At 49.0% G+C, this 57,671-nt stretch carries 42 protein-coding genes and 1 tRNA gene (1 of these 43 running past the window's edge); 29 read left to right on the top strand and 14 right to left on the bottom strand.

Going from position 1 to position 57,671, the window contains the following annotated elements:
* The 5 genes from M0Q40_03910 to M0Q40_03890 form a co-directional block, all read left to right on the top strand.
* Window positions 1-744: the 3' portion of a Gfo/Idh/MocA family oxidoreductase gene (locus tag M0Q40_03910; GenBank protein MCK9221755.1), read on the top strand. The gene continues 219 nt to the left of window position 1, outside the view; 744 of the gene's 963 nt are visible here — the last part of the coding sequence; the start codon falls outside the window, past its left edge; its stop codon occupies window positions 742-744.
* Window positions 745-992: 248 nt separating this feature from the next.
* A complete protein-coding gene (locus M0Q40_03905; protein MCK9221754.1) occupies window positions 993-2,003 on the top strand; it encodes an alanine racemase in 1,011 nt (336 codons plus the stop codon).
* A 16-nt stretch (window positions 2,004-2,019) separates the two neighbouring features.
* On the top strand, window positions 2,020-5,034 hold the full coding sequence (locus tag M0Q40_03900) for an MBL fold metallo-hydrolase (protein ID MCK9221753.1): 3,015 nt from the start codon (window positions 2,020-2,022) through the stop codon (window positions 5,032-5,034).
* Between the two features lie 13 nt (window positions 5,035-5,047).
* Window positions 5,048-6,274: a glucuronate isomerase gene (locus tag M0Q40_03895; GenBank protein ID MCK9221752.1), complete on the top strand. Its 1,227-nt coding sequence runs from the start codon at window positions 5,048-5,050 to the stop codon at window positions 6,272-6,274.
* A gap of 15 nt (window positions 6,275-6,289) precedes the next feature.
* Window positions 6,290-7,030: a sugar phosphate isomerase/epimerase gene (locus M0Q40_03890; protein ID MCK9221751.1), complete on the top strand. Its 741-nt coding sequence runs from the start codon at window positions 6,290-6,292 to the stop codon at window positions 7,028-7,030.
* Between the two features lie 356 nt (window positions 7,031-7,386).
* On the opposite strand, the gene M0Q40_03885 is transcribed toward M0Q40_03890, so the two are convergent.
* The gene (locus tag M0Q40_03885) at window positions 7,387-8,667 is read right to left on the bottom strand and encodes an NCS2 family permease (GenBank protein ID MCK9221750.1); all 1,281 of its coding nucleotides are present in this window, start codon (window positions 8,665-8,667) and stop codon (window positions 7,387-7,389) included.
* A 247-nt stretch (window positions 8,668-8,914) separates the two neighbouring features.
* Here M0Q40_03885 and M0Q40_03880 point away from each other — a divergent pair, with 247 nt between their 5' ends.
* The 17 genes from M0Q40_03880 to holA all read left to right on the top strand — a co-directional run bounded on the left by M0Q40_03880 (window position 8,915) and on the right by holA (window position 36,477).
* Entirely contained in the window at window positions 8,915-17,587 is an 8,673-nt protein-coding gene (locus M0Q40_03880) for a glycosyl transferase family 36 (protein ID MCK9221749.1), read from the top strand.
* Window positions 17,588-17,766: 179 nt separating this feature from the next.
* On the top strand, window positions 17,767-20,418 hold the full coding sequence (locus tag M0Q40_03875; GenBank protein MCK9221748.1) for a non-lysosomal glucosylceramidase: 2,652 nt from the start codon (window positions 17,767-17,769) through the stop codon (window positions 20,416-20,418).
* A gap of 65 nt (window positions 20,419-20,483) precedes the next feature.
* Window positions 20,484-21,518 (top strand): LacI family transcriptional regulator, encoded by a 1,035-nt coding sequence (locus M0Q40_03870; protein MCK9221747.1) that lies wholly within the window; start codon window positions 20,484-20,486, stop codon window positions 21,516-21,518.
* 86 nt (window positions 21,519-21,604) lie between these two features.
* The gene (locus tag M0Q40_03865; protein ID MCK9221746.1) at window positions 21,605-22,390 is read left to right on the top strand and encodes an SDR family oxidoreductase; all 786 of its coding nucleotides are present in this window, start codon (window positions 21,605-21,607) and stop codon (window positions 22,388-22,390) included.
* 592 nt (window positions 22,391-22,982) lie between these two features.
* A complete protein-coding gene (locus M0Q40_03860) occupies window positions 22,983-23,465 on the top strand; it encodes an Lrp/AsnC family transcriptional regulator (protein ID MCK9221745.1) in 483 nt (160 codons plus the stop codon).
* Entirely contained in the window at window positions 23,462-24,655 is a 1,194-nt protein-coding gene (locus tag M0Q40_03855) for an aminotransferase class I/II-fold pyridoxal phosphate-dependent enzyme (protein MCK9221744.1), read from the top strand. Before M0Q40_03860 ends, M0Q40_03855 begins: the two co-directional genes overlap by 4 nt.
* A 10-nt stretch (window positions 24,656-24,665) precedes the next feature.
* Window positions 24,666-25,913, top strand: a complete 1,248-nt coding sequence (locus M0Q40_03850; GenBank protein MCK9221743.1) for a glutamate-5-semialdehyde dehydrogenase — start codon at window positions 24,666-24,668, stop codon at window positions 25,911-25,913.
* Between the two features lie 13 nt (window positions 25,914-25,926).
* A complete protein-coding gene (gene nadD, locus M0Q40_03845) occupies window positions 25,927-26,532 on the top strand; it encodes a nicotinate-nucleotide adenylyltransferase (GenBank protein ID MCK9221742.1) in 606 nt (201 codons plus the stop codon).
* On the top strand, window positions 26,519-27,088 hold the full coding sequence (gene yqeK / locus M0Q40_03840) for a bis(5'-nucleosyl)-tetraphosphatase (symmetrical) YqeK (GenBank protein ID MCK9221741.1): 570 nt from the start codon (window positions 26,519-26,521) through the stop codon (window positions 27,086-27,088). Before nadD ends, yqeK begins: the two co-directional genes overlap by 14 nt.
* Window positions 27,089-27,099: 11 nt before the next feature.
* On the top strand, window positions 27,100-28,365 hold the full coding sequence (locus tag M0Q40_03835) for an LCP family protein (protein MCK9221740.1): 1,266 nt from the start codon (window positions 27,100-27,102) through the stop codon (window positions 28,363-28,365).
* A gap of 83 nt (window positions 28,366-28,448) precedes the next feature.
* Window positions 28,449-28,754 carry a ribosome silencing factor gene (gene rsfS / locus M0Q40_03830; GenBank protein ID MCK9221739.1) on the top strand — a complete coding sequence of 102 codons (306 nt, stop codon included), beginning with the start codon at window positions 28,449-28,451 and terminating at the stop codon, window positions 28,752-28,754.
* A 13-nt stretch (window positions 28,755-28,767) separates the two neighbouring features.
* Window positions 28,768-29,526: a class I SAM-dependent methyltransferase gene (locus M0Q40_03825; GenBank protein ID MCK9221738.1), complete on the top strand. Its 759-nt coding sequence runs from the start codon at window positions 28,768-28,770 to the stop codon at window positions 29,524-29,526.
* Between the two features lie 234 nt (window positions 29,527-29,760).
* Window positions 29,761-29,836, top strand: a tRNA-Ala gene (locus M0Q40_03820).
* Window positions 29,837-29,949: 113 nt separating this feature from the next.
* Window positions 29,950-32,412 carry a leucine--tRNA ligase gene (gene leuS, locus M0Q40_03815; protein ID MCK9221737.1) on the top strand — a complete coding sequence of 821 codons (2,463 nt, stop codon included), beginning with the start codon at window positions 29,950-29,952 and terminating at the stop codon, window positions 32,410-32,412.
* 138 nt (window positions 32,413-32,550) lie between these two features.
* Window positions 32,551-32,958: a helix-hairpin-helix domain-containing protein gene (locus tag M0Q40_03810; protein ID MCK9221736.1), complete on the top strand. Its 408-nt coding sequence runs from the start codon at window positions 32,551-32,553 to the stop codon at window positions 32,956-32,958.
* Window positions 32,909-35,377 carry a DNA internalization-related competence protein ComEC/Rec2 gene (locus M0Q40_03805; protein MCK9221735.1) on the top strand — a complete coding sequence of 823 codons (2,469 nt, stop codon included), beginning with the start codon at window positions 32,909-32,911 and terminating at the stop codon, window positions 35,375-35,377. The genes M0Q40_03810 and M0Q40_03805 overlap by 50 nt, the downstream gene beginning before the upstream one ends.
* An 83-nt stretch (window positions 35,378-35,460) precedes the next feature.
* The gene (holA, locus tag M0Q40_03800) at window positions 35,461-36,477 is read left to right on the top strand and encodes a DNA polymerase III subunit delta (GenBank protein MCK9221734.1); all 1,017 of its coding nucleotides are present in this window, start codon (window positions 35,461-35,463) and stop codon (window positions 36,475-36,477) included.
* Between the two features lie 41 nt (window positions 36,478-36,518).
* On the opposite strand, the gene rpsT is transcribed toward holA, so the two are convergent.
* Window positions 36,519-36,779, bottom strand: coding sequence for a 30S ribosomal protein S20 (gene rpsT, locus M0Q40_03795; GenBank protein MCK9221733.1), 261 nt, complete (start codon window positions 36,777-36,779; stop codon window positions 36,519-36,521).
* A 421-nt stretch (window positions 36,780-37,200) separates the two neighbouring features.
* Here rpsT and gpr point away from each other — a divergent pair, with 421 nt between their 5' ends.
* From gpr to M0Q40_03765, 6 genes are all read left to right on the top strand, one after another.
* Window positions 37,201-38,247, top strand: coding sequence for a GPR endopeptidase (gene gpr / locus M0Q40_03790; protein ID MCK9221732.1), 1,047 nt, complete (start codon window positions 37,201-37,203; stop codon window positions 38,245-38,247).
* Between the two features lie 201 nt (window positions 38,248-38,448).
* The gene (locus M0Q40_03785; protein ID MCK9221731.1) at window positions 38,449-39,270 is read left to right on the top strand and encodes a DeoR/GlpR family DNA-binding transcription regulator; all 822 of its coding nucleotides are present in this window, start codon (window positions 38,449-38,451) and stop codon (window positions 39,268-39,270) included.
* A gap of 87 nt (window positions 39,271-39,357) precedes the next feature.
* Window positions 39,358-40,323 carry a sugar phosphate isomerase/epimerase gene (locus M0Q40_03780; GenBank protein MCK9221730.1) on the top strand — a complete coding sequence of 322 codons (966 nt, stop codon included), beginning with the start codon at window positions 39,358-39,360 and terminating at the stop codon, window positions 40,321-40,323.
* Window positions 40,324-40,563: 240 nt separating this feature from the next.
* Window positions 40,564-43,479 (top strand): extracellular solute-binding protein, encoded by a 2,916-nt coding sequence (locus M0Q40_03775; protein ID MCK9221729.1) that lies wholly within the window; start codon window positions 40,564-40,566, stop codon window positions 43,477-43,479.
* Window positions 43,480-43,499: 20 nt separating this feature from the next.
* Window positions 43,500-44,474, top strand: a complete 975-nt coding sequence (locus M0Q40_03770; GenBank protein ID MCK9221728.1) for a sugar ABC transporter permease — start codon at window positions 43,500-43,502, stop codon at window positions 44,472-44,474.
* An 83-nt stretch (window positions 44,475-44,557) separates the two neighbouring features.
* Window positions 44,558-45,415: a carbohydrate ABC transporter permease gene (locus M0Q40_03765; GenBank protein ID MCK9221727.1), complete on the top strand. Its 858-nt coding sequence runs from the start codon at window positions 44,558-44,560 to the stop codon at window positions 45,413-45,415.
* 192 nt (window positions 45,416-45,607) lie between these two features.
* Here the strand turns inward: M0Q40_03765 and M0Q40_03760 are convergent, their stop codons facing one another.
* The 9 genes from M0Q40_03760 to M0Q40_03720 form a co-directional block, all read right to left on the bottom strand.
* Window positions 45,608-46,792, bottom strand: a complete 1,185-nt coding sequence (locus tag M0Q40_03760) for an acetate kinase (GenBank protein MCK9221726.1) — start codon at window positions 46,790-46,792, stop codon at window positions 45,608-45,610.
* Between the two features lie 17 nt (window positions 46,793-46,809).
* The gene (locus M0Q40_03755) at window positions 46,810-47,358 is read right to left on the bottom strand and encodes a BMC domain-containing protein (protein MCK9221725.1); all 549 of its coding nucleotides are present in this window, start codon (window positions 47,356-47,358) and stop codon (window positions 46,810-46,812) included.
* The gene (locus M0Q40_03750) at window positions 47,355-48,692 is read right to left on the bottom strand and encodes a 4Fe-4S dicluster domain-containing protein (GenBank protein MCK9221724.1); all 1,338 of its coding nucleotides are present in this window, start codon (window positions 48,690-48,692) and stop codon (window positions 47,355-47,357) included. Before M0Q40_03750 ends, M0Q40_03755 begins: the two co-directional genes overlap by 4 nt.
* A 107-nt stretch (window positions 48,693-48,799) precedes the next feature.
* Window positions 48,800-50,209: an aldehyde dehydrogenase gene (locus tag M0Q40_03745; protein ID MCK9221723.1), complete on the bottom strand. Its 1,410-nt coding sequence runs from the start codon at window positions 50,207-50,209 to the stop codon at window positions 48,800-48,802.
* Between the two features lie 136 nt (window positions 50,210-50,345).
* Complete coding sequence (locus M0Q40_03740; protein ID MCK9221722.1) at window positions 50,346-51,017, bottom strand: phosphate propanoyltransferase; 672 nt, start codon at window positions 51,015-51,017, stop codon at window positions 50,346-50,348.
* A gap of 106 nt (window positions 51,018-51,123) precedes the next feature.
* Window positions 51,124-51,417 carry a BMC domain-containing protein gene (locus tag M0Q40_03735; GenBank protein ID MCK9221721.1) on the bottom strand — a complete coding sequence of 98 codons (294 nt, stop codon included), beginning with the start codon at window positions 51,415-51,417 and terminating at the stop codon, window positions 51,124-51,126.
* A 24-nt stretch (window positions 51,418-51,441) separates the two neighbouring features.
* Window positions 51,442-51,714 carry a BMC domain-containing protein gene (locus M0Q40_03730; protein MCK9221720.1) on the bottom strand — a complete coding sequence of 91 codons (273 nt, stop codon included), beginning with the start codon at window positions 51,712-51,714 and terminating at the stop codon, window positions 51,442-51,444.
* Between the two features lie 188 nt (window positions 51,715-51,902).
* The gene (locus M0Q40_03725; GenBank protein MCK9221719.1) at window positions 51,903-52,691 is read right to left on the bottom strand and encodes a class II aldolase/adducin family protein; all 789 of its coding nucleotides are present in this window, start codon (window positions 52,689-52,691) and stop codon (window positions 51,903-51,905) included.
* A 116-nt stretch (window positions 52,692-52,807) separates the two neighbouring features.
* Window positions 52,808-53,599: an extracellular solute-binding protein gene (locus tag M0Q40_03720; GenBank protein MCK9221718.1), complete on the bottom strand. Its 792-nt coding sequence runs from the start codon at window positions 53,597-53,599 to the stop codon at window positions 52,808-52,810.
* A gap of 143 nt (window positions 53,600-53,742) precedes the next feature.
* Here M0Q40_03720 and M0Q40_03715 point away from each other — a divergent pair, with 143 nt between their 5' ends.
* Window positions 53,743-55,020: a malate dehydrogenase gene (locus M0Q40_03715; GenBank protein MCK9221717.1), complete on the top strand. Its 1,278-nt coding sequence runs from the start codon at window positions 53,743-53,745 to the stop codon at window positions 55,018-55,020.
* A 56-nt stretch (window positions 55,021-55,076) separates the two neighbouring features.
* Here M0Q40_03715 and M0Q40_03710 read toward each other — a convergent pair whose 3' ends face one another.
* From M0Q40_03710 to M0Q40_03700, 3 genes are read right to left on the bottom strand one after another with little or no spacing between them, the layout of a single operon-like run.
* A complete protein-coding gene (locus M0Q40_03710) occupies window positions 55,077-55,814 on the bottom strand; it encodes a UPF0280 family protein (protein MCK9221716.1) in 738 nt (245 codons plus the stop codon).
* A gap of 2 nt (window positions 55,815-55,816) precedes the next feature.
* Window positions 55,817-56,227 carry a 4Fe-4S binding protein gene (locus M0Q40_03705; protein MCK9221715.1) on the bottom strand — a complete coding sequence of 137 codons (411 nt, stop codon included), beginning with the start codon at window positions 56,225-56,227 and terminating at the stop codon, window positions 55,817-55,819.
* 20 nt (window positions 56,228-56,247) lie between these two features.
* On the bottom strand, window positions 56,248-57,429 hold the full coding sequence (locus tag M0Q40_03700) for a homocysteine biosynthesis protein (protein MCK9221714.1): 1,182 nt from the start codon (window positions 57,427-57,429) through the stop codon (window positions 56,248-56,250).
* Window positions 57,430-57,671 lie beyond the last annotated feature (242 nt).

Below are 57,671 nucleotides of genomic sequence, written 5' to 3'. Positions count from 1 at the left end.
CCGGCCCATCAGGAAGTGATTCTGCAAGCCCTCGGAAAAAGGCTCCACGTGTTGGTGGAAAAACCCTTTACCACTTCCTTGGCGGGAGCCCAAGAACTGGTAGAGCTAGCTTGCCGAAATAACTGTATCTTGATGGTGAGCCAAAATTACCGGTTTCTAAAGTCGATGCAGTTGCTGCGTAAGGTCATTACCGAGGGGAGCTTCGGACATTTACGTGCTGTTAGTTGTCGCTTTTGGTGTGATCATGTGGGAAGGACCTATCAACGGGAAATGTTACACCCCATGGCCCTGGAGATGGCCATTCACCATTTCGATCTAATCCGGGCCCTTTCCGGGGCAGAAGCGGTCTTTGGCCATGTGATGGAATGGAATTCCGCCCGTAGCCCCTACCAACAAGGTGGTGGGATCGCGGCCTCTTACCAAATGGAGGGTGGTGGTTTATCCTTTCCCTTCTTGTATACGGGAAGTCTCATCAGTACACTGCCCCCGGCACCCTGGGTAGGTCTGTGGCAATTGGAATTCGATCAAACAACGGTGATTATTGACAAGGTCGATGGCGTCTATGGTATCTATCGAGGAGTCCCTAGTGATTATGAACTTCTGTCCTTGGTGGAACTGGATATTCTTGAGTCCCTCCCTATATCCTTTGAGCATTTTGTATCCTGCATTAATACAGGTCAGGAACCTTGGTCCAGTGGCCGGGATAACCTCCTTACCCTACGGATGGCCTTAGGATTTCTCTAAGAGGTAAGCGCCTATGGTGACAACGTGCTAGTGCCAGGCGTTGAAGAGGTAATGAATACTGGATGACCATGGAGGGTAAAGCGCGCAGAGGAGAAACCCTACGAATTAGGTTCAGGGATGCCATTGACTCAGGCGGGGATAATCGTTTCCTGCTGGATGTATGGTGACGGTCATTCCTTGACACAGAGTATTTGTTGTCGGACAATAGATACTAAAGTGTTAAGAATTCAGTATGCTACGTAGGTGGTATGGTGAACGTACGTCTAGTTGTGGACCCGGTGAAACTAAGGGCAAATGTATTCCGTGTAGCCTCCCTGTGTTCCAGAAGAGGCATTGACCTTACCGGGGTAACTAAAGGGATCTGTGCAGACCCTCTTTTGGCCCGGGGGTTCATTGAAGGCGGCGCCAAGGTTCTAGCAGACTCGCGGTTAAGCAATCTCGAAAGGTTGGTTGGTTGCGGTGTTGACCTTGCCCTGCTGAGGATTCCAGCCCTAAGTGAGGTTGAGGATGTTGTTCGATTTGCGGATATTAGCTTTAACACAGAAGTAGTAGTATTGAAAGCTCTGGCCAATGTGGCCTGTAGGTTAGGCAAGAAGCACCAGGTGATGTTGATGATCGATCTTGGCGAAGGAAGAGAAGGGATCCTGCCCCAAGATGCATATTCCGTTGCCGAAATGGTCTTAGGGATGCCGGGCCTTACCCTACGGGGTATTGGTGCCAACTTCACCTGTTTATCTGGGGTGGCCCCCACGGTAAGACAGCTGCAAACCTTAGTGGATCTAGCTGAAGCTATTTACGCTCGGACCGGTGTTTATCCTAAGGTCATCTCCGGCGGGAATTCCAGTTCCCTACCCCTTGTGGAAGCCGGTGAGATTCCCCAAGGGATTACGGACCTCCGGATTGGCGAGGCCATTCTTTGTGGTTGGCATGTGCCAAGCAATACACCGATTAATCGTCTATACCAGGATGTCTTTACCTTACTAGGCGAGGTTATTGAAGTCAGGATCAGTCAAAGGGGGATCCGAGCGGTTATTTCCTGTGGATGGTTAGATGTGGACGTTGCAGGCTTGGTCCCACGGCATGAAAACTTGCAGATTGTGGGTGCTTCTAGTGACCACCTTGTGCTAAGCGCAGCTAGTGATACTCCGATTAAAGTAGGGGATTATGTTCCCTTTTCGTTAAACTACCAGGCGATCGCCAGAGCCACATCGTCTACTTATGTTTCGAAGGAAATATATGAGCATAGCAATGTAGGATAGAAGTGGAGGCAATTTGATGCGAATTGCGATACTTGGTGGAGGCAATGAGGTCGGTGCAAGCTGTATACATATTGATCTTGGAGACTGCAAGCTGCTTATAGATGCGGGAATCCGCATGGGTGGGGGTGTGGAATATGGTGCTCCCCAGGACAGTCTACCGGATCTGGCCCGGATAGATGAGCTTGGCGGTGTTGATGCTATTTACCTGACCCATGCCCATTTGGATCACAGCGGTGCTCTACCGTTAGTACACCAAGCCTATCCCAAGGCACCTATCTACTGTACTCGTCCGACCCATCAGCTGATTGGTGTGTTACTAGCCGATGCCTTAAAGATCATGGAGCAAAAGGCAGAGCGGGAGATGGAGGTCCCTCTATATGATGTGGGCCTAGTAAACAGTATGTTTGCTAGGGTAGTTCCTGTGGAGGTAACCCGAGCTGCTCCTTTACCGCAGGACCTTGGGATTGTTCACTTTTTTCCCGCGGGGCACATTCTCGGTGCTAGTCTCATCGGCATAGAATCTAAGGTTGGGAATGTGTTGGTTAGTGGGGACGTATCAGTTTTAGATCAAAGGACCATTCTGGGGATGAGCTTTCCTAGGTTTGACCCTAATGTATTGATCTTGGAATCTACCTATGGTAACCGCATGCATGCTAATCGGTTGACCGAAGAGAAAAGACTGGCCCGGGCAGTTGCTGAAATCATTCAACATGGAGGACGTGTACTTATTCCCGCCTTTGCCTTGGGACGGGCCCAAGAAGTGATCCTGATCCTGTGGGCGATGCAGCAAGCTGGCGAGATTCCCGATTGCCCGATCTGGGTCGATGGCATGGTGCGTAGCATCTGCGATATTTACAGCAACTTTGCGGAGTACCTCTGCCCTAATCTAAGACGCAAGATTGAAGCCGGAGGCAATCCGTTTTTTCAAAAGGGTTCCCGGGTACAACCGGTTAGGAATGCCAAGCAGCGGGAACGCATTGTGCAGGGTCCACCTTGCTGTATTGTGGCTAGTTCAGGCATGCTCAGTGGAGGCCCAAGCCAGTATTATGCCGAGAAACTGGCTAGTGGGATGCACAATGCCATTTTCCTAACGGGTTACCAGGATGAGGAGAGTCCAGGTCGGCGCTTACTAGATTTGGCTGCGGGCCGTTCTAATAGATTAGTTCTAGGGGATAAGCAGATTGAAGTTGTGTGTATGGTGCAGCAATTCGGTCTATCTGCCCATGCTGATGGGGGCGAGTTGGTCAGCCTTACGCACCAACTAAAGCCGGACCATACGATTTTAGTACACGGCGATGATGATGCAAGGGCCCATTTAGCCGAGAGACTTACCAGCACCGCTGTATATCTGGTCGAAAACGGAGACGAATTGCAGTTTAGCTTTCCCCGTCGAGCTTCGTCCCCCGAACTAAAGCAACGCCAGGGAATTGGTAAAGGTCTGCCTTTGAACATTGAAGCACTTTGGCTGTATATCGTTTCGGAGACAGCGTTGGCAAAACGGTTGTTTTCAGCCACTGAACTTGCGGATCTTTGGTACGGTCACCGGTTAGAACCGGCACAGGTTGAAGCTTTAACAGAACAGCTTCAGAATGAGCAAGCGTACTTTGCCCAAGACTGGCAGCGGCCCTTTTTGTACTATGCCCGGACTAAAGCAGCGGTGGCTAATCAGGCTCGAAGGCGACAATTGATGAACCAGGCGCCGGAGTTGATTGGTAAGCTGCTGCTTTTACGGGCAGAGGATGGCAGTCTGGACTTTGGCATTTGTTACGGGAAGTCATCCACTGGCTTTTCTGCTTGGCAGGTGGGAAAGAACTCTACAGAGTTCCCTGCAGAAGCCCTCATTACTATTGTGGGGCCATGGGATATTGCCGATGGAACTGGTAGTGAGGAGAAAAGTAGATTGGCCGATGTCATCCAAAAAGGCACGGTGACCTACCGCAGATTTACCGGAAGAAGGCTTTGGGAAGCGGTGTTCCAAGCATACAAGAATCAAGAATTTACCCTTGATGCAGCCATGGATGCCTGTGGATTATCTATGGACCTAGCCCATCGGTTGGCTATCGCGAAAAGACTGGTCACCAGTGCAGATTTCGTATATTATAGACAGGTGGTACCAGGGGAAAACCGATATGGTGCCTTACCTGAGACGGTGGTTCCACAGGAGTGCCAAGAGGACCTGACGCGTCTTGAGTCCAATGCGGCTATGTCCCTCGTTGATGAATTGTTTCCAGCGGAGACTGGTTTGTATAAGCGGGGTGCCCATGTAGATTCGGGTACCTTAAGTCTATACTTCCACTTCCCTGATGTTGCCCAGGTGCGTTATGCGGGCAGATTGCGAGAACTAGAGGAGCTTTCTGGTTGGCAGGTTGAGGTGAACACTAATGCCCACCATGGAGCATTGAACCAAGTGCTCTTGACCTTGTTGCCAGGGGACTGTCTGCCGAAAAAGGGACCGTCGATTTACGCTGATAAGAAGAAAGTCCTGCTCCAGTGTACACTACCAAAGGATGTACCCGTCGCTAAATTGGTACGCAAGTTCAAAGAAGAAACGGGTTTTGAGCTGGTTCTAGCCGAGGAAACCCCTTCGGTCGTAGTGGAACCTGTCAATGCTGCTGGCGATAAACAGTGGGAGATTAACCAAGCCTTTCGCTTAATTAAAGAGCACTTCAAATGGCTGGGAGTAGAGATCTACAAGCATAGTAAAAAGACAAGCCCCGATGGTACAGGATATATCCAACTGGCCTTTATTTCCCCTGAGATCGGAAGACAGTATGCGGAGGATTTAGATGATCTATCACGGGAAAGCGGCTGGCCTATCGTGATCGCCGAGGAGCCAAACCAGCATGCCATTAAGATGGCTGCAATAGTATTAATGCAGCGTGATTGGGGCCTGCTCAAGGAGCCAAGTTTCTTTAAAGGGGAACAGCGGGTTGAGGTGAAGTTATCCCAGCGCCCCGATGAAAAGCGTTGGTTGGAAGCGGTATCACGATTTAAAGCCAAGACGGGCTATGACTTAGAATACACAATCTGAAGAGGTGAGTCCTATGGATCAGTTACAATTAGTGTCTACTGTAAAGGAGGCCTTAGCTAAGACCAGGATTACCGACATTCATACCCACATCTATCCAGGGAGTTTTGGTGATTTCTTCCTGTGGGGGATTGATGAGTTACTTACGTACCATTACTTGATCGCAGAGACCATGCGCTGGATCGATCTTCCCTATGAGCAGTTTTGGGCACTGGAGAAAAGCGCCCAAGCGGATTTGGTATGGCAGACGTTATTTGTGGAGAATACTCCATATAGTGAAGCATGTCGGGGTGTACTGACTGTACTTAAGGCCTTAGGATTGGATACCACCAAAAGGGATCTGAAGGAGTACCGGGAATATTTCAACGCCCAGGATCCTGCCGCTTATATAGATCGAGTCTTTGAACTCAGCGGTGTTGATACGGTAGTGATGACCAATGACCCCTTTAGCGAACAGGAGTATTGGCAAGAAAAAGGCATCCACGATGAGCGCTTTAAGGCGGTATTGAGAATTGATACCCTGCTTGTGGACTGGCCAGGTGCGGTGCCAAAACTTAAAGGTTTGGGTTACGAAGTAAGTCAGACCATTGACTCCAAAACCTGTGAACAGGTGCGCCGTTTTCTAACTGATTGGATTGGGCGGATGTCCCCCTTGTACATAGCCGCCTCCCTGCCCTATGATTTTACTCTACCCAATGACAATCCAGGGGCAGTGATGCTAGATCAGTGTGTGCTTCCTGTGTGTCGTGAGTACGGCTTGCCCTTTGCGGCCATGATTGGCGTGGTAAGAAGGATTAATCAGGCCCTGGGAGACGCGGGGGATGCGGTGGGTAAAGTGGACATTGGTACCGTGGGTTATCTGTGTGCTCATTACCCGGAGAATAAGTTTTTGGTTACCCTATTATCTCGGGAGAACCAACATGAGCTGGCAGTGTTTGCACGGAAGTTTCGAAACCTGCAGGTTTTTGGTTGTTGGTGGTTCTTGAATAATCCAAGCCTTATCGAGGAGATTACCCGGATGAGAATGGAGCTTCTGGGAACTAGCTTTATCCCTCAGCATTCCGATGCAAGGGTGTTGGACCAACTAATCTACAAATGGACCCATTCCAAGGAAGTGATTGGCAAGGTCCTCATCGACAAGTACAGTGACTTAATGGATACAGGATGGATTGTGACGCCCGATGAAATCCAGCGTGATGTTGACAAACTCTTCTCCGAAAACTTTTGGGATTTTCTATCATAAGGGGGTTGCTTTCAGGTGAATCAACTATCTGTAGGACTTCAGTTATGGTCTTTGCGTGATGATGCGAAGCAGGATTTTGTCGGTACACTGAAGCAGGTGGCTAACATGGGCTATGCGGGTGTGGAGTTTGCTGGCTATGGTGGTCTAGGTGCCACCGAGTTAAAGAAAGTGGTAACCGACTTGGGACTAAAACCGGTCTCAAGTCACGTAGGCTATGGACAACTCAAGGACCATCTACCTGAGACCATCGAATATGCTGTGGAACTAGGATTAGAATACGTGGTCTGTCCTGGTGCCCCTCGGGAGGCGCTAAGAACCTTGGAAGATTGGCGCGGTTTCGGTCAGTTTATGAGTAGTGTTGCCGATGAGTGTAGCAAACACGGCCTAATTGTTGGGTATCATAATCATGCTTGGGAGTTCGATAAAGTTGAAGGCAAGCATATTCTAGATATTATCTTCGAGTCTGCCTCCCCCAAGGTGCAAACGCAGTTGGATCTAGGATGGGTCTTCCATGCCGGGGTTGATCCAGTGAAGTACTTGCTCGGATACAAGGGCCGGTGTCCTACTGTGCATGTGAAGGACTTTAAGGGTGATCGACAAGTGGAAGTAGGGCATGGGGATTTGGATCTATCTGGGGTAATTGAGGGAGCCCGTCAAGCTGGGGTAAAGTGGCTGATTGTCGAGACTGAGGAGTATAACATGGCCCCCGTGGACAGTGTTAAGGTAGGCCTTGACAGTATTAAGGCACTACTGTAACGCCCCAGGGCAACGTCAGGCTCCAGAAGACTGTATACCCAATGGTGTAGGCCTATGGTTGCGGATAGGGACCTTATGTAGAACAAATGTAGACTGAAGAAGGACTGATGAGCCATCACCCTGGCGGTGGTGGTTCGTCTTTTTTAAAAGAGTGTGGTAAATCCTTTAAGATCATGGCTCGGAGGGATTCTACGCTGGTAGTTTAGGTCAAAGCAAGCAAACATCGGGCAAATGAACTAAGGGAAACAATAAGGAAGGGCTATTGGAGAGTCGCCAATAGCCCCATTCTGTATGCTTCGAAACCTATTAAGTAGGGAGATAAACGAGCTGGTCGTTTACCTCCACTCGATGTGCGCCTAAAATGGTATGAAGTGGAAAATGGCAATGATTCCGAGAATGTACATGAACCAGTGAATCTCCTTAAATCGACCGCCGGCAACCTTAGCAACGATATATGCTAGGAATCCAGCAGCAATTCCATCGGCGATGCTGGTGGAGAAGGGCATAATCGCCATAGTGATAAAGGCCGGGAAAGCTTCAGTGAAGTCATCGAAGTTTACATCCTTAATGGCCCCGACCATCAGAACTCCAACAATGATCAACGCAGGTGCAGTAGCAGCTGAAGGAATGCTCGTGGATAAAGGAGCAAAGAACAATGATAGCAAAAACAGGATACTAACGACAACAGATGTCAGTCCCGTCCGTCCGCCTTCAGCGATTCCTGCGGTACTCTCAACATACGTGGTTACTGTACTGGTTCCTAACACTGCACCACCCATGGTCCCAATAGCATCGACGATCATTGCATCCTTTACCTTGGGTAGGCGGCCCTGTTTGTCAAGAAAGCCAGCTTTAGCACCGGTGCCTAGCAAGGTCCCCATGGTATCGAAAACGTCTACGAATAATAGGGAGAAGATCACAAACACACCAAGCTTTAGGGCTCCCACGATGTCCAGCTTAAAAAGGACCGGGGCAAGAGATGCTGGGGTACCAACGACACCACTAATACTAGTAACCCCCATAGGAATTCCAATGATTGTTGTAAGTAGAATACCGATAAGAATTGAACCCTTTACCTTTAAGGACATCAAAATAGCAGTAATCGCCAGACCAATAATCGCCAGTAGCGGTTCCTTAGCAGTGACATCGCCCAAGGCCAACAACCTTTCGGGATCACCTACAATAAGACCAGCGGATTTAAGGCCAATTAGGGCAATAAACAAGCCGATCCCTGCTGCAACGGATCTCTTGACTACCAGGGGTACGGCTTCATCGATGTAACCAATAACGTTAGTTACTGCCAAGATGAAGAAAACTACACCAGAGATGAAAACTGCTCCCAAAGCGGCTTGCCATCCGTATTGGGCTGCTACCACGGAAGCGAAGAATGCGTTTAAGCCCATACCACTGGCCAATGCGAAGGGGTAGTTGACAAACACCCCCATAAGAAAAGTGGTAATGGCTGCAGCAAGAATAGTCGCGGTGGTTACAGCGCCTCGATCCATCCCGGCGCCGGAAAGGATCATGGGATTAACGAAAATAATGTACGCCATGGTCATGAAAGTAGTAATGCCTGCAATGATTTCAGTTCGGACATCGGTTTTATGTTCTTTAAGTTTGAAGAAGCTTTCTAGCATGTCCATCCTCCTTGTTATTGAAAGTTGCTTCCTTGAACTGCATTAGCCCGTACTATTATTAGATAACCTCACGACATTATCCTGCAAGATCTGAAAGCAATATAACAAAAACCTGGTTCTCATTTATTGTCCCAATTATCACAGTATTCACCGTGACCATGCTGAGGGGTTATGTTTAATCTAGGGCTATTTGAGACAAACTAGCCATCAGGGACTAGCATCTGTCCGAGGAGGTTTCTGGAAGTTTATGCTGCTACAACTAGTAATCGCCGTATATCTAATCATTGGGTTTTTGGTTATCGTGCGTCTTTATCGGCGCAGATTAGTCATTACCCTTGGTCGGGACGATCGCTCTGAAGAGGTGTTGCTAAGTACCTCTCAACTGGAGCAACATGCCCGGGATGTGGCCACTAGACACCGATTGGGAGACAGTTCGATCAAAGGAAGGCTACCTGATTTAAATGAGACCGATTATACTCTGAGGACTGTTTATCATGATGTCTCCAAGGCGGTTGACCGAAAGGATAACATTGTCCCCGCGGCAGAGTGGTTCTTTGACAACTACTACATAGTCCAGGCCGCAGCAAAGGACATCCGACACAGCCTACCAATGGGGTACTATCGTAACCTACCTAAACTGGCAGGTGGTCCCCAGAGGGGTTATCCCCGGGCCTATGCCATCGCCCAGGAAATAGTGGCCCATACGGATGGTCGAATTGATGAGGAAGTCATTGCTGTCTTCCTCCGAGGATATCAGTCTGTATCGCTGCTTTCCATTGGGGAAGTCTGGGCCCTTCCAGCCTTGCTAAAGCTTGCCCTAGTTGAGGAGATCAGTGACCTTTCCTTGGAGATACTACATACCTTTCGTAACCAAAGGAAGGCCGATCAATGGGCATGTACGCTTCTTGAAGCACTCAAGGATACTCCCGAAAACCTTGTCTACAGACTACAAAAGCTTCTGCCCCATCTCAAACGTAAAGAGCCAGTCTTCCTAGTGGAGCTCCTATACCGTTTTCGCAACCAAGGTGGGGCCGCCGTGGATATTATGTGTTGGTTGGAGAGGTTTCTGGCCGATGAAGGCTTGGATGCAGAGGAACTCGTTCATCTCGAACATCAACGTCAGTCAGCCCGCAAGGTTGCCATGGGCAACCGTATTAGTAGTCTACGTCTACTAGCATCCTTAGACTGGTCGGAGCACTTTGAAAGACTGAACTACACTGAGCGTATTCTCCGGGAAGACCCCAGTGGTGTATACCCGGCTATGGATTTTGCTAGTCGGGATTTGTATCGGCATCACGTGGAAAGACTGGCCAAGGCCCTTGGTGTATCCGAGGTGCAAGTGGCAAGGCAGGCGGTTTCCTTTGCCAAGGAGGGCTCCGATGAACGAACGACCCACGTTGGTTATTATCTTCTAGATCAGGGAAAGGATAGACTGCTTAAGGAGTTAGGGGCAAAACCCCGTCCTCGGAGCGGCATAACCAGATACCCAGTTATTCCCTACCTAGGAGTCCTAGGAATTGGTACTATCCTCATCAGTCTCTTGATCGCTTCTTTTGTGGGGACTGGGTGGAAATTCCTCTTGGCTTTTTTCCTCTTAACAATACCGGTAAGTGATCTGGTGGTGACTACGGTCAATTCACTGATCACAAGATTCACAAAGCCCCAGATTATCCCTAAGATGGAGTTTAGAAATGGCATTCCTAAGGAAGCTAAGACGGTAGTAGTAGTCCCTACATTACTACCTGATAGAAAACGGGTTACCGAGTTATTTGAGCAGTTGGAGGTATACTACCTTGCTAATGCCGAGGACAACCTCTACTTTGCCCTGCTCGGTGATTTCACCGATCGCAAAGAAGAGCACTCTGCCGATGATGAGGAGATCATTCAGGCTGGTAGAAGTGAGGTCCGACGTTTAAACCAACTATACGGAAAGGAGGATCAGGCCCGCTTCTTCTTCTTTTGCCGCAAGTTGGTGTATAATCCGAAAGAGACATGTTGGATGGGATGGGAGCGTAAACGGGGTAAGCTAGAGGAGTTTAACGCTCTCCTATCCGGTGTAGAGGATACTAGTTTCATTGGTGCATTACCTCCAGAACTTACAGGGATCAAGTATGTGATTACTCTGGATGCGGATACCAATTTAGTGAGGGATACCGCCCGGCGCTTGATCGGGGCTATGGCTCATCCTTTGAACCAGCCGGTGATCGATGATAAACGGAACGTTGTTGTGGCAGGATACGGAGTGCTTCAGCCCCGGATCGGCATTTCGGTACTTAGTGCGGCAAGCACGCGATTTGCCCGCACCTTTGCCGGGCAAACCGGGATCGATCCCTATACCACCGCTGTTTCCGACGTCTACCAGGATTTGTTCAAAGAGGGGAGCTTCACCGGTAAGGGCATCTATTCCCTAGAAACCTTCAACCAAGTGTTAGGGGGACGCTTTCCTGAAAATGGGGTTTTAAGCCATGATCTTCTGGAAGGTTCCTTCGTAAGAGCGGGTTTGGTCAGTGATGTGGAGCTGTTGGATGGGTACCCAACCCACTATCCCGCTTACTCGACCAGACTGCATCGTTGGGTGCGGGGGGATTGGCAGTTATTGCCTTACTTAGGTACCCGCATTAGAGACAGTCGGGGGGAATGGGCACAAAACCCCTTGGGCATTTTGGCAAAATGGAAGATCTTTGATAACCTACGGCGCAGCCTACTGCCGGTTAGTACATTGGTATTGCTTACCACCGCGCTAACCGTTTTTCCCGCATCGGCCTGGCTGTTGCTGACTATCTTGGGCTTGGTAATCCTATACCCGGTGTTCTCCCACCTAGTTAACGCGTTCTTGTCACTGCGTCGGGGGATTCACTTCGCCGGACACCTGTGGACGGCTAGTTTTGATGCCCCTTCCCTAGTGAGACAGGGATTGTTGTTAATTACTTTTTTGCCCCATCAAGCTTGGTTAATGCTCGATGCTATTGTCCGGACCCTGTTCAGACTTACTGTGACTAAGAGAAACCTGCTAGAATGGGTCAGTGCCTTTGATGCTGAGCGGAGGCGGGGTCTTACTGTGAGAGGGTATCTTGCCCGGATGTGGCCAAGTCCCATGCTAAGCATCGCTATTGGAACGCTGGTCTATGGGACTAATCCCGCCTTGCTGGTGGCTACATCGCCCCTGTTGGTTCTGTGGCTTATGGCACCGGTTGTGGCCTACTGGGTTAGTCTTCCGGTTGCACCAAGGCAAACACAGGTTGTAGCTGAGGAGCGGGAATACCTCCGGGTACAAGCCCGCCGCATTTGGCAATATTTCAAAGATTTTGTAGGTCCAGGGGATCATTGGTTGCCACCAGATCATATCCAAGAGGAGCCTCACTTTAAGATAGCCCATCGGACTTCTCCCACGAACATTGGATTGGGGATCATTGCCAACCTTGCCGCCTGGGATTTTGGGTATATTGGCATGCTAGAGATGTTGGATAGATTAGAGGCTTCCTTTGCTAGTATGCTCCGGTTAAAACGATGGCACGGACATCTATACAACTGGTACGATACCGAAACGCTAAAACCCTTAGAGCCTAGATTCGTGTCCACGGTGGACAGTGGTAATCTAGCTGGTTACTTGATCACCTTGGTCCAGGGGCTCGATCATGCCTATGAGGTGCCGTTGGTTGATTGGGGTAAGGTGGGTCGTGCCCTTTGGGACACCTATTTGGTTATAGCCTCCACGGAGGAGCTGTCGCCTTTCCGTTCGGATATACGGCAGCTTTGCGATACTTTACAGGACCCGAGTACGTTGCCTTGGCAGGGCCTTAGAATTTTAGAAAAGCTACAGGGTCTAACCCAGGCCATGATTGACGTTGCACCAGAACCAAACCGCTTTTGGGTTAAGCAGATGGAGACGATGATTGAGACTCATACCGATGAGTTAAACCGTTGCCTACCATGGGTTAATGAGGTCCTAGAACTGGGACTTCAACCTGATCATGAGCTTACCCAGACGCTCTTGATGAGTACTAGTCTTGCAGGTCTGGAGGAACATGAAGAGAAGCTCACGAAATTGCTTGAACAAGAGCCTCAATGGCAGAGTCTAAAGGAATCCTTCCAAATCTCCTTGGCGAGGGGTGCAGAGATTCAGGCCCAGTTAGGGGACTTGATATCCGCCGCTACTCAGACCGTGTTCAACATGGATTTTGCTAAGTTATATAATGATAGACGAAACCTGTTTTCTATCGGCTATAATCTTGAGGAAAACCGTCTGAGCCGAGTACACTATGATTTAATGGCCTCCGAGGCCAGACAGGCAAGCTTTATTGCCATTGCCAAGGGGGACATCGAGCAAAAACACTGGTTTCGTCTGGGACGGATGGTGACTCGTGCCGGTGGTTCCCGGGCTTTGGTTTCCTGGACGGGCACCATGTTCGAATATCTAATGCCCCTATTAATCATGCGTAACTACCGGCATACGCTATGGGATGATACCTATGAGGCTGTTGTTCGAGAACAGATGCGTCATGGTGATCGCCATGATATTCCCTGGGGGGTTTCAGAATGTGCTTTTAACGCGATGGACCTGCATCTTAATTACCAGTATCGTGCCTTTGGTGTGCCCCAGCTTGGTTTCAAACGGGGGTTAGCCAATGACCTCATCGTGACCCCCTATGCTTCCTTCTTGGCCTTGATGGTAGATCCGGCAGCAGCTGTTGCTAATCTGAAACGTCTAGGAGAATTGGGGCTGGAAGGGAAATATGGTTTGTACGAGGCTGTGGATTTTACCAAAGAGCGATTACCAAGGGAGCGGGATCGAGTCATTGTTAAGTCCTTCATGGTCCATCACCTAGGAATGAGTTTTCTAGCATTGGCTAATTATTTCCTGGGTGGGATTATGCAGGAGCGTTTTCATCTAGATCCTTACGTGAAGGCCACGGAGATGCTCCTACAAGAACGCATACCTCTGCAACAACCCCTCATTAATAAGGAACCAACGACCCGATGGACTGTGCAGAGAAGACGTCCTGTGGGCATTGCTCTAAATCGTCGCTTCGGCAAAGCGGATCTGGAAGGGCTTGAAGTGCATCTAGCCTCCAATGGTGACTATGCAGTAATGGTCACCAATAGCGGATCCGGCTATAGTAAATGGCGGGAATACAGTGTAACCAGGTTTAGAGAAGATCCCATCGCCAATGATCGGGGCATGTTCATCTATATTCGTAACCTAAATGATGATACTGTCTGGTCCGTGGCGTATCAGCCGACCCGGGTGCTACCCGATGAATACGAGGTAAGTTTTGCTGAAGATAAGGCTGAGTTTCGGCGCCTTGATGCGAGCATTGAAACCAAGACCGAGATCACTGTGTGCTCAGAGAATGACGGGGAGATGCGTAGAGTCTCTATTACCAATCATGGGAGTGAACCCTGCGTTTTGGAGGTTACTAGCTTCTTCGAGGTAGTACTGGATCATCCTAAGGCAGATGCGGTTCATCCCACCTTTGGGAACCTCTTTGTGCAAACTGAGTACATTCCCGAAGTCAGTGCTCTAATTGCCAGTCGTAGGTCCCGGGGCCAAGAGGGGCCGCCGCTGTGGGTCATGCATACTGTGGCTGTGGATGGACAAGTGGTGGGAGAATTGGAATATGAGACCGATCGGGGCAAATTCATCGGGCGGGGACAGACCACGAAAGATCCTATGGGGGTACACGGGGGCAAGTTAGGGGGTACCGTGGGGGCGGTGTTGGATCCTTGTATGAGCCTTCGGCGCCGGGTACGTATCGCCCCTGGACAAACATCTTCCATTGTGTTCTCCCTGGCGATCACCTCTTCCCGGCAAGCAGCCATTGATCTAGCTAGTACCTACCACGATCCATCCATTGCCGAAAGAGCCCTTGCCTTGGCCTGGACCCGCAGTCAGGTGGAACTACGGTATCTAAATGTGAGTCTAGACGAAGCCCATCTGTTCCAGAGATTGGCATCCCAGTTATTGTTTGCTGAGCCAAGGTGTTTCCAATTTCGGGAGGAGGCCCTGGTGACAGCTAGAAGCATTAAGAAGGCACTTTGGTCCCAAGGGATCTCCGGGGACCATCCCATACTGTTACTGAAGGTACGGCAGCTAGATGATGCGGAATTGGTTAGACAAGTGCTAGTTGCCCATGAATATTGGCGGATGAAGGGTTTGCCGGTGGATTTGGTGATTCTTAATGAGCATGAAGTCGAATATGCAAATATCTTACAAGATAACCTGAAACAACTAATCCAAAGCTGCCACGCCCAAGGCAAGGAGAATCGTCCCGGTGGGGTATACTTGCGACAGGCGAATCTATTGGAAGCAGAGGAGCTTGCGGCCTTGGTCAGTGGCGCCCGATTGGTGCTCAGCGGCCCAGCTGGTCTTAAGGCGTGTCAACTCCGGATGGAGATGGGTCTTGCACTTAAACCGTCGCGGCTGCAACCCTCCCGTGCTTCATTCAAGTATGACTACAGGATAGATCCCACCCCGATTATTAGGCAGTTAAAATTTTTTAACGGCTATGGAGGGTTTACCCAGGATGGCAAAGAGTACGTAGTGGTCTTAAACCAAGGGCAAAGCACTCCGGCGCCTTGGATTAACGTCATCGCTAACGACCACTTTGGTTTCTTGGCCACGGAGACCGGTGGTGGGTACACTTGGGCCCAAAACAGCAGAGAAAACAGACTTACCCCCTGGACCAATGATCCGGTAAGCGTATTACATGGGGAAGCTATCTTTCTGCGAGATAACGAGACAGGGCAGATTTGGTCCCCGACCCCAGCACCGATCAGGGGAGAGAATCCCTATGTGATTCGGCACGGTTTTGGATATACTCGATATGAATATGCGGATCAAGGGATCCATCACGTGGTGGACCTCTTTGCTGCTGCTGCTGATCCGGTGAAGATCATCCGCATCCGGCTACAGAACAAATCTGACCGACGGCGCAGTCTAGGAGTTACGTATTATGCAGAGCCGGTATTGGGAGTACTCCAGGAAGAAAACTACCAGTACATTAGCACCGGTTTCGATCGAATTGCAGGTGGGGTCATTATGACCAATGCTGCCCGGGAGCATTATGCCGACCATGTGGCCTTTTTGGCAACCCTTAGTGATGAGTTCTCCTTTACCGGTGATCGCTTAGAGTTTTTGGGCCGGAATGGCTCATTGCAAGCCCCTGTAGGTCTTAACCAGGTTCATCTATCGGGACGGGTTGGGACAGCAATTAACCCCTGTGCTGCGATTATGGTACCGGTGACCTTAGAACAGGGAGCGTGGGTTGAGGTTACTTTTCTCCTAGGTGAATGTACGAATTTACAGGAGGTACAGGATCTAGTTGGCAAATACCGACAGAACTATGCCATACAAGGGGAACTGGATCGGGTACGAAGTAAGTGGGATGAGCTTACCGGAAGGATCAGAGTCAGTACCCCTGAACCCTCCCTCGATTACTTGGTCAATGGTTGGCTGTTGTATCAGGTTATTAGTTGTCGGTATTGGGGTCGTTCGGCCTTTTATCAATCCGGGGGAGCCTACGGTTATCGAGACCAATTACAGGATGTGCTATCCTTAATTTACACCTCGCCCCACATTACTAGAGAACATATTCTCCGTGCCGCCGCCCACCAATTCCAAGAAGGTGATGTGCAGCACTGGTGGCATCCTGAAGAGAGCAAGGGAATTCGTACCCGGTTCTCAGATGATTACCTATGGTTGCCCTACGTTACTGCCAAGTATGTACTTGTTACAGGAGATACCTCCCTTCTAGATGAGGAAGTCCCCTTCTTAAGCGGGCGTCCCCTAGAGGAGCTGGAGCAAGAGCGCTATGATGTTCCCGAGCAATCAGAGGAAACCGGAACCATTTACGAACACTGTCAAAGGGCGATCAACTACGGGCTGAAGTTTGGCGTCCATGGGTTACCCTTGATTGGTGCCGGTGATTGGAACGATGGCATGAATCGAATTGGTTGGCAAGGCCGGGGAGAGAGTGTATGGCTTGGGTGGTTTCTATGTCGGGTGCTTGAGGATTTTGCCCGAGTCTGTGTCCTCAAAGACGATGAGGAGCTGGCCGCGCAGTTTAAAGAGCATATTGAACGTATAGCCACGGCTATTGAACAGTATGCTTGGGATGGACAATGGTACCTGCGAGCGTTTTTCGATGATGGGACACCTTTGGGTTCTAGCGAGAATGACGAGTGCAAGATAGATGCCATTGCCCAAGCCTGGGCAGTTATCTCAGGGGTGGGGGACAAGAACAGGGCTAAGATAGCAATGCGTGCCGTTGATGATTATCTAGTTTCTGAAGAAGACCAAATTATTCGGCTACTTACACCACCGTTTTACCACACCCGTCTTGAGCCCGGCTACATCAAGAGTTATGTGCCAGGTGTGCGGGAAAATGGCGGACAGTATACCCATGCCGCAGCGTGGGTAATCCTTGCCAAACTCCTATTAGGAGATCGGGAACGGGCCATGGAGCTATTATTGATGCTTAGCCCGGTCAACCATGCCCTTACCCTAGAGCAAGCTGGGCAGTACCGAGTGGAGCCCTATGTTGTTGCCGCGGATATTTACAGTGTTTACCCGAATGTAGGACGAGGAGGATGGACTTGGTACACCGGAGCGGCCAGTTGGTTTTACCAGGTCATTGTTGAGTATGCATTGGGTCTTAAGATCCAAGGACAAAGGATGTTTATCCGGCCGTGCATTCCCGCTGATTGGCCTGGGTTTTCCCTGCAGTATCGCTACGGAAGTACCATCTACGATGTTACTGTAGACAACCAGAATGGCCTAACAGCACCGATCATCTTTGACGATCTACCTATAGCGGAGGAGGGGATACCCCTTACCGACGATGGTAAAAACCATAAAATTAACATCAATGCTAAGGTCTTAGAAGAACAGTCAGCTTTACTAGGTCAATGGTTGGATTAGGGTAAATAGTTCACTGGAGCTAGGTAAAACTCTTGCGGATAAGTGCTTTGTAAATAGCCTCCTGTTCTGGAAGGAATCCCGAGTAGAAGAGCGAAGTAATGAAATGAATAGTTTAGTAAACATTTCATGGTTGTTAATCAGTAACCATGGGTAAAAGAACCGGGACAGGGGGTTTATGAATGATTACTGTACAACAACAGCCGCGCGTATTTACTGGTAAGGCTCTATCACAGATTGCTTTCCCCTTAGGAGGAATTGGGACGGGAACGATCAGTATTGGGGGGCGGGGAGAGCTAAAGGATTGGGAGATCTTCGATCATCCCGATAAGGGAAACGTACCACCCTTCGCCTTCTTTGCCCTGTGGGCCCAGGCCAAGGGGCAGGCACCAGTGGCAAAGCTGCTAGAAAGAAGACTGCTACCGCCATATACTAGGGCCCACGGCCTGCCCCAGGCCCAGCTTTCGGGAGTCAGTCGCTTCGACGAGGTGAAGTTCGCCGGCCAATATCCCATTGCTAACCTTGAATTTATCGATGGAAAGATGCCGGTGGAAGTGGCCCTTACGGCATTTAATCCCCTAATTCCCCACAATGTGGATGATAGCTCACTGCCTGTTGCCATTTTTATGTGGAAGATCAAAAATCCTCACACCGCTCCGGTGGATATCTCCTTAGCTGTTAGTCTATCCAACTTTATTCCCGCACACCAAAGGGATGGGGGATATGATTGCCGGGGTAGTATTAATGAGTATCGACGCACAAATTGCGCCCAGGGGCTTTTCTTTAGCAATCCCCAAGGTGCCGCAGATGATCCCCGGAACGGAAGTCTTGCTTTAGCAACAACCTGGCAGGATATTAGTGCTACCACTCGTTGGTACCGAGGAGGATGGTGGGATGCCTGTCATCTGTTCTGGGACGATTTTTCCACCGATGGTAGGATCAACGAACGGCTAGATGCGGAAAAGTCACCTAGACATCAAGGCGATATATCCTCCATGGTCCTGCATGCCTCCTTAGAACCAAAGGAAGAAGTGACCCTACCAATATTACTCAGTTGGCATTTCCCCAACATGAGAAATCCCTTACACTTTGCGATCCCCGGGGACGAAAAACACAGCAAGTTGAAAAAATATGTGGCAAAGCAGTTTACCGATGCTTGGGATGCCGCAATTTACACAGTCAAGCATTTCGAGAGATTGCGGGAAGCCACTTCTGCCTGGAATGATGCGATCTGGAACAGTACGTTACCTAGTTATATTCTCGATGCGATTACCAGCCAGATCAGCACTTTGCGTACCCAGACGTGCTTCCGACTGGAAGACGGAAGCTTCTATGGCTGGGAGGGCTGCTCCGATCGGGAAGGGTGTTGCCATGGCAACTGCACCCATGTATGGAATTACGAGCAAGCCTTAGCCTTCCTATTTCCAGAGTTGGAGCGAGATATGCGGCGTACCGAGTTTCTGTATAATACCTGCTCCCGGGGGCATATGGGTTTTCGGACCAGGATTCCAAGGGGAGCCGAAATCTGGGAATTTAAACCCTGTGCTGATGGTCAAATGGGAGCGATTATCCAGGCCTATCGGGATTGGCAGCTATCCGGTGATGACTCCTTTCTTAAGGAACTCTGGCCAAAGATAAAACTAGCCTTGGAGTACGCATGGAACATCACACCGGACAACGCCCGCCCCTTTGATTCCGTTTGGGATCCAAACAAGGACGGTGTAATGGAAGGGCAGCAGCATAACACCTATGATATCGAGTTTTACGGACCGAATACGATGACAACGGCGATGTATCTAGGGGCACTCCGGGCCTGTGAGGAAATGGCGCGGTATCTCGGCGAAGAGGATAGGGCGCAGGAGTACCGGAGCATCTTTGAAAAGGGCAGAAAACGAGTAGACGAGGAGCTTTGGAACGGTGAGTACTATAGACAAAAGGTAGAGGTCCTGGAAGGACTTACTGTTCCGGAACACTTGCAGACGCCCTTGGTAACCTGTGCCTGTAAGAGTGCACCGGATGGGGTAGGGGCAAGTCTGAATCAGGACTTGATGCCCAAGTATCAATATGGGGATGGGTGCCTCTCGGATCAACTACTTGGTCAACTATGTGCCCATGTGGCTGGTCTTGGCTACCTCCTTGACCAAGACAGAGTCAAGGAGGCGGTTCATTCAATTTACCGCCATAATTTCCGCTCGGATCTTGCCGAGTTTGACAATGTGCAAAGGGTTTACGCTCTGAATAATGAAGGAGGGTTATTACTTTGCTCTTGGCCCAAGGGAGGTAGGCCTGCCATTCCCTTTGTTTATTCCGATGAGGTGTGGACGGGGATTGAATATCAGGTAGCCGCCCATCTGATTTATGAGGGCTGGATAGAAGAAGGACTAGAGGTTGTGAAAACTGTCCGGGACAGGTACGCGGGGTTTAATCGTAACCCATGGGATGAGTTGGAGTGCGGACATCACTATGTGCGGGCTATGGCTAGCTGGTCGGTGCTGTTGGCCTTATCTGGGTTCACCTATAGTATGCCCAAGGGAACCATGGGCTTTGCTCCGTGTTATCAAGGCGAGGAGTTTCAAAGCTTCTGGTCTACGGGAATAGCTTGGGGACGGTTCAGTCAGGTCATTACTGATACCGGCCGTCGATTCTGCCTTAGAGTTGCTCATGGCAGTATAGAACTGAGCTCCCTGACACTTGATGGCCTGACCGAGGGACCATGCAATGTCTCCTGTGACGGGAAGCCTATGCGCTCGACATTACAAGGGAAATCCGTCCAGTTTGATAAACCACTTATGGTGAATGCAGGACAGTATATAGAAATATCGCAGACGGTATGACTTGGTGAAAGATAGTCTGGCCTAGGGGGGGGTTATCCCCCCCATAGGCTAAAGAGGTGTTTTCTATGAAACCATCCCGGGTTCGGATCGTTGATGTGGCCAAGGCTGCGGGGGTTTCCGCGGCCACAGTTTCCATGGTGCTAAACAATAAGGGAAGCATTTCCGCAAGCACACGTCAGCATGTACTTGCGGTGGCCGATGAACTTGGCTATATCCATGAAGGCTCCAACAAGGATACTGCTGCGCAGATGTTGGCCCTTGTGGTGGAGGAGCTACCGGTGCCCCTGTTTGCAGATCCATTCTGCAGCGAGATTATGGCTGGGGTAGAAGAAGAGGCACGACGTCTCGGCTTTGGCATGTTACTTGTGGTATTGCCTACGATAAAGGGGGAGACTGTGATCCCAAACAACCTCCGTGGGCGCAACCTTGCCGGGATCATCGGACTTGGTGGAGGGGATTTGGCAGATTCGACGGTTCAAGAGATCGTAGCCTTGGGTCATCCGGTGGTTCTAGTGGACAATCACTTACCGGAGCCTTCTGCTTTTGGTACGGTCAGTAGTATCGTGGCTGATAATTTCCGGGCCGGGTATCTGGCCACGCAGCATCTTCTAAGGCTAGGAAAAAGGCGCCTTGCCATTATCCAGGGTTCGAGGAAGTACAAGCCCTTGAACGAAAGATTTTATGGTTTCCTAGCCGCGATGATGGATTATGGGGTAAAACCCGAGGAACAGTACATTTGTCAGAAGATATCCCGGGGCGCAACCAAAGGACAGGCAGAAGCGGAATATTTACTTAGCTTGAGCAATCCCCCGGAGGGGATTATCTGCATTAGCGATAAAGTAGCCCTAAACGTGTTGGGGCCGGTAATGCGTTTGGGCTTGCAAGTGCCGCAAAATATTGGTATTGTAGGAATAGATGATATCTATGGTGCAAGTCAGACGGATCCACCCCTTACCACCGTGCGTATCCCCAAAAGGGAAATGGGACGGGTGGCTGTACGGCAGTTACTAAGATGTATCGATACCGGGCAGGAATATTACACTAAGACCTGTCTTCCTGTAGAGCTTGTGATTAGGGGCTCTTGTGGAGCTCGAACATAAACGTTTTCTTTGCAGAAAGCTCATCTACCCAGATCCGAAGTGCTATCATCTTCTTTATTTAGCAATACTAAAACGGGGTGGATGAAATGATACCAACGTCACAGCTTCTCCAAATGGAAGGGAAGAAGGTTCTAGTCACAGGTGCTTCTTCGGGAATCGGTAGAGCGATCGCACTACGTTTCGCTGATGCACAGGCCCAAGTTCTGCTTTTGGATATTAATCGGGATGGTTTGGGGGAGATTAAACAAAACCTGTTGCCGGCAGCTTCTGTGTATCCAATTGACCTGACTAGTAAAAAACAGATTGATGAGTTTTGGGAAAGCCTAGACGATGATGCTCTACCCGATGTGATTATTAATAATGCGGGGGTATACCCGGCTAAGGACTTTTTAGATATTGACGAGGACTTTCTGCGGCAGACCTTTGCCATCAACCTGGAATCAGTCCTGTGGATGTGTCAGGGCTTCATCGGACGCGCTAGGAAAAAAGGTGGCATTATCATCAACGTCTCGTCCATCGAGGCGATCCTACCCTTCAAAAAGGATCTAGTCACCTACAGCGTAAGCAAAGCAGGGGTATTGGCCCTTACCCGGGCTCTAGCCCGGGACTATGGTCGGCACAACTTTCGGGTCAATTGTATTCTTCCAGGTGCGATCAAAACACCTGGGACGACCCGGTTAATCAAGCAAGCGATCCAAAAGATAAAACTGGACTTGATTAAGACCGGTTATGACTTTCAGAACCGACTAGCCCTCAATCGTTGGGGCCAGCCGGATGAGGTGGCCCGGGTCGCGCTATTCCTCGCTTCAGATTTGGCCAGCTATGTGCAGGGTACCATTATTCCTGTCGATGGCGGCTTCCTCTCATCATAAGCGAGCGGGGATTAACCCCGCTCATTTTGAAGTGGTCTTTTTCAAAAGACCATACCGTACTATGGAAATCCATCCCGAGGTGTTTGCATTACTTCGGAACCGACTGATCGGATTGGTAACTAAAACGCTGTTTTCTACCATTTCAGCTTAACGATTGTCTTGGCCTACTTCCAACACTGTTGTTTCTACGCCAAATTCAGAGCCATGGGTACGTAGGTAGTCTTTGTCGGACACAGTACTGTGTCTGCAACAATCAATTTGTTAGAAACTCGATAGGCTAGGTTGCAAACCCTCCAGATCACCCAATCCATTTTGGCCATGGGCATCGCAAGCCACAACAGTGTTGCAACATTCGATTAATGGTCGAGAAACGTCGCTATTGAACATGTAGTTGGAGTTTCCAACTCTAAGTGCTGTAACGCTTGGGGATTAGTTGCTCTATGGACGTTCTGATTTGGCTTTCCTTCGTTTTTTGTATTTCCCTTAATCTGATTAACAAAATCTCCTTGACCTGCGTAATCTACTGTGGTAATCGGTTGCCCATGTGTTATAATGATAAACAAAAACCCAAGGTCAGAATGGATGTGGTGGTTTGAATAAGAGGATCCTTGAAATATTAGAGCAGGATAACCGAGTCTCTCCTAAGGATATAGCAACTATGCTTGACCTGACAGAGGATGAGGTTATAGATCAAATCGCCCAGATGGAAGAACAGGGGATAATAGTTAAGTACCATGCGTTAGTCAACTGGGAAAAGGTTGATGACGATTTAGTCGAAGCGATGATTGCCGTTCAAGTAGAACCCGAGCGTGATGTGGGTTTTGATGATATTGCCGAAAGGATCTACAACTTTCCTGAGGTACGAGCATTGTACTTGATGTCAGGAAGCTATGATTTATCGGTATTTGTCGAAGGCCGTGACATTAGGGAAGTGGCCCATTTTGTATCCACTAAATTGGCGACGATCGACCGGGTTAAGAGCACTGTGACGTACTTTGTCCTAAAGAAATACAAGCAAGAGGGTGTCATCTTGGACGGGAAGACGAAACCGAAGAGAATGGCGGTGTCACCATGAACCGGGATTTCGTCTCTCCTGTAATAAAATCTTTGGCCCCATCGGGGATTAGACGTTTTTTTGACCTTGTGGCGGACATGGACGATGTGGTTTCCCTTGGGATCGGCGAACCGGACTTTGTGACGCCTTGGCGGATTCGGGAAGCGGCTCTTCATTCCCTCAAAGAAGGATATACCATGTACACGTCAAATCAAGGGTTGCTCGAGCTACGGAATGCGATCAGTGATTATTGGTACGAAAACATGGGGATGAGATACAACCCTAAGGAAGAAATTATCGTCACGGTAGGTGTAAGTGAGGCCCTTGATTTATTGATGCGGACTATTCTTACTCCGGGCGATGAGGTGATCATGGCGGAACCCTGCTATGTCTCTTATCAGCCGACGGTGATCTTGGCGGGTGGGGTCCCCCGCACTATTCCCACAACCATGGAGGATGGTTTCCAGTTAAGGGTAGACGAACTAGAGAAGGCGATTAACGAGCGTACGAAAGCAGTTTTGCTGTGTTCTCCTAACAATCCCACTGGAACAGTCCTAACAAGTCATTGCTTGGCGGATATTGCTAGAGTCGCCGTCAAGTACGATCTCTTAGTGATTACCGATGAGATCTACTCAGAATTGGTATACGATGGCAAGTACACCAGTATAGCCCAAATGCCGGGTATGAGGGAACGGGCGATTGTCCTAAACGGCTTCTCCAAAACCTATGCGATGACCGGGTGGCGAATCGGGTACGCCCTTGGGCGCACCGACGTGATCAAAGGGATGAACAAGATTCATCAGTATACCATGCTTTGTGCCCCGATTACCAGTCAAAAGGCGGCAATCGAAGCTTTGAGGAATTGTCATAGGGAAAAGGCCGCCATGCGCCAGGAGTACAATGAGCGTCGCAGATTGATCGTTAAAGGACTCAATGAGGTTGGCCTAGAGTGCTCTATGCCCCAGGGGGCGTTTTATGTATTCCCTTCAGTTAGGAGTACAGGGCTTGATGCGGAGACTTTCTGTGAGCAGCTTCTCAAACAGGAGAAGGTGGCAGTGGTCCCGGGAACAGCCTTTGGATCAAGCGGGGAAGGCTTTGTACGTTGTTCCTATGCTGCCAGTATTGATGAGATCAAAGAGGCCCTTGAACGCATCGGGCGTTTTGTTGAGAACAATAGCTTACGTAAATGTGCCAGTGGTGAGGGGGCTTAACGTGTCTGATATTGTTAGTTATGTAGAGAGTAAAGCCCAGAAGGCTAAGGAAGCAAGTCGGGTATTAGCGTCCTTGTCTAGCAAGAAGAAGGATGAGGCCCTGTTGGCCATGGCCGATGCCCTATTGGATGGTGCGCAGGAGATCCTTGCTGCCAATGAACAAGATGTAGCCTGTGCTAAGGAAAAGGGCATTTCAGGTGCGCTACTGGATCGATTGATGCTAACCCTCCAACGGATTAACGATATGGCGATAGGGCTGCGGGAAGTAGCCATGTTGCCGGATCCTGTTGGTGAGATTGAGCAGATGTGGAAACGACCCAATGGTCTGGAAATTGGCCGTATGCGGGTGCCTTTAGGGGTAATCGGGATTATCTATGAGGCCAGGCCCAATGTAACCGTTGATGCAGCGGGATTGTGTCTTAAGTCGGGGAATGCAGTCTTGCTGCGGGGAAGCGGGGAGGCGCTAGAATCAAACAAAGCGATCACCCAAGTGATTACCCAAGGGGCGCTATCCAGTGGGATCCCCGAGGGGGCTGTTGGGCTAATCGAAGAACCTAGTCGGGCAGGGGTTCAAGCCATGCTGCGACTAGACAGATACATTGATGTCTTAATTCCCCGGGGTGGAGCAGGACTAATAAGAACGGTTATGGAGAACGCTACGGTACCAGTGATTGCTACCGGAGTTGGGAACTGCCATATTTATGTGGACCGAGTGGCCAATGAGAAACAGGCTGTGGAGATTATTCTCAATGCCAAGACACAGCGGCCTGGGGTCTGTAATGCGGTGGAGACATTGTTGGTCCATCAGGATATTGCACCGAGATTTCTATCTGAATTGGCTCGCAGATTGGGTGATGCTGGTGTTGAAGTTCGGGGATGTAATAGAGCCGTGGAAATTGTACCGACCTGGCATCCGGCAACCGAAGAAGACTGGGATACAGAGTATCTTGACTTGATCTTGGCTGTTAAGGTCGTTGAAGGGTTTGAGCAGGCGGTGGATCATATCACGGTACACGGCACACAACATTCGGAATGCATTATTACTCAAGATTACTCCCTTGCCCGCCGGTTTCTACACGAGGTGGATGCCGCGGCAGTGTATGTAAATGCCTCAACTCGTTTTACCGATGGAGGGCAATTTGGGCTAGGGGCGGAAATGGGCATTAGTACACAGAAGCTACATGCGAGGGGTCCCATGGGCCTAAGAGAGCTTACGACGGTTAAGTATATTATTCTCGGTGAAGGGCAAATTCGTTAGGGGGGCTAGTTTCTTGGTCCAGTCAATCGGTGTTTTAGGTGGTACTTTTGATCCAATTCATCTAGGACATCTAATTCTCGGGGAGTACGTAGGTGAATACCTTAATCTGTCTCAGGTTTTGTTTGTACCAGCGGGTACTCCCGGGCACAAACGCGACAGAAACGTCACTTCCGCGGAACATCGTAGGGCCATGACTGAATTAGCTATTGCGGATAATCCCCGTTTTCATCTTTGTACCGTGGACTTGGAACGGCAGGGCGCTACCTATACCGTGGATACGCTCAAAAGCATTAAGAGAATTTATCCTGACCGGGAGCTGTCTTTCATTATTGGTTCGGATAACCTGTTGGATCTTTTGAACTGGCGGCAGCCAGAGCAGGTCATCTCGTTGTGCAATCTAGCTGTGATGCCCCGTCCAGGCTTTTCCATATCCGAAGCTAAACAACGACTAGGTTCGTTATATATTGAGGAACGAATCAAGATTGTTCCCGCCTTTACCATTGATATTTCATCAACAGATATTCGAAACAGGATAAGCCAAGGTATTTCCGTGAGGTATCTGATTCCAGAGAGTGTTTCAAGTTATATTGAGGAGCATGGGCTTTATGGATATAGATGAACTGCGGGGCGAAGTAGGGAAGGTGCTTAGCGCAGGGCGATTTCGGCATACACTAGGTGTGACACAAACGGCTGCAGCTTTGGCTGAACAGTGGGAAGCAAGTGGTGTGGAGGCGGTAACCGCTGGTTTACTTCATGACTATGCCCGAGAGCTGGCTGGGGAGCAGTTATTGCAAATAGCCATTGATTTTGGTATATTGAAGCTGCAGATTGAGGAGTCTTACCCGGACTTGCTACACGGGCCGGTGGCGGCAATCTTGGCTCGGGAGCATTTTGGTATTACCAATGATAATGTTTTGAATGCCATTGCTTATCATACTACTGGACGAGCTGGGATGTCGAAGCTGGAGAAGATTGTGTATCTTGCGGACTACATCGAACCCGGTCGGAGCTTTCCCGGTGTGAAGGGGATACGTCGACTTGCTTTCGTGGATCTAGATAGGGCTTGTCTGATAGCCCTTAGGAGGACTTGTCATTACGTTTTGCGAAGGGAGCTTCCCCTGCACATAGCTACAGTGGAGGCTGTTAATGATTTACTATTGTCGGCATCAAGCTAAGGAGAGTTATCATGCTTCCAGAAGAGGAATATAGAAAACGCATGGAAGAGTTGGATAAACAGGCAGTAGATCGAAGACAGGTGCGGCGTAAGCGGACCTTTATTGTTGTCTTTGTAATCTTGTTTGCGATTGTACTTGCTGTTTTGGCTGCATGGTATACTTACTACAAGCAGATCTACTGGGACGCCCCTAGGAGGCCAAAAACGGAAGGTTCCTTAGTCTTCCAGGAACTAGAGAGGTTAACCACGGTGCTTGTTTTAGGTGGCGATATCCTCGACAAGGAGGAGGGACGTACTGATACTATATTTGTCCTAGGTTATCTGCCAAATAGTAATTTTGTTAGTGTATTAACTATTCCCCGGGATACCTTAGTCGAAGTTGACGGAGCTATGAGTAGAATCAATGAGGCAAACGGCAAAGGCGGACCTGGTCTAGCCATGGACTGTGTCGAGACGCTCTTGGGTGTTGAGATTGATTATTATGTTCTACTTAATTTCCAGGCCTTTGAGAAAATTATAGATACTCTCGGGGGAGTAGAGCTTGTAGTGGAAAAAGATATGCAATATGATGATTTTGCTGGTAATTTGCATATCGATATCACAGCTGGCCTCCAAGTTCTTGACGGGCGGACTGCCTTAGGGTATATTCGGTATCGAGGAGATGGGTTGGGAGATATCACGGCGGCTGATCCCGTAAAAGATGTGTACAAGGGTCGTGTTGTTCGTCAACAGAACTTTATTAGTGCGCTGCAAAAACAGGTTCTGCGGCCCGCAACTATCCTCCGATTACCTGCGTTGCTTTCCGATGTGAGCCAAGGGGTGAAGACTAATTTGCCCATTAGGAAAGCAATCAGCATCGCTAAGCGTTTTCATAGAACTGAGGACCTTCACTATGGGGTTATCCCGGGGTCCGAACAGCGAATTAGGGGGGCTAGTTACTGGATTGCTGACCAAGATGTGTTAGCCTATGAGGTGATCGAGGTGTTTTCAGGGATCACACGTCCCGTAATTGGAGTTTTAAACGGCTCCGGAAAGCGCGGTATTGCCGCAGAGGTTGCTAGTTGTCTGCGTCAAAATGGCTATAGAATTCAAGAGATAGGGAACGCAGATCACTACGACTATGAAACAACTCAGATTAAGTACCAAGAGTCTCAGAACAGAGACTTTGCTGAACAAGTTAGGAGTCTAATGGGAGAAACGGCTGAGATTATGGAGGAAGTAGATCAGGCCGTTGATTTGCTGGTAATCGTAGGGAAAGATTACGTATCCAGCAACTAATCTAAATGGAGGTGGTTTGACTGTTACCTGAGCAACTTGCCCAACGCGCGGCGATGGCAGCCTTCGATAAGAAAGCTGAGAATGTGTGTATTCTCGATTTGAGCCAGTTATCGATTATGTGCGACTATTTTGTAATCTGCACCGGTCAATCCGATGTTTCAAGAAAGGCGATTGCCGATAACATAGAAAAAGAGCTTTCCGGTTTGGGGAGAAAGCGGTTGCATCGGGAAGGGGAACACGGATCAGGATGGGTTCTCATTGATTATGGCGATGTGATTGTACACATCTTTTCCCCCGAGGAGAGAGATTACTACGGTCTGGAAAGACTGTGGGGCGATGCAAAGCAAGTCGAAGTGACTATAGGATCAGAGAATCCCAAACTTGGATGATGGATGTGTGTAAATGACGGAGGATTTGGGGAGATATCAGTATTTGGCCCTTGTCTATGATCGAATGAAGAGTGAAGTAGACTATCCCCAGTGGGGTCAGTACGTGATTCAGATATGGCAGCACTACGAACATGCCCCTGAGACGGTGTTGGATCTGGCTTGCGGTACCGGTGGCATCACGCTTTATCTAGCTCAGCAGGGATACAACATGACAGGGGTGGATCTTTCAGAGGACATGTTAGCCCTAGCCGATGAGAAGTTCTATGATTCGAGGCTAGTGGTGCCGTTGCTTCAACAGGATATGAGGTATCTTAACACAGGTACTTCTTTTGATGCTGTGATCTGTCTGTGTGATAGTATCAACTACTTAGATGCAATTGACGACGTGAAACAGTGTTTTGGCCGGGTATATCAGTGCTTAAGACCTGGGGGCCTGTTCGTATTCGATGTGAATACTGCCTTGGCCCTAGAGAGATTTTACGGAACAAATGTCTACTATGACCAAGTGCCAGGTGGGGAGCTAAAATGGGAGACTTCCTATGATAAGAACAAGGGACGATGTGTGATGGATCTTACCTTTTCCATTACAGTCGGGGGTGTTCTTCGAGAGTACAGGGAGCGCCATATTGAACAGGCTTACCCGATGGATCAGCTAGCTCAAGCGTTAGATGAAAAAGGATTTACTGTTTTGGACGTTTTTGATGGCTTTACCCTTTTGCCAGCGAAGAGTAACAGCTACCGGTGGAACTTTGTGGCTCAAAGATCAGAATGACGAACGCCCCTTGACTTTCCGCAAGGGGTCAGTTATAATACGGAACGTACAATGTTTACAAAACTAAAGTCAATGAAGAGGAGTAGTAGCCAGTTAGATTCACAGCAGAGAGTCGACGGTGGGTGTAAGTCGATGTGGAACAACTGGGGAACTCGCCTTGGAGATTCACATGTAAATCATCTAGCATGTGACGGTTGCCACCGTTACGAGGCTAAGAGTGGGTTGTCATTATGTGGGGCTGTAGCTCAGTTGGGAGAGCGCTTGAATGGCATTCAAGAGGTCGACGGTTCGATTCCGTTCAGCTCCACCATTTTTGTATGATCACCAAAAAGGGTGGTACCACGGGAAGACTTCTCGCCCCTGCGTGTTAGCAGGGGTTTTTTGTTGTGGTTGTTTAAGCTTAGATTACGGAGGAGATCAACGGTGCGAACCTACGATTTTAGACAGATCGAGCCAAAATGGCAAAAACACTGGGATGAAAGTGAATTATATAAAGTAGCTGAAGATCCTGACAAACCAAAGTATTATTGCTTGGAGATGCTTCCTTATCCTTCAGGCAGGTTACACATGGGTCATGTGCGTAATTATGCCATCGGTGATGTTGTTGCCAGATTTCAATCTATGAATGGTTTCAATGTCTTGCACCCGATGGGGTGGGACGCTTTTGGACTTCCGGCGGAAAATGCTGCGATTCAGCGGGGGGTCCATCCTGTGCTATGGACAAAGGAAAACATTGCCTATATGAAGCAGCAATTAAAGAGGCTCGGGCTTAGCTACGATTGGTCGCGGGAAATCACCTCTTGTTTACCGGATTACTATCGGTGGACCCAGTGGTTGTTTTTACAGTTTTACAGGGCGGGACTCGCTTACAAATCTGGTGCAGCGGTTAACTGGTGTCCGTCCTGTGGCACGGTCCTTGCCAATGAGCAGGTGGTTGCAGGAAACTGTGAGCGCTGTGATACACCGGTGGAGAAAAAGCATCTTGAACAGTGGTTTTTCCGGATTACCAGCTATGCTCAGAGGCTTTTGGACAATTTGCAGAAGCTGGATGGTTGGCCAGATAAAGTGAAAACAATGCAGCATAACTGGATTGGCCGCAGCGAAGGTGCTATGCTAAAGTTTGCCATAGACGGTACCGACAAGATCCTAGAGGTGTTTACTACTAGGCCTGATACTATCTATGGTGCTACGTTTATGGTTATGGCTCCTGAGCACCCCTGGGTGGAAGAATTAATTGATGGGGCAGATAATGAGGCAGAGATTCGCCGGTTTATTGCCCAAGTGGTTCATGAAGATGAGATCTCAAGGACGGCCGAGGACACTGAAAAACTTGGTATCTTCACAGGTAAGTACTGTATTAACCCGCTAAGCGGAGAACGGATCCCGATCTGGCTAGGCAATTACGTATTAATGGGCTATGGGACGGGCGCGATTATGGCGGTGCCAGCCCATGATCAGAGGGACTTTGAGTTTGCCAGAAAATACGATATTCCCGTTCGTTTAGTGATTCAAGATCCCCAGGCGGAGTCCGCGGAAGACGAGTTGCCTGCTGCCTATGAAGGAAGCGGCGTTCTGGTTAATTCCGATCGGTTCTCAGGTCTTGAGAACAATCGTGCCATGGAAAAGATTATTGACTATCTAGAAACCAAGCAGTTGGGTGAGTTTAAAGTACAGTACCGGCTACGGGACTGGTTGATTTCAAGGCAACGCTACTGGGGTGCTCCAATTCCGATGATTAACTGCGAAAAATGTGGATTGGTACCTGTACCAGAAAAGGATTTACCTGTGATTTTGCCAGAGGATGTGGAATTTGGCACAGACGGTAAGTCACCGTTGTCTAAGCACGAGTCCTTTGTCAACACTACTTGTCCTACTTGCGGTGGCAAGGCGAGCCGTGAGACAGATACGATGGACACCTTTGTCTGTTCTTCGTGGTATTTCCTCCGGTATTGTGACCCACATAATGGGAAGCAAGCAGTTGACAAGGATGTTGCTGATTATTGGATGCCGGTTGATCAGTATATCGGTGGGGTTGAGCATGCAATTTTGCACTTGATGTATGCCCGCTTTTTTACAATGGTACTTCACGACTTGGGTTTGGTAGAATCCGAGGAACCCTTTGCCAATCTACTGACCCAAGGAATGGTACTCAAAGACGGTATCAAGATGTCCAAATCCAAGGGAAATGTAGTGGATCCGGATCGTATTGTGGAACGCTACGGAGCAGATACAGCTAGGTTATTCATTCTGTTTGCAGCACCACCAGATCGCGACCTTGAGTGGAGCGAATCCGGTGTAGAGGGCGCCTATCGGTTTATTAACCGGGTTTGGCGTTTAGTGCAAGATTACTCCCCGCGGGTACAAAAGGTGCAGCCTACTAGGAGTAACGATGGCCTTGTTGGACAGGACAAGGACTTAAGAAGGGCTATGCATCAAACCTTATCTAAGGTAAAGGGTGATATCCAACGGTTCAATTTCAACACCGCCATCAGTTCGATTATGGAGTACGTTAATGCTTTCTATCAGTATGATGGGGATAATATGTATCTTTGCCGAGAAGGGCTAGAGACCTTAGTTCTTATGTTAGCCCCCTTTGTCCCTCATTTGGCTGAGGAATTATGGCAAGAGCTTGGTGGCAGAGGAAGTGTTCATAAAATGGTTTGGCCCCAAGTGGATGAAGAGGCCCTTCAGGTTGAAGAGATGACAATAGTATTACAGGTCAACGGAAAGGTACGAGATCGGGTAACTGTACCGGTGGATATTACTGACGATGAACTAAAAAAGCTCGCTACATCTCAGGAAAGCCTGGCTCCATTCATGGAAGGGAAAGATGTGGTGAAGGTAATTCTTGTCCCTAAGAAGCTAGTTAACATCGTGGTCAGGTAGATACGGTAGAGACGGGACTGCCCTTGTTGAATGTCCGCAGGGCAGTTTCCTTATCCCTGCGGGTACAGTAGAAGTGGATATGTTGACAAGCTAAGATAAACCACATAGAATAGATATAAACGAAGGGAGTGGTGTGACGTGCCGCGCTTAACACTTAGGGGAAAACTAAATCGGCATGGAAGCTTGCTTTCTATTGGTCTTGCGCTTTGCCTATTTGTGGGTATGTCAGTTTACTATTACCTTCAGACAAAGCAAGGGGCCGATGTTGATATTACTTTCCATTGGGAGGATCAGGAAGACACTGGGGATGATGCGCTACATCCTGTGGTGCAGACCGAGTTTAATTCAGCGGGAAAGCTGAATATCAATAAGGCCGAGCAAGTGGAGCTACAACAATTACCCGGCATAGGTCCTGCGTTGGCCTTAAGAATCGTGGAATACCGTAAGCAAAATGGTCCCTTCAGTAGTGTAGATGAGCTTCTTAAGGTGAGCGGTATTGGCCAGAAAACCATGGAGAAACTTCGTCCTCTTATCTGTGTTGAATAGACAAAAAGCCTGTGTTGTTGCAAGCCAAAACGCCATCGCCTATATTGCGGGGGTGGTATTAGCTGCGGTAGCCGTTGATTATTTCAATGTGGCCGTAGCAATTGTTATCGTAGGTGTGATCCTGTTAGCGACTATGTTCTCCTATTTCGCGGACCGAAGCTGGATTGGTTGTGCAATTGCTGCCACCTGGGTGGCCCTTGGCTGCTTGGCATATTCTGCCAGTTTCCAGGTCCATCACCAGCGGTTTGGCTATCTGCAAGATCAACCGGTGGAAATAACAGGGACTATTTCTACACCATTGGCCCAGAAGGATACGAATTTCTATTTCCTGCTTGCTGTAAACCAATACATAGATGGTGGTCACGTGCAAGGGCGGATACGGGTTACGATAGATACCTGGGCTTGGTCAACTGATGAGCGGCAAGCTGTTGCTGCTCTATCTTACGGTGATGAGGTAGTTGTGAGCGGTTGGCTGCGGAAACCCTCTCGCGCATCAAATCCCGGGGAGCCTAATTGGCAGAGCTACGCCTACCGAAGTGGATATTCCGCAACATTGTACGTAGAAGATCCTAAACAGCTGCAGGCTACTGGAGGAAATAACGCTAGGTTTCCCATGAAGCAGTTGTATGCATTACACCAGGACATCAAGTCTTTAGAAAAGGACCTTCCCGATGATGTTGTGCCATTCTATCGCTCTTTGCTCTTAGGGGATCGGAGTCTATTTACAGTTAAACAGCAGGAAGCGATTGAACGAGCAGGGGTCTCTCATTTGCTTTCAATATCTGGTACACATATCGGCTTACTTGTCGGGGTGTACTGTATTGTGGGGAGTGTTTTTCGTAAACCCAGGTGGCAGTCTACTCTAATGGCGTTGCCCCTGCTATACGTGTATTTGCTGTTAACCGGATTACAGGCATCCACTCTTCGTGCTGTGGTGGGGTTAACCCTTGGTGTTAGTGCCGCGATTAGCAAGAGACCTAAATCATCGTTGCAGCTTTTGATTCTTACAGCGTGGGTTACACTGATCATAAATCCCCTTAACGTGACCGGTGTGGGGTGGCAGCTATCCTTTGCCGCTGTGTTTGGTATTTTGGCCCTAAGCCCTGTGTTTGGCAAAATGCTATTCCCTATGCCTAACTGGCTTTTCTCATCTGTAGCTGTTTCACTAGGAGCATGGGTTGGGGTGACGCCGTTGGCTCTGTATTACTTCCAGACCGCAAGCTTAAATGCGATAGTCGCCAATCTAGTATTGATTCCGCTGTTTGGGCTCCTTCTTATTATTATATTCCTTCTGGGAGCTATTGGGTTGGTCACACCGGGTTGGATTTCCATGGGAGGAGCCCTTGCCAATTATGTAGTTTCCCTGTTCTGGTTACTGGTTGATTGGTTTGCGGCTTTTCCCGGTTTCTTCCAGGTCCCTGGTTTTAGTTGGGTTTATCCCACTCTGTTTTATGCGTGGCTTATTGTGTGTTATCCGTTACTGCAAGAAACATCTAAGCTACCGCGTTTTTTATCCCGCCAGTCTCGAAAGCGTCTGCTAAACTGGACGATGGGGTTTTTGGCTGTTGCCTTTTGGTTTTCCATATTCAGTATAAGGCCGGGTGAGATTGAAGTAGTCTTTCTGGACGTGGGACAGGGCGATGCAATATACATCAGCTTGCCGGGGGACTATCATATTATGATTGATGCCGGAGGGCGTCCTATTCGGCCGGATCGCAGACCTTACGACGTTGGCAAAGAGATAATCTTGCCCTTCTTAAGGTACAAGGACGTACGTAGACTTGACTTGGTGGTGATTACCCATCCCCATGTGGATCATTATGGTGGGTTTGCGTCAGTAGTTGAAGCTATAGATGTAGGAATGATCTGGTACAATGGACAAACAGCCTCGGATCCCTCCTTTCGTCGATTGTGGTCATTGATTGAAGAAAGGAAAGTACCTTGTTATACTGTATCTACAGGGGATTGGCTTGAAGTGGGTGATACTCATCTGAAAGTCTTGCACCCACCCAGGTCAGTGGTTGCCAATAATTTACTAGGTACCAATGATGCCTCGCTGGTGACTATGCTAGAAGGCAATGATACTAGGTTCCTATTTACCGGTGATGTGGAGATTAAGGGGCAGCGGATGCTCCTTGCAGATGGGCAAGAACTAGACAGCTTTGCGATGAAAGCTCCTCATCACGGCAGTACTTTGGCTTTTGATGTCTTTTTCAATCAAGCGGTAAATCCGCAGATCTCCGTTGTTCAAGTGGGGCGTAATGGGTTTGGTCAACCGGGGGAACAAGTACTCAATAGTCTGAAACGGCAAGGTGTTCAGGTCTTTCGGACCGATGAGGATGGAGCGGTTATCGTTCACCTTTGGTTTGGTCGCCGTCTGGTACGCACCCAGAAAAGTCGGTTGTTTCTCCGATACTAGTAGTCGGCTTTTTAGTTAATGAGCACTGTGCTTTGGTGCCTGTCCTTTGACAAGGACAAAGGGTAAATGGAGAGGAGACGCTTATGGCAAAGGGAGAAAGTGGGTATCAACTGATTCAGGACGATATCTCGAAGAGGAGTTTTGCTCCTGTATATTGGCTTTTTGGTCAGGAAACGTACCTTAAGGATAAGGCCTCAGAGGAACTACTGGAAGCATTGGTACCCATGGAACAAAGAGATTGGGCCCTAACGAGTTTTCAGGGTGGAGACCTTCAGTTCGACCACTTAGTTCAATCGATCACATCACAGACAATTGGGGCCGATGTCTCAGTGACATTGATCCAAAGCTTTGATGAAACCAGATTGCAGCCGGAGCAGTTGCTTAAGATAGTTGAGGTCTTGCCGAGGGATAGTCACCTAATCATCCTATCGACAAATATAGATCGGCGGACGAAGTTCTTCAAACGGGTCAATGAGATCGGACGCATTGCGGAATTTAATCCAGTTAGTAATGTGGATGCGCGTAAATGGGTGGCCAAACGGCTTAAGGAAAACAGGGTTTCCCTGGAACAGGATGCCTTCGAGTTATTGATGCAACGAGTCGAGACAGATCTGCAGTTGGCCGCCAATGAAATAGATAAGATTAGCTGCTATTGTGGTCGGGATGGAGGTGTAGTTACCAAGGAGACGCTTGATCGTTTAAGTAGTCTTGCCAGTAGTGGCCCAGAGGATAAGGCCATTTTTGCTCTAGTTGATGCTGTCGGGAAGCGAGATAAGATGCAAGCCTTAGTTCTCCTGAGACAGATGCTCTCTTCTGGGGAGCAGCCCATGCGCATATTCATTATGATTGCAAGGCAGTACCGGTTAATCATGGGTGTGCAGCGTCTGACGCGCCTTGGGTATAAGGCGTCGGACATGGCCCGAGTTTTAGGATGTCATCCATTTGTGATCAGTAAGGTAAGTGCGCAAAGCCGGATATACTCCCCGGGACAGATACAAGAGATTATGGAACTGATCATGGAAGGAGATAGGAGACTAAAGGAAAGCTATGAAGGCCAAGCTCTTAATCTAGAAATGTTTCTTATTAGGTTGATGGTGTAATGGAGTTGGGCGGTGTAGATATCGATACACCACCCCCCATTTTACTGGACTTTGTTTAGTGCTTTAGTAAGACGGGATTTCCGTCTTGCTGCTTTATTGGGGTGGATAACGCCCTTAGATGCAGCTTTGTCTAGTAAAGAAACCGCCTCCGAAAGGTATGCCGGAGCATTCTCCGGCTGGTTTTCCAAGGCGACTTGGTATTTCCGGATTGCCGTCTTAACGCCTGATTGAACCGACTTATTTCTAAGGCTGCGGCGTTCGGCAACTTTGATGCGTTTCTTGGCAGAAGGTGTATTAGCCATTGATGTATATATGCCTCCCTAATATTCGCGAATTTGCCCATTGCAATTCTACCACGGTCAGCCTTGCTTTGCAAGTTGTTTCTCAGTCGAGCCATCCCCATTGCCCTTCTCCGGTAAGAAGTAGTTGTCACCATTAGCCAGCTTGATGATTGTCGCAAGTTCGATGTCGATGATTAGAATACCACATGATATTTCTACGAGTATGTATAGACACATTCTTATACAACATCAGACTGTACAATGCTAGAGGCGACAGGCCTTCCATCCCATGGCTGAAGTAGGGCATTATGTTTACTGTTGTTTTGAAATATGATTTATTTCTGCGAACTACTGTTTTTAGGCCCTGCCATTATGCGGGAAGGGTACGGGATAAAGCTCTGCGGGATTGGACATTCTATATTGTAGAGTGGAGGTGCATAATATGTGGTCTGAGTATGACTATTTGGATACGAGAACCGATCTGGCCATAGAAGCCCAGGAACTTTTCGTTAAAGAAGAAGGTCCACCTGAAATACCTGGGGTGGAAGTGTACAAGGAAGAAGGGAAAACCGCTACCGTCACCCGCATTTTCATCAAGTCCAAGGTCGGGGCACAAATGATGAACAAACTACCGGGAAACTACACAACGATAGAGGCCCAGGGCCTTCGTCAGAGAGATGTGGAAACGAGGGAAGAGGTAAGTCAGCTTCTGGCAAAGGAACTCACCCGATATACCAAGGACCTGGATACCTCGGCAGTGGTACTGGTAATTGGCTTGGGCAACTGGAATGCTACACCTGATGCCCTGGGCCCAAAGGTAGTAAACAAAATAATGGTAACAAGGCATCTGTACCAATTGGTGCCTGCAGAGGGAAGAGGAGGGCTAAGACCGGTGGCCGCCTTAGCGCCGGGAGTCCTGGGGCTTACTGGAATCGAAACAGGCGAGATTATTCTCGGTGTTACACAAAGGATCAAGCCGGGCCTAGTCATCTGCATTGATGCTTTGGCTTCTCGGAGCTCGAAGCGTTTATGTAGTACAGTCCAGATATCCGATACAGGAATAAATCCGGGTGCAGGAGTGGGTAACCGACGCCTCGCCATTACGCCGGAAGTCTTAGGGGTCCCGGTGGTCTCGATTGGGGTACCTACGGTTATTCATGCTACAACGATTATCAATGACGGACTACGGATATTGGAGGAAGGTCCAGAGGCCTTTGAACAAGACGAAGATGTTCCACGTGCTACTAGCCTACACGTGGATCCAAGAATGATCACACACCCTGAACGAACAGCTTCCAAAGAAGGCGGCAGTAACCAGCGTAAACAAGTTATCCAGCAGCTATTGACGCCCTACATGGGAAGCATGATTGTGACGCCAAAAGAGATCGACGTTCTCATCGATGATGTTGCCGATGTATTGGCCGGTGGCCTTAACGCCTGTTTACATGAGCAAGTGGATTTGAATGAGGTACTAAAATATATTCAGTAATGCACGATATTCTTAAGAGAAGGTAGGGTACGGATGTGCCCTACCGAACGGTCCCCCATTCACCACAGACTGGGGGAATAACGTTGCCAATATGAACCCGCTTGGTCTTACCAGATATGATTTAGGCAGGAAATCTACATAGGCCTGCAGAAGTATGTAAGGGCCTGAAAGGGCAAATCTGTTGTTTAGAGGTGGTCCACTATGCTCGGAGAGCAACGCCGAGCAGGGATTTTGAACGAAGTTCAAAAATGGGGTACGGTGCGGGTCTCAAACCTAAGTGAGTTATTCGGTGTTACAGAAGAGACTATTCGACGTGACCTAGAGGAACTGGAAAAGCAGGGATTGGTCAGACGAGTCCACGGGGGAGCCATTGGGGTTGGTTCTAGTTTTGAGCTGCCATACCATGTCCGAGAAGTCAAGAATCCGATAGAGAAAACCAGTATTGCGCTACAGGCAGTTGAGCTCATTAATGATGGAGATACGATCATGTTTGACGCAAGCAGTACTGCCCTGTATACGGCGCAGCGGCTGGTTCAGAAGAAGAATATAACCGTGGTTACAAATTCGCTGCGAATTATAGGAGAACTGGCGGCTTACCCTAACATTAGAGTTATTGGAGTTGGTGGTACTCTCTGCAATACCAGTTTGGGGTTCATAGGTCCGGTAGCAACAAAGACAATTAGTCAATTTCACGTAGACAAGGCAGTTTTCTCCTGCAAGGGGATTACCGACGAACATGGACTGACTGATGCCAGCGAGGTAGACAGCGAGATTAAGCGACTGATGGTCAAGGCGGCCAAGGAAACCATTGTTGTTGTGGATTACTCAAAATTTGGGCGCATTGCTTTCTGTAATATTGTTCATTTAGACCAGATCAATTGCGTAATTACAGATAGTAAGACCAGCGTCGAGTGGCTTATGAAAATGCGGGAGCGAGGTATCAGGGTAGTGCAAGCAAAAACGGGCAGTGCACCGATTACCAGGAAAAAAGAGTACCCTCCGGGCAGGAATATGTCCATTTAGGTCGAATACAGACAGTAACAAAGCAATAACCACGGCCTCTGTGGGAGGCTGTGTTATTGTTAGGCATATGTTAGGGGAGGTTTTTCAATGAAACTCGGTGTGTTCAATGCGCTTTTTTCGCAGAAGAACTTGGTTGAAACCCTTGACTATATTAAGTCATTAGGGTTGGACGCAATAGAAGTGGGTACGGGTAACTACCCAGGCAATGCCCAATGTCCGGTGGACGAACTTCTTGCAGATTCGGGCAAGCTCAAGAAATGGAAGCGACTTTTCGATGAGCGGGGGATTCAGATTAGTGCCTTGAGTTGCCATGGAAATCCCCTTCATCCCCAGGAGGAAGTGGCTAAGGCCCATCGTGATGTACAGCGGAAGACAATTCTACTTGCAGAGAAACTGGGCATTGATACTATACTTACGTTCTCTGGGTGTCCAGGTGAAGGGCCAAATGCTAAGTACCCAAACTGGGTTACTTGCCCATGGCCGGATGATTTCCTCAAAGTTTTAGAATGGCAGTGGGAAGAGGCTGCTATTCCATTTTGGCAAGAAGAGGTGCAGTTTGCTAAGGACCACGGGGTAGAGAAGATTGGTTTGGAAATGCATCCAGGGTTTTTAGTATATAACCCGGAGACCCTCTTGAAGCTCCGAAATGCTGTTGGTCCTGTAATTGGTGCCAATTATGATCCAAGCCATCTGTTTTGGCAAGGGATGGATCCAATTGCGACAATTCGAGAACTTGGTGATGCCATTTACCACGTTCACGCAAAAGATTGCCGCATTGATCCAATTAACACGGCGCGCAATGGTGTTTTGGATACCAAACACTATGGCGATGAGATAAATCGAAGCTGGATTTTCCGCACAGTGGGCTATGGTCATTCAGAATCTGTATGGAATGATATTGTCAGCAACCTTAGATTAGTTGGCTATGATTACGTACTGAGTATTGAACATGAAGATAGCCTAATGACGCCTAGTGAAGGCTTTGAAAAGGCCGTACAGTTCTTAAAGAACGTTCTTATTTATGAGACCGCAGGAGAAATGTGGTGGGCTTAGTAGGTCAGAGCCCCATCAGCCTCATACCAACCGGTGGCTTGACTTGAATTGCCCAAAAAACTATAATGGTACAAGATATTAGTAAGCCTGGCACGTTTAGATCCATCTGGATACTATGGATAAGCGGATGCAATGTTGAATATTGTAGTTATGTCGGGCCTTGTTCTCAATGTCTTTCTTCAAGCAGGTCAGTATCCTGGTTGGACTATGGGTTGATTTATGAAAGAGGAGGTTGTCTAATTGGCTGCGATTAACACAAAAGTTCCGGACAAGCGGCGCATACGCTTTGCGGTAGCTACTTTAGCAATGTTAGGTATGTTATTAATCCTGATTGCATCACTGCAATTCAGTATGAACTTAGTCTATGCATCCGCTGACGTACGGTCCAGTCTCTTTGAGTTGCCCGAAGAACCCTACTGGAATATGTTAGGGCTTTATGAGGAACAGGGCTACCAAGTTACTGACACTGAAATTGTTATCAAAGCAGTGGATTATTCCGATACCAACTCACAGACCTTGGAAGTTATTGACGAGTTAGATGGGCGTCAAGGGGAATTCCTAGTCTGGCGTGAGGACGAGACTTGGGTCGATTGGACCGTCGAAATACCTAAATCGGGTCTTTATAGCATGAACTTTACCTACTATCCGATTGAAGGGAAGCGTGCGCCGATTCGCCGCTCCATGAAAATCAACGGTGAATATCCCTTTAGGGAAGCACGTCGCTTTCAGTTTAATCGTCTGTTTGTGGATAGCGCACCTCCAATCCAGGACAATCGGGGTAATGATGTACAGCCTACACAAGTTGAGATTAAGCGCTGGATGAATACAGACCTATATGATCCGGATGGTCTTTACCTTGATCCTGTTTTGTTTTACTTTGAGGCCGGAACACATACGATCCGACTTGAAGCTCTAGGTGAGCCAATTGTGCTGGACACCATCGTGCTCGGTGGACTTGAACAGATACCTAGTTATGAACAGGTGTTAAATGAATACCGGGCCAAAGGATACAAGGAAGTAGACAACGTTCTTGTCAAGTTCCAGGCGGAGGATACTTATGTGAAAAGTGATGCTACCCTTCGTCGTGAATTTGGCTCCGATCCATTATCTGAGCCTTTTGCAGCGGGACAGTGGAGATTGAACGAGTTTGGTGGATGGCGCTGGCGGCTCGGGAACCAAGAGGTCACGTGGCGTTTTACTGTACCGGAAACCGGATTCTACAAGCTATCAATGCGGGTGTACCAGGATGGGCACCTACCGTCAATTCGTTCGATTCGCGTAGATGATCAGTTTCTCTTCGAGGAAATGAAAGAGGTTCGATTTTATCGGGATAAGCATTGGCGGGTTGAAAGCTTTGCTGATGAAGACGGTGTTCCTTATCTGATTCCACTTGAAGCGGGTGAGCATACCCTTAGTATGGTGGTTAAAGCCGGTGAAGTAAGCCGTACGGTACATGTTTTCACCAGTACTATTCGGAGAATGGCAGAATTGGGCCACCGAATTAGCATGTTAGTTGGACGAAACCCGGACCCCAATATGGAATGGGAGTTAGAGAAGCGTATTCCGGGCCTAGTAGACGAATTACAGGAAATACGGGACGTCTTAGCCGCTGAAGTTGACTTCCTTACAGAGTTAGCTGGTGGTAAACGACCGATTATCGCTAACAGCATATTAATTGTTCTTGAACAGCTTGATCAATTCTTGGATAAGCCTGACCGCATGGTGATGGGTCTAGAACGGTTCCAAGGTAACCAGCAGTCCCTTGGAACGTGGATTCTGGAGCTTCAGGAAAAACCATTACGGTTAGATTATATTGCGTTTTCCGGACCGGATGTGCCGGAGCCACGTGGTAAGTCTAGTACCTGGGAAAGATGGTCACTTAGCTTCTTTAACTTCAAGGACTCGTTCGCCAAGGACTATACTGGTGTTGGTAGTTACCACGATGAAGGTAGGGTTCTTGAGGTTTGGTCGCTACGCGGCAGAGAGTGGACCCAGATTATTAAGGAGATGGCCGAAGAGACCTTTACGCCTGAGACAGGCATACACGTAAACATGAACGTCCTTCCTTCTAACCAGACCCAGGTTCTTTTGCTAGCTTCCGTGGCTCAGCAGGGTCCCGATATTGCCATGGGTGTTCCACCGACGATGCCGGTTGAATTTGCGATTCGAAATGGGTTAGTCGACCTTTCCGAGTTTGAGGATTACGAGGAGGTAATCACTCGGTTCCGACCAGGTGCCATGACTCCCTTCCAGTACCGGGATGGAGTGTATGCCATACCTGAGAACCAGGATTTTTCCATGATGTTTTACCGTACGGACATTCTAGGAATGTTGGATCTCGAGCCTCCACAGACTTGGGAGGACGTCTACAAGATGATTCCAACCCTCCATGCCAATCGTCTAGACTTCTACTATGCCGGTGGATTCATGCCATTCCTCTATCAACGGGGTGGGAAGTACTATACCGATGATGGGTTGAAGTCTGCATTAGACCAACCAGAGGCATTGCAGGCGTTTAAGGAGTACACGGATCTGTATACAAGTTACAGGATACCGATGGAGGCAAACTTCTACATGAGGATGCGTAGTGGCGAGATTCCCATTGGGATTGCTGGCTATGGAGTCTATACACAGCTTTCTGTTGCTGCGCCTGAGATTACTGGTTGGTGGGAGATGGCTCCTATGCCAGGCCATATGAAGGATGGCGGTGTCATCGACAGAAGCGCAGGAGGTTCGTCCCAGGTTGCGGTGATCATGAGAGACTGTGAGGATCCCGAAGCTGCATGGGAGTTCCTAAAGTGGTGGACCAGCGCTGAGGTGCAAGCTCGATATGGAACTGAGCTAGAGGCGCTAATCGGTGTGGAAGCTCGATGGAATACAGCCAACGTCGAGGCATTGCAGTCGCTCCCGTGGCCGCGTCGAGATATTGAGGCGATTTTGGAGCAGTGGGAGTGGTTCCAGGAAATTCCTGTTGTGTTGGGCGGTTATTACACGGATCGGCACGTAAACAATGCGTGGAACCGGGTAGTCTTACAAGGTTGGAACGCCATGGAAGCATTGGAAGAGGCTGTTCGTGAGATTAACCGAGAACTACAGAGGAAGCAAGAGGAGTTCGGTATCACCAGTGCTGACGATCTCCTAGGCGACTCGAAGTAGGCTGAAGGGAGTGACAGATTGTGGCTGAGCAAAAGGTTGAAGTTGGAAGTAAGGCTGGCGGTCTTCAGACCGTTCAGCTCTCGTTTGGAGAGAAGCTGAAGGATCTAGGGAAAAATATTCGTAAGCATAGGCTGTCGTATTTGTTCATGGCTCCGTATCTGATCTTGTTTCTACTGTTTACGGTGGGTCCGGTGTTGGCTGCGGTGTACCTAAGCTTTACGTATTTTAACGTATTGGAACCACCTCGGTGGATCGGCTGGACGAACTATCGATTGCTGTTTTTGGAAGACGATATCTTCTTGATCGCGATCAAGAACACCTTGGTGTTTGCGATTATTAGTGGTCCAGTGGGATACTTTGCTTCATTCTTGATGGCATGGTTGATTAACCAATTGAAGAGGGCCAGATTAGCCTATACACTGGCGTTCTACGCACCGTCAATGACATCCGGTGTTGCTATGGGTGTTATATGGCAGTACTTCTTTTCCGGTGACCGTTATGGGTTAGTCAATAACTTTCTGATTAACCTCGGAATCTTGAGGGAGCCATTTCTATGGTTGAAAGATGTTACAACGCAGATGCCGGTGGTTATATTGGTTTCTCTGTGGATGAGTATGGGAGCGGGCTTCTTGGCGATGCTAGCAGGGTTGCAGACAGTTCCGGAGGAGCTATATGAAGCCGGTGCAATTGATGGAGTCAGAAGCAAAGCACAGGAGATCTGGTTTATTACGTTGCCCATGATGAAACCACAGCTGCTCTTCGGAGCGGTGATGGCCGTGGTCAGCTCCTTTAACGTGTTCGGCGTGGCTGTAGCATTGACAGGTCTACCTAGTCCGCTGTACGCTACGCATACCATAGTTGCACACTTACATGACTATGCCTTTATCAGGTACGAACTAGGATATGCATCCGCGATTGCGATGGTGTTATTTGTTGTCACATTTTCTTTGAACCGGGTGCTGATGAGGGTATTTTCCACCAAGGGCGACTATTAGTCTTTCATACGGAAAAGAAGCAGGGAAGCAGTGTTGCTTCCCTGATGCTGTGATGTCTATGTAAACAGAGGAGGTCTTTTCGGATGGCAGTGGTACAGAAGAAAGGGTTTGGGGCCGGAAGAAGTCTGTTGTTTATTTTGATGACGGCTTTAGGAGTCTTCCAATTACTTCCACTAATATTTATGGTTTCGCATGCCTTCAAGCCGTTGGATGAATTGTTCCTGTTCCCACCACGGTTTTTCGTGCGGAACCCAACACTTGATAATTTTTCGGATTTGCTAGTTGCTACCTCTGGCACCTGGGTGCCTTTCTCGCGATACTTGTTCAATAGTGTGTTTGTTTCTGTCGTCGTAGTACTGGGTAGTGTGCTGATTTCTAGTTTGTGTGCATATCCCTTAGCGAAGCACCATCGCATGCCGGGGCGGGATTTCATTTTTAACGTGATTGTTTCTGCATTGATGTTTCCCGGCGCGGTAACAACAATTCCAGGTTATTTGGTTATTAATGCCCTCGGCCTTATTGATAAGTATTGGGCGTTGATCTTGCCAGCTCTGGCGGCGCCAATGAGCATGTTCTTGATGCGTCAGTTTATGATGCAGATACCTGACTCGCTTATTGATGCTGCGAAGGTAGACGGAGCGTCGGAGTTAGATACTTTCCTGAAGGTGGTTGTGCCCTTTGCCAAGCCCGCGTGGGCCACGGTAACGATTTTTGCGTTTATGGGTGTTTGGAATGACGCCTGGGCGCCTGTGGTATATATGCGGACTGAGGCGATGAAGACCTTGCCGGTCGCCATTCAGACTATCGCTGGTGGCGGTATTGGTCGAGCGGGCGCTGCCGCTGCCGCTTCGCTGTTGATGACGGCACCAGTGATTATTATCTTCCTGATTTTGCAGAGCCAGGTATTAAGTACCATGGCGTACTCCGGGATTAAGGCGTAAAGAAGTAGAGGATAATAGTGCGTTGAAGGGCACCCAAGGTTTCTAGGGTGCCCTTGTTTTGTTGGAGTGTCTGGGAATGGGATGGCTAGAAAGAGTTGGTAGTATGAGCCGAGCAATTACGTTCAAGCTCATGGCATCCATAGGCCGTTGGATGGCCTTCGAATTGGGGTTTTTGGGGCCCTTAGTGCGGTTTCAGGAAGTGGTGCAAAGCAAATAGGCCTCTCTGGCGATGACAAGTTCCTCATCTGTAGGAATGACAAATACCGCGACCGGTGAGTTGGCAGTGGAGATGAGTCTTTCGTCTTCGCATTGTTCATTACTATGAGGGTCTATGTCTATCCCGAGAAACTCTAAGCCTGAGCAGATCTGGGCCCGTAGGGCGGAAGATTTTTCCCCAACGCCACCGCTGAAGATGAGGACATCGATACCGCCCATAGCAGCAGCGTAGGCACCAATGTACTTGCGGCAACGATGGGTGAAGGCATCAATGGCCAGCTGAGCTCTGGCGTGCCCGTCTTTAGCGGCCTGTTCTATTTCCCTCATGTCATTGCTTACTCCAGAAATTCCAAGCCAGCCCGCTTCCTTGTTGAGAAGATTATCCATTTGCTGGGAAGTGAGGCCCTCTTTTTTCATAATGTAGGTCACGGCCAAGGGGTCAATGTCTCCGGAGCGGGTGGACTGGACGAGACCCTCGGTAGGTGTCAGACCAGTACTTATTTCCACCGAGCGTCCAAATTTACAGGCGTTGGCAGTGCAACCGCTACCTAGCATTAGGGAAACAATACGCAGGGATTCCAAGGGGCGATGGAGAAGTTCTGCAGCCCGAGACGTCATGTAATGAAATGTGATACCGTGAAAACCGTAGCGACGGATCCGATACTGCTCATAGTATCTATAGGGGATTGCATAGATGTAGGTACTAGGTGCAAGGGTTTGGTTAAAAGCACTGTCAAAGACGCCTACTTGGGGTAGTTGGGGAAAGAACTCTTCGCATAGACGGATTCCAATGAGATTGGGAGGATTATGGAGGGGTGCAAGCTCAGCGTATTTCTCCAATGCCGTCTTGAGCCCATCATCCACAAAGGACGGCTGGTAGTAGTCTTCACCACCATGTACAAGTCGATGCCCTATTACATCAATTGTGGATAAGTCACAGAAACCGGTAGCTAGAGATTCAAGGGCAAGTATGAGCCCTGCTCGATGGTCCGGTATGGAGGTGACTTGCTCGTAGGTTTTCTCTGGTGAGGAAATGACTAGGAAAGCGTCCTCCTTGCCCAGCCTAGTTACTGACCCTTGAATCAGGACGCGTTCACTGGGTAGATCAAAGACCTTTAGTTTGATCGATGAGCCTCCGCAATTAAGTACGAGAATACGCACGGTGATACTCCTCCTTTCTAAAGCAGCTGCTTCCATAGTTGGGGATCAGGGGCCGCAATTACCGTTTTCTCCAAGAGGAGACCCTGTTCAATTGAGGATGATGCCGCCTTATCCGCGGCTAGGGTTACTGAGGCAACATCGCCGGTAAAATATACAAAGGATTTCCCGCCCATACCCCGGGCTAGACGGATCTCTATGAGGCCAATATCGGCCGCCTTTGCTGCGGTATCAGCTGCGAGAATTGCCGACGCAACGGTATATGTTTCGATTACACCAAGGGCTCCTAGGGAATCGATGTTGGTGCTTGCGGTAAGGGCAGGAAAGACCGAAGGATGTAGTCGTGCTAACAGGAGGTCATCGACGATGGCGTCGGCAGCCTGCTTTCTGGCGGCACTAAGCCCCGCTTGAATACTAGCTACGTCTCCGGAGAAAAGGATAATGAATTTACCGGGACAGACGGGCATGGCGGTAAGCAGCTGAATATGTGCTGTTTTGCAGATGGTATCTGCTACGGATAAGCCCCGTGTTATGTTTTGTACTTCAACTAGTCCTAATGCTCTAGTCAAGGTAGAGCCCTCCCTTCTGCCCGGATTACCACATCCGGATTGGTGCTAATAACAGTACCTGTAATGCTCGCATGGATAGAAGCTCCTAATCCTTCAGTAGGAGCTGTGGCGATTAGGTCTCCCTTTGTGATCTGTTCCCCTATTGATACGGTGACTACCGCTGGTTGCCCGATATGCTGTTTAAGAGGAAGACGTACCTCGGATATTTCCCACGTGTCAAGACGAAGAGGTGCTGGCACGTCCCATTGAGTCAGACGCAATCGATTCAGCAGGCGAAGGGTAGGAACCTGTCTATAGGAACGTTCCCTACGGGATTGCTCGACAATAGCATGGTGGGGGTTTTTGATTCCACCAGCAGTCAACTGTTGTTTCAGCATGACATGTAAAGCCCTAGGGCTCAAGCCCATGGGACAGGCATAGGCATCACAAACTCCACATTCTGAGCATAGGAAGGCTTGGGTGATCGCTTTGGCGCTAAATGGCTTTCCGTAGGCTACTGCGGTCATAGTCTTGTGGGGCTCTAGGCCGTGCCCGAGAAGGTATCTTGGGCACATATCAGTGCATTGACGGCAGATACAGCACACCGACATAGCAGCCCGGATTACACGGGTATTATCTACGATTTTGTACCCGAGAAGAGGATGTCCCGCGGGCACAATGATAATTGCCTTGGTGGTCTTGGTAACGGAATCGCTCGGGGATACTACTTTCCCCATCATTGGCCCACCATCAATGATCACAATACCATTGGTGTTTGCGGCGACCTGGTGGAGGATGCTACTGATTGGGGTTCCAATGGGAACCTTTAGGGTCATGGGTTCCTCAATCGCTCCTGTCACCGTGAGGTACTTATCTGTTACGGATTGCCCTTGTAGTGCGTTATAGATGTTTAGCAGGGTTTCAACGTTGAGAACCACAGCATCTACGTTTAGTGGGATGCCGCCTTCAGGCACAACGGTTTGGAGAACCTCATATACCAGGACCTGTTCATCACCAGCCGGATAGAAACTGTCTAACTTTACTAAGTCCCAATCGTTTAAAGGCTGGATGTGGGGTTGAAGCGCAGCGATTGCTTGTTTATATTGGCCCTTCAGTGCAAAATGTCCATGGGTTGCGCCTAGGTGTTCTTTGATTGCCTTTGCTGCTTCCATTAGCTCAAAGGGAAAAGCGGCCATAAGCTCCTGATCTACCCGGAGTAAAGGCTCGCATTCCACCCCATTGATAATAAGATGGTCCACTTGTGTGTTTAGCTTGACGTGGGTTGGAAAACCAGCGCCACCAGCGCCCACAACCCCCGCCGATTTAACCTGTTCTAAGAAATCTCTTGTTGCCATTAGGTGATCAGGCGCGACCAACTATCTGAGCTTACCCCGTGGTGGAGGAATGCGCCTTCCTCCTTTCTATCGGGTCTATATTTGCTAAGCAGGTGCTTTCTGGTCCTCTAGGAGATATTCAATGCTCCGTTAATGGTCAGGCGATGCTCACGGGTAAAATGCTTAGCGGTTACAATACCTTCCCCAGTAGGATCGGCAATTGTATGGGCGAATTCAGCGGCACCACCCACTCCAAGGGCTGTCCCCGAGGGACCGTTAGCCACAGTAAGACCAGCTCCTACCTCTCGTGTAAACTGGGTAATACGGTGAATATCCGAGGAATGGATCACCGCAGTATGACCAAGTCCCTGCTCTGCTTCAATAGCCATCTGGAGTGCGTGGGAGAAATCACGGGCACGAACGATGGGCAGAACCGGCAGCATTTGCTCAATTTTTACTAAAGGATGTGCAAAGTCGGTTTCAAAAACCACTAGACGGACGCTTGGATCCACAGGTACTTGGATCTGGGCTAGAATCTTGTCGGCGTCTTGTCCCACATAGTCCCGATTAATATGTCCATCCTTAACCAGGAGATTTGTCAGCTGTTCGATCTGATTGCTCTGCTCGACAACATAAGCCTTGTTTTTTCGTAACTCATGTATAAACTGATCGGCCACTGCATCTACTACGAAGATCTCTTTTTCGGCTATGCAGAGGATGTTGTTATCAAAGCTTGCACCGGCAACGATGTCCCTTGCCGTGTTAGCCAGGTCCGCGGTCTCATCGACAACCACCGGGGGATTCCCAGGGCCGGCCGCAATGGCCTTCTTCCCACAGCTTAGGGCCATGTCCACAACTCCTGGGCCCCCGGCAGCGGTGACCATGGAGGTTAGCTTGTGGGTGCAAGCTGCTTGTACGGCATCCATGCTTACCTTATCTAATGCTGTTAGGAGATCCAAAGGGCCTCCCGCTTCAACAATGGCTTTGTTCAGCACCGTAATTGCTGTTCTTGTGCAGTTTTGGGCGCGGGGGTGGGGACAGAAGAAGACAGAATTGCCCCCTGCCAACATGATGATGGCATGGTTAATGATGAATGGGGTAGGGTGGGTAGTGGGGGTTATGGAGACAATAAGTCCAAAAGGAGCATGCTCGATTATTGTAACTCCGTCGTCCCCACCAATGATCCTTCGTGTGAGGACCTCCATGCCAGGTGTTAGTTTGGCTGCGTTTATGTTTTTCTGGATCTTGTCCTCGTATCTGCCTAGACGGGTCTCTTCATGGGTGATGTGGGCAAAATACTCCGCGTTGTCTATTCCAGCGTTGCGGATCGCGGCAATGATCTGCTCTCGTTTACTCAAAGAAAGACTCATGAATTGTTGCTGTGCGGTGGCACAGCGATTAAGTGCTTCATCCAAGTCGGAGTAAATACCCATCGCTGACGTACTTGAATGCAACTTGGTCTTCTCTGCTTGGGTTGACTTCATCTTAGCAACCACTTGTTCTACTATTGCAGCAATTCTCTTTTCATCGATTTCCATAGCGCATAAACCGGTTTCCGCTGAGAAACTGCGGTTTGAGTCACCTCCCAATCTGGGAACGGTACTGTTCGAACGTACCAGTAATGTGAGCCAACGAGAGAACTTTCGGTTTTGGGATACTCCGGGAGAGCACCATTTATCTCCCGGAGTCTGGGCCAATAATTCTGCATTGGGCCCCACAGTTAATGCCCGCTGCGTTGGCATCGTCGGTATCAAGGTGCATCTGTAGCTTAAACGTGTCCTTTACCCGCACTTGCACCCTTCGGAAAACCAATGCTTTCTCTCCGGCAACTTCAACTTCTACTAGGTCGTCATCTTCTACGCCAAAAAGAGCTGCCTCGATTGACGTCATATGGATATGCCGATTTGCCAGAATACAGCTCTCTTTTAGAGTTATTGATCCTGCTGGACCTACGAGCGTAATCGCTGCTGAACCTGCCAGATTCCCCGATGGCCGAACAGGTGGGTTTAGTCCTAAGGTAATGGCATCAGTACGCGAGACTTCAACCTGTGTCCGAACGCGCATAGGACCTAGAATACGTACGTTTTCAATTGAGCGCATTCTTGGTCCGATTAACGTCACTGTTTCCTCTGCAGCAAACTCCCCAGGTTGGTAAAGATCCCGTAGTTTGTGCAAACTGGCTCCAGGTCCATACAGCTTTTCCAGGTCTGCTTGACAAATATGTACATGACGTACTGATACACCTACCGGTATAGTATCAACCTTCGGTTCTATTGATTTGCCGTTGGTCTGCACGATGGAGAGCACACGTCTGGTGATTTCCTGTACTAGCTGTCTCTCGTCCATCCGTATTCCACCCTTGCTTAGTCGTTAGTCACACTGGCACAAGCCCAATGGATCCCATCCCGCTGCTGAAATAGGACCTATGCCCGCTTTAAAGGCCTGATAGCACCTATTTCTTGGCCGGTTGGTCAAAGCAAGGAAGAGTCTTTTCTACATCATCATGGGGACGAGGAATGATGTGGGTTGCAATGACTTCACCAAGCTTCTCTGCGGCGGCGGTGCCTGCATCGACGGCCGCCCGGACAGCACCGACCTCACCCCGTACCATTACCGTTACATAGCCACTTCCGATTTTTTCATATCCGACAAGAATAACATTAGCTGCTTTAACCATTGTGTCAGCTGCTTCGATTGAAGCGACCAATCCGCGAGTCTCAATCATTCCCAATGCATTACCTGCCATGTCAGAATATCCTCCTTTTGTGTCCTATCGTAGTAGTTTGCTGATTTCCTTTGCAGGGCGGGCGAGTACCCGGTACGCAAAAACCGTATTTACTTTGTTGGCCGCAGCCACAGCTGCATCGCAAGCAGCTTGTACAGAGGCTACATCACCTTCTATCCGGGCGACAATCCTGCCGCCTCCATTGGCTTTTTCAAAACCAATCAGGTTCACATTTGCGGTTTTGAGGGCTGTATCTGCCGCTTCGAGGCATGCAGCCCATCCTACTGCTTCGATCAGGCCAACTGCTTTCTGTGCCATGGGACACTCCCTTTCTAGAAGAACCTAAGGAACCAGTTGTACTATAATGTTCGCGCTCCTCCTCCCTGAGAAAATGACTGGAAGTCCGTATAGCTACTTAGTTGTGCAAACTAAGAATCCTTGCTTCTGACATGACCCTTAGGTAGAGGACGACTTTGTTGCGTTCCCCCGAATCCGGGGGTTGAGGACTATCCTTTTGTCTTTGCCGCTTCCTCAAGTAATACTTGCTGGGTCACCCTGGTAATTATATCCACAAGGTTCTCGTCTTTAGCTGCCGCAGCGCAATTATCTTGAACGCTACAAGCACCGCAGTCCATACAGCCAGGGTGGCGACCGGGTACGTTCATTTGCTTGCGCAGTTCAAGAAGTCTTTGCACATCCTCCGATGGTAGAACCCGCGCTTCACCGAGTTGACGGGCAGCAAGACTTATTTTCGCGTAAAGCTCCAATGTCTCCATTTTGAAGTAGGCGTTTTCAAGGTTAACGCCCACAGTTATTGCTCCATGGTTTTGGAGCAGGATGGCATCGTGATTTTCCAAGTGTTGACTGATGGCCTGGGGAATCTCATCGGTAGAAGGGGTTCCATATTTGGCGATGGGGATCCACCCCAGGCTGATGACTACTTCGGGAATGATTGGTTTTTTCAAAGGAATACCTACCACCGCGAAGGCGGTTGCTGTAGGGGGGTGTGCATGTACAACCGCATTCACATCCGGCCGCTGTCTATACACTGCCAGATGCATTTTCAGTTCAGAAGATGGCCGCATCCTACCGGAAATCACGTTACCTTCAGTATCTACCTTAACAAGCATATCTGTTGTCATGAATCCCTTGCTCACACCGGTAGGTGTTGCAATTATCTCATTGTCATTTAGCTTGACACTAATATTGCCATCGTTAGCTGCTACGTATCCATTACTGTAGATCCGCTTGCCGATATCTATGATCTGGCGCTTGATCTCATACTCTGAAGCCACTTGGCTCCCTCCTCGGATCTGTCATTATCTTGGTTTTGTTGGTTCTTTTTTGGTTTCAACAGACACATTCGCCATTGATCCGGGATTTCCTTTATGTTTTTTGAGGATATGTGGTTTTAATTTGTATTGAGGTTTTCGGATTGCTCCTGTAAGGAGTAAAGCTCCCTCATTATTCCGGCTAGGATGTGCCATGCGGTACCTGGGTACTCGGTCTCGGAATGGAGTGCGATTAACCTGCCAGCGGAAAAGGGGAGAGCATAGACATGACCGTTCCATTGGCCGAGGGTTTCCTTGTCCACTGCATCAGCTAGGGCAGTGTCGGCCAGGAAGTACTCATCCAAAGCCAGTAACAGGCCCTTTTCTGAAAAGAAGGTCAAATCCTCAGCCCGCAAAACGAAAATATCCGGAACATCCCGGCTGCCGATTAGGACAACCAGTTTTTGGTCGTAGACACTTGGGTGGATGGATTGCCATCGTATAAAGAACTGCTCGTCAGTATTGTTGTAATCTGCCACCATTCTGGCGAGTGATTGCTCCTTAGAATAGGGTAATACCACGGTCATCATATCGATGATGTCTCGATCTACAACCTGGGGCGAATTGTGACGGCCAATGAGGATTAGCAGGATAATCAGTGCGCAACCAAGGACAATGGTTGTACGACGATGACGCGTGCGATTGCGTGCCGCTTCCTGTAGAATCCGGGTCTTCTTTTCCTTATCCTGCTTTACTGTGTCAGCTAACTGTCCGCAGCCTACAGCGGCGCACCCGCCCCTTAGGGCCCAACAGGAACTATGGTGTGGCCTCTTACAGCGGGGACAGTAGGTAATATCCTCGTTTTGAATAGGCTTGTGACAAGCGATGCATTTTAGTGTGTGACCATGATTGGATGTGCGTGCATCAACCAACGGGGTCACCTCCTTGATGACATAAATCACATCTTCTACATTCGTGCTGGTTTTCCTGCTTACTGGTTTTGCTACTGCAGGAAAGCAGTCTTTGGTGGCGAAACTCTAGATGAGCTTTTCTTTTCAGGAAGGAGCTGCTTACGATGGTAAGAACATCGAAAGAGGAAGCATTAAGATATCACCGAGAAGGAAGACCCGGCAAGATCGAAATAAGGATTACAAAACCCTGTATCAATCAGCAGGACCTGAGCCTGGCCTACAGTCCTGGCGTTGCTGAGCCGGTACGGGCGATTCAGGAAGAGGAAGAACGGGTGTTTGAATATACCGCTAAAGGTAATCTTGTGGCGGTGATCTCCAATGGGACCGCAGTATTAGGACTAGGTAACGTGGGTCCTTTGGCCAGCAAACCGGTAATGGAGGGCAAGGGTGTTCTATTCAAGAGATTTGCCGATGTGGACGTTTTTGACCTGGAACTGGACGCCCCGGATCCTAAGGATTTTGTGCAGATAGTGAAGGGACTAGCCCCCACCTTTGGAGGAATTAACCTGGAGGACATTAAAGCTCCGGAGTGCTTTACGATTGAACAAGAGTTGATCGAGAGCCTAGATATTCCGGTATTTCATGATGATCAGCACGGTACCGCGATTATAGCTGGTGCTGCTTTGCTCAATGCCTTAAAAGTCTCAGGAAAGAGACTACAGGACGTGAGAGTAGTGGTTAATGGTGCTGGGGCAGCGGCCATTGCCTGTAGTAAGTTCCTAATCAGTCTCGGTGTGGAGCAGGCGCAGTTGGTCATGGTGGATTCCCAAGGAGTCATTTTCCAAGGACGGTCCACGGGCATGAATCCTTATAAGATGGAGTTTGCGGCAAAAACAGAGGCTAGAACCCTCGATGATGCCATAAAGGGTGCTGATGTGTTCCTTGGTCTGTCAGTGGCAGGTGCCCTAAAGCCCCACATGCTGGCTTCAATGGCGAAGAACCCCATTGTCTTTGCTTTAGCCAACCCCGATCCAGAGATTGATTACGATGAAGCAAAGAGTCTACGCCCCGATGCCCTTGTGGCTACGGGAAGGTCAGACTATCCCAATCAGGTGAACAACGTATTGGGTTTCCCGTCGATTTTCCGTGGTGCCCTGGATGTGCGGGCCCGTAAGATCAGTGAGGGGATGAAGGTAGCGGCCGCCCAGGCCCTGGCTGCCTTGGCTGAAGAACCTGTTCCAAAGCAGGTGCTGTGCGCATATGGAGTGAAGGAGCTGAGCTTTGGTTACGATTATCTGATTCCCAAACCTGTAGATCCTCGGGTAATCCATTGGGTTGCTCCGGCGGTAGCTGTTGCTGCCATGGAAGACGGTCTGGCACGACGTCCCGTGAACATAGACGATTATAAGCATCTATTGGACCAACGATTTCCCCAGGATTAGGAGTCTATTGCCGTATGAGCCTGATTAGGTTAAATGGCCTAGTCAGGCGATTCTGCTTAAAGGGGTTCAAGTTCTATGTTACCCCATGCACCTAGTTTGTCGTCTTTGATGATTAACACTCCCATTACTCCGGGTATCTTGCTTACCTGTTCTATCGCGGATTGGATCCCGGAGGCCTCCTGAACCAGATTCCCTGCCTTTGTTGCCGCTGCATCGGCTAGAGCGGTATCTTGGGACATTACCACTGCCGCATCGGCACGGCCAATGCTTAATGAGTGACCGGAAGTTCCTGCTGAGGTGCAAATCCCAACCGGGATGTTGGTTGGTGCTAGGATCGCGATTTTGCCACTCAAAGGAGAGGAACCCGCCAGAATGCCAATTCGACGTCTTTGCCGGCAGAAGAGAAAAATGTCGCCACCGTTTTCCACTATGAGCTCGGAGCACATTGAAAGAATTACTTCCCCTACCATCTCGGCGATGGTTCCGGCTACAGCAGCCATAGGACCGACGCCTACTTTTGCTGCTGCTTCACTCATTCTTTTTACAATTGCAGGATCATCCTGCGAGTAAGGGAGCGGTACCAAGGAGTCTTTGAAGTGAGGGTGAAAGGCCATATGAGACTTAAGATTACGACGGAGGCTTAATACCTTAGCCTCCGCCTGTTCACGAATGCAGGGTAACAGATCCCCAGGAGCCCTAAGACCGATCCAAAGGTCTGTTTCACTAACGGCGATTCTGAGATGGTGAAGGTCACCATCATCTTGGTTAGCGCGGTAGGTGCGTGGTACATACATAGCTAAAAACTTGCTTCAATGCAAGATATGGGGCAGGCTGTAACACACAATTCACATCCGACACATTTGGTATCATCGAATTTGAGGTGAGCTGTTTGCGGTTCGATGCTTAAAGCTCCGCTTGCACATACCGCGGTACAGGCGCCACAGTGAACACAATCTACTGTGTTTACAATGATCCCAGTACCGATTAACTCCACCCGAACGCCCTGGGATTTCAGGTACTCCAAGCCGGATTCAATCCGTGCATCGGTTGAGTTTTCAATCTCAACTAGGAGCCGTCCTTCCTCTTTCGGTGTTACCTTTGCCCTTAGTATATTAATTGCCAGATCATAGTCCTTTACCAACCGATAGGTCAGCGGTTTGTCGACCAACCCCGGTGGGAAGCTTAACCAAACCCGTGCTTTGCTCATTTTTACACCCTCCTCTTAGCCTAGGATACTTTATCCGTTTTAACCGGTCGTACTTCTAGGGGCTTTGTTCTTCCTTCTTGTGGCAATGATTCAATTGGTTCCTGCAAAAGGAACTGCCCCTGTTGGATCCACTTCTTCAGCTCCTCGGCTATGTCTCTAGCGACAACGAGACTTGAGAGGCTCGCGGTTCTAATTCTCTTTCCGTTGAGTTGAATCGAACCGCTTCGCAGTTGACTGTAACTGACTTGACCGAGGGTGGGACGACTGCGCTGCGGTACGCTGTAATCAACAATGGTTGTATAGATTTCCTCATTTCGAACCGACACGTATCGGGCCATTTCCTCATCTAGTATAGGGATTGGTATGCCGACACCAACGAACATTGTCACGCCGTACTCGTGCATTACCGCTGCCCTTAGATAGCGACGTTCCATCTGCTTGAGGTCTCCAATAACAGCTAGGGTTCCCGCTGAACTAGTAGGTACCTGATTCGCCCCTCGGTTTTGGCTGGGGCTGTGCTGGGTGCCTTGCCATGCTACATAACCCTGCGCTCCACCTAGGAATATGCGGGTACCGATACCAATGGCGCGGTAACACGGGTCATTTAACAAGGGGCTAAGCTCCCCCGAAGTGGAGTAGGTGACATTTGCCAGATTGGGCAATAGGGTTCCCATATATGTGTATAACACATGGTCCGAGGTATTCACAGCCGCTGCGTAATTCTGATAGACGTTTCGTGGATTAAACAGATATGCTTGGTTGAGGTCATCTAATGTAACCACGGTTTCGATACGTGTCTTCGGGTAGCAGTCGGTACCAGGGGCGGTGGCCCTAAGTATAACTGGTTCTCCCGCGATCAGATCCTCGATCACATGGGCTCCCCCGTAGGCCATTCCCTTGGTTTCGGAAAGCTCAGTTGCCCCGATATAGGCATCGACCGCTGCCAGGCCTGCATAGGCCGGTACGTCATTAAGCCATACCTTAGCCATCTTGATTGGGGGATCCGAATGTCCGAAGTTTAGGAACGCCCCACTAGAGCACATGGGTCCAAAGGTTGCAGTTGTTACTACATCTACTCTTTTTACCACTTCTTCGTAGCCAAGTTCTTGGGCCATAGGAATGATTTCCTCTGCTGTTACTACAACGGCGCGTCCTTCTTTGATCTTTTCATTAATCTGTGCGTAAGTTTTCTTTACGGCCACTTTGTATCCCCCGCCTTTCTATATAAAGAATATCAGTGGTTGTACGGGTTATCTAGGATACCACATGATTTAATCTATGATAGCATATAAGAATAGCACAAGCAATATAGATTGAGCTCGGGAGTGAGTCAACGATTAGCGGGTAGAGGCTCCATCTCCAAGTCGGCTCGGTTCCTTACGTGCTAGAAAGTGGTACCTTCATTGAGTCTGTTGAACAGGTTCGACAATCCACCAGACGAAGT

The organism is Limnochordia bacterium, assembly GCA_023230925.1.
In the GTDB taxonomy this organism is placed as follows: domain Bacteria; phylum Bacillota; class Limnochordia; order DUMW01; family DUMW01; genus JALNWK01.
Note: the sequence above shows the minus strand (reverse complement) of the source record. Positions and strands in the feature narration are given on the sequence as shown.

Bases quoted from the DNA above. Each gene is read 5' to 3' on its own strand.
- holA (MCK9221734.1), top strand. From the start codon at position 35,461: ATGGCAAAGGGAGAAAGTGGGTATCAACTGATTCAGGACGATATCTCG.
- M0Q40_03780 (MCK9221730.1), top strand. From the start codon at position 39,358: ATGAAACTCGGTGTGTTCAATGCGCTTTTTTCGCAGAAGAACTTGGTT.
- M0Q40_03710 (MCK9221716.1), bottom strand. From the start codon at position 55,814: ATGTATGTACCACGCACCTACCGCGCTAACCAAGATGATGGTGACCTT.
- M0Q40_03705 (MCK9221715.1), bottom strand. From the start codon at position 56,227: ATGAGCAAAGCACGGGTTTGGTTAAGCTTCCCACCGGGGTTGGTCGAC.
- M0Q40_03740 (MCK9221722.1), bottom strand. From the start codon at position 51,017: ATGGACGAGAGACAGCTAGTACAGGAAATCACCAGACGTGTGCTCTCC.
- M0Q40_03865 (MCK9221746.1), top strand. From the start codon at position 21,605: ATGATACCAACGTCACAGCTTCTCCAAATGGAAGGGAAGAAGGTTCTA.
- M0Q40_03895 (MCK9221752.1), top strand. From the start codon at position 5,048: ATGGATCAGTTACAATTAGTGTCTACTGTAAAGGAGGCCTTAGCTAAG.
- M0Q40_03765 (MCK9221727.1), top strand. From the start codon at position 44,558: ATGGCAGTGGTACAGAAGAAAGGGTTTGGGGCCGGAAGAAGTCTGTTG.
- rpsT (MCK9221733.1), bottom strand. From the start codon at position 36,779: ATGGCTAATACACCTTCTGCCAAGAAACGCATCAAAGTTGCCGAACGC.
- yqeK (MCK9221741.1), top strand. From the start codon at position 26,519: ATGGATATAGATGAACTGCGGGGCGAAGTAGGGAAGGTGCTTAGCGCA.
- M0Q40_03785 (MCK9221731.1), top strand. From the start codon at position 38,449: ATGCTCGGAGAGCAACGCCGAGCAGGGATTTTGAACGAAGTTCAAAAA.
- M0Q40_03855 (MCK9221744.1), top strand. From the start codon at position 23,462: ATGAACCGGGATTTCGTCTCTCCTGTAATAAAATCTTTGGCCCCATCG.
- M0Q40_03825 (MCK9221738.1), top strand. From the start codon at position 28,768: ATGACGGAGGATTTGGGGAGATATCAGTATTTGGCCCTTGTCTATGAT.
- gpr (MCK9221732.1), top strand. From the start codon at position 37,201: ATGTGGTCTGAGTATGACTATTTGGATACGAGAACCGATCTGGCCATA.
- M0Q40_03735 (MCK9221721.1), bottom strand. From the start codon at position 51,417: ATGGCAGGTAATGCATTGGGAATGATTGAGACTCGCGGATTGGTCGCT.
- M0Q40_03905 (MCK9221754.1), top strand. From the start codon at position 993: ATGGTGAACGTACGTCTAGTTGTGGACCCGGTGAAACTAAGGGCAAAT.
- M0Q40_03885 (MCK9221750.1), bottom strand. From the start codon at position 8,667: ATGCTAGAAAGCTTCTTCAAACTTAAAGAACATAAAACCGATGTCCGA.
- M0Q40_03745 (MCK9221723.1), bottom strand. From the start codon at position 50,209: ATGGAAATCGATGAAAAGAGAATTGCTGCAATAGTAGAACAAGTGGTT.
- M0Q40_03835 (MCK9221740.1), top strand. From the start codon at position 27,100: ATGCTTCCAGAAGAGGAATATAGAAAACGCATGGAAGAGTTGGATAAA.
- M0Q40_03870 (MCK9221747.1), top strand. From the start codon at position 20,484: ATGAAACCATCCCGGGTTCGGATCGTTGATGTGGCCAAGGCTGCGGGG.
- M0Q40_03875 (MCK9221748.1), top strand. From the start codon at position 17,767: ATGATTACTGTACAACAACAGCCGCGCGTATTTACTGGTAAGGCTCTA.
- M0Q40_03730 (MCK9221720.1), bottom strand. From the start codon at position 51,714: ATGGCACAGAAAGCAGTTGGCCTGATCGAAGCAGTAGGATGGGCTGCA.
- M0Q40_03750 (MCK9221724.1), bottom strand. From the start codon at position 48,692: ATGGCAACAAGAGATTTCTTAGAACAGGTTAAATCGGCGGGGGTTGTG.
- M0Q40_03715 (MCK9221717.1), top strand. From the start codon at position 53,743: ATGGTAAGAACATCGAAAGAGGAAGCATTAAGATATCACCGAGAAGGA.
- M0Q40_03900 (MCK9221753.1), top strand. From the start codon at position 2,020: ATGCGAATTGCGATACTTGGTGGAGGCAATGAGGTCGGTGCAAGCTGT.
- M0Q40_03880 (MCK9221749.1), top strand. From the start codon at position 8,915: ATGCTGCTACAACTAGTAATCGCCGTATATCTAATCATTGGGTTTTTG.